General features: G+C 64.7%; 43 protein-coding genes (2 of these 43 running past the window's edge). 33 read left to right on the top strand and 10 right to left on the bottom strand.

The genetic code is table 11. The features are described 5' to 3' along the window. Positions 1–363: the 3' portion of a single-stranded DNA-binding protein gene (gene ssb / locus MJ205_RS18465; protein WP_230779615.1), read on the top strand. The gene continues 225 nt to the left of window position 1, outside the view; the window shows 363 of its 588 coding nt (coding positions 226–588); its start codon lies beyond the left edge, outside the window; it ends in the stop codon at positions 361–363. Positions 364–461: 98 nt separating this feature from the next. Here the strand turns inward: ssb and MJ205_RS18460 are convergent, their stop codons facing one another. Beyond that, complete coding sequence (locus tag MJ205_RS18460) at positions 462–944, bottom strand: DUF417 family protein (protein ID WP_239809795.1); 483 nt, start codon at positions 942–944, stop codon at positions 462–464. Then, positions 941–1,537 (bottom strand): TetR/AcrR family transcriptional regulator, encoded by a 597-nt coding sequence (locus MJ205_RS18455; RefSeq protein ID WP_239809794.1) that lies wholly within the window; start codon positions 1,535–1,537, stop codon positions 941–943. Before MJ205_RS18455 ends, MJ205_RS18460 begins: the two co-directional genes overlap by 4 nt. A 303-nt stretch (positions 1,538–1,840) precedes the next feature. Between MJ205_RS18455 and MJ205_RS18450 the strand changes: the two genes are divergently transcribed. From MJ205_RS18450 to MJ205_RS18435, 4 genes are all read left to right on the top strand, one after another. Then, positions 1,841–2,578, top strand: a complete 738-nt coding sequence (locus MJ205_RS18450) for a transporter substrate-binding domain-containing protein (protein ID WP_239809793.1) — start codon at positions 1,841–1,843, stop codon at positions 2,576–2,578. Next, the gene (locus tag MJ205_RS18445) at positions 2,575–3,051 is read left to right on the top strand and encodes a YbaK/prolyl-tRNA synthetase associated domain-containing protein (RefSeq protein ID WP_239809792.1); all 477 of its coding nucleotides are present in this window, start codon (positions 2,575–2,577) and stop codon (positions 3,049–3,051) included. The genes MJ205_RS18450 and MJ205_RS18445 overlap by 4 nt, the downstream gene beginning before the upstream one ends. A gap of 77 nt (positions 3,052–3,128) precedes the next feature. After that, a complete protein-coding gene (locus MJ205_RS18440; protein ID WP_239809791.1) occupies positions 3,129–4,643 on the top strand; it encodes a rhomboid family protein in 1,515 nt (504 codons plus the stop codon). 111 nt (positions 4,644–4,754) lie between these two features. Beyond that, the gene (locus MJ205_RS18435) at positions 4,755–6,095 is read left to right on the top strand and encodes a hypothetical protein (protein ID WP_239809790.1); all 1,341 of its coding nucleotides are present in this window, start codon (positions 4,755–4,757) and stop codon (positions 6,093–6,095) included. Positions 6,096–6,107: 12 nt separating this feature from the next. Here the strand turns inward: MJ205_RS18435 and mnmA are convergent, their stop codons facing one another. Continuing rightward, positions 6,108–7,235: a tRNA 2-thiouridine(34) synthase MnmA gene (gene mnmA, locus MJ205_RS18430; protein WP_239809789.1), complete on the bottom strand. Its 1,128-nt coding sequence runs from the start codon at positions 7,233–7,235 to the stop codon at positions 6,108–6,110. Between the two features lie 216 nt (positions 7,236–7,451). On the opposite strand from mnmA, the gene ycaC reads away from it, so the two are divergent. Together ycaC and MJ205_RS18420 are read left to right on the top strand one after the other, a co-directional pair. Next, entirely contained in the window at positions 7,452–8,081 is a 630-nt protein-coding gene (gene ycaC / locus MJ205_RS18425; RefSeq protein ID WP_239809788.1) for an isochorismate family cysteine hydrolase YcaC, read from the top strand. Between the two features lie 49 nt (positions 8,082–8,130). Beyond that, a complete protein-coding gene (locus MJ205_RS18420; protein WP_239809787.1) occupies positions 8,131–8,379 on the top strand; it encodes a hypothetical protein in 249 nt (82 codons plus the stop codon). 99 nt (positions 8,380–8,478) lie between these two features. On the opposite strand, the gene MJ205_RS18415 is transcribed toward MJ205_RS18420, so the two are convergent. After that, entirely contained in the window at positions 8,479–10,947 is a 2,469-nt protein-coding gene (locus MJ205_RS18415) for a penicillin acylase family protein (protein WP_239809786.1), read from the bottom strand. Between the two features lie 151 nt (positions 10,948–11,098). Here MJ205_RS18415 and MJ205_RS18410 point away from each other — a divergent pair, with 151 nt between their 5' ends. The 4 genes from MJ205_RS18410 (at position 11,099) to MJ205_RS18395 (ending at position 15,893) form a co-directional block, all read left to right on the top strand. Then, entirely contained in the window at positions 11,099–12,037 is a 939-nt protein-coding gene (locus tag MJ205_RS18410) for a LysR family transcriptional regulator (protein WP_239809785.1), read from the top strand. A gap of 204 nt (positions 12,038–12,241) precedes the next feature. After that, positions 12,242–13,681 (top strand): FAD-dependent tricarballylate dehydrogenase TcuA, encoded by a 1,440-nt coding sequence (tcuA, locus tag MJ205_RS18405; protein ID WP_239809784.1) that lies wholly within the window; start codon positions 12,242–12,244, stop codon positions 13,679–13,681. Next, positions 13,682–14,890 (top strand): tricarballylate utilization 4Fe-4S protein TcuB, encoded by a 1,209-nt coding sequence (gene tcuB, locus MJ205_RS18400; protein WP_239809783.1) that lies wholly within the window; start codon positions 13,682–13,684, stop codon positions 14,888–14,890. It begins immediately after the preceding gene. A 58-nt stretch (positions 14,891–14,948) separates the two neighbouring features. Further along, positions 14,949–15,893, top strand: a complete 945-nt coding sequence (locus tag MJ205_RS18395; RefSeq protein WP_239812790.1) for a Bug family tripartite tricarboxylate transporter substrate binding protein — start codon at positions 14,949–14,951, stop codon at positions 15,891–15,893. A 60-nt stretch (positions 15,894–15,953) separates the two neighbouring features. Here MJ205_RS18395 and MJ205_RS18390 read toward each other — a convergent pair whose 3' ends face one another. Continuing rightward, on the bottom strand, positions 15,954–16,457 hold the full coding sequence (locus MJ205_RS18390; protein WP_239809782.1) for an NUDIX hydrolase: 504 nt from the start codon (positions 16,455–16,457) through the stop codon (positions 15,954–15,956). A 106-nt stretch (positions 16,458–16,563) separates the two neighbouring features. Here MJ205_RS18390 and MJ205_RS18385 point away from each other — a divergent pair, with 106 nt between their 5' ends. The 6 genes from MJ205_RS18385 (at position 16,564) to MJ205_RS18360 (ending at position 25,303) form a co-directional block, all read left to right on the top strand. Then, the gene (locus tag MJ205_RS18385) at positions 16,564–18,006 is read left to right on the top strand and encodes an aminopeptidase P N-terminal domain-containing protein (protein ID WP_239809781.1); all 1,443 of its coding nucleotides are present in this window, start codon (positions 16,564–16,566) and stop codon (positions 18,004–18,006) included. A 211-nt stretch (positions 18,007–18,217) separates the two neighbouring features. Beyond that, complete coding sequence (gene pyk, locus MJ205_RS18380) at positions 18,218–19,663, top strand: pyruvate kinase (RefSeq protein WP_239809780.1); 1,446 nt, start codon at positions 18,218–18,220, stop codon at positions 19,661–19,663. Positions 19,664–20,121: 458 nt separating this feature from the next. Beyond that, on the top strand, positions 20,122–21,324 hold the full coding sequence (locus MJ205_RS18375) for an imelysin family protein (protein WP_239809779.1): 1,203 nt from the start codon (positions 20,122–20,124) through the stop codon (positions 21,322–21,324). A 29-nt stretch (positions 21,325–21,353) separates the two neighbouring features. Continuing rightward, entirely contained in the window at positions 21,354–22,904 is a 1,551-nt protein-coding gene (locus MJ205_RS18370; RefSeq protein ID WP_446715093.1) for a di-heme oxidoreductase family protein, read from the top strand. Beyond that, positions 22,901–24,070, top strand: coding sequence for an imelysin family protein (locus MJ205_RS18365; protein WP_239809777.1), 1,170 nt, complete (start codon positions 22,901–22,903; stop codon positions 24,068–24,070). Before MJ205_RS18370 ends, MJ205_RS18365 begins: the two co-directional genes overlap by 4 nt. 9 nt (positions 24,071–24,079) lie before the next feature. Further along, entirely contained in the window at positions 24,080–25,303 is a 1,224-nt protein-coding gene (locus MJ205_RS18360; protein ID WP_239809776.1) for a DUF1513 domain-containing protein, read from the top strand. A gap of 29 nt (positions 25,304–25,332) precedes the next feature. Here MJ205_RS18360 and MJ205_RS18355 read toward each other — a convergent pair whose 3' ends face one another. Continuing rightward, positions 25,333–26,040 (bottom strand): phosphatase PAP2 family protein, encoded by a 708-nt coding sequence (locus MJ205_RS18355; protein WP_239809775.1) that lies wholly within the window; start codon positions 26,038–26,040, stop codon positions 25,333–25,335. 99 nt (positions 26,041–26,139) lie between these two features. Between MJ205_RS18355 and MJ205_RS18350 the strand changes: the two genes are divergently transcribed. The 9 genes from MJ205_RS18350 to MJ205_RS18310 all read left to right on the top strand — a co-directional run bounded on the left by MJ205_RS18350 (position 26,140) and on the right by MJ205_RS18310 (position 37,295). Beyond that, positions 26,140–26,841: a response regulator transcription factor gene (locus MJ205_RS18350; protein ID WP_239809774.1), complete on the top strand. Its 702-nt coding sequence runs from the start codon at positions 26,140–26,142 to the stop codon at positions 26,839–26,841. A 2-nt stretch (positions 26,842–26,843) separates the two neighbouring features. Further along, the gene (locus tag MJ205_RS18345; RefSeq protein WP_446715092.1) at positions 26,844–28,193 is read left to right on the top strand and encodes a histidine kinase dimerization/phospho-acceptor domain-containing protein; all 1,350 of its coding nucleotides are present in this window, start codon (positions 26,844–26,846) and stop codon (positions 28,191–28,193) included. 121 nt (positions 28,194–28,314) lie between these two features. Next, positions 28,315–29,379: a class II fructose-bisphosphate aldolase gene (fba, locus tag MJ205_RS18340; protein ID WP_239809772.1), complete on the top strand. Its 1,065-nt coding sequence runs from the start codon at positions 28,315–28,317 to the stop codon at positions 29,377–29,379. 168 nt (positions 29,380–29,547) lie between these two features. Continuing rightward, on the top strand, positions 29,548–30,948 hold the full coding sequence (gene gorA / locus MJ205_RS18335; protein WP_239809771.1) for a glutathione-disulfide reductase: 1,401 nt from the start codon (positions 29,548–29,550) through the stop codon (positions 30,946–30,948). A 103-nt stretch (positions 30,949–31,051) separates the two neighbouring features. Next, positions 31,052–32,284, top strand: coding sequence for a M48 family metallopeptidase (locus MJ205_RS18330; protein WP_239809770.1), 1,233 nt, complete (start codon positions 31,052–31,054; stop codon positions 32,282–32,284). A 153-nt stretch (positions 32,285–32,437) separates the two neighbouring features. After that, a complete protein-coding gene (locus MJ205_RS18325) occupies positions 32,438–33,310 on the top strand; it encodes a hypothetical protein (RefSeq protein WP_239809769.1) in 873 nt (290 codons plus the stop codon). 187 nt (positions 33,311–33,497) lie between these two features. Further along, complete coding sequence (locus MJ205_RS18320) at positions 33,498–35,186, top strand: AMP-binding protein (protein ID WP_239809768.1); 1,689 nt, start codon at positions 33,498–33,500, stop codon at positions 35,184–35,186. Positions 35,187–35,257: 71 nt separating this feature from the next. After that, positions 35,258–36,016: a 5'-methylthioadenosine/adenosylhomocysteine nucleosidase gene (locus tag MJ205_RS18315; RefSeq protein ID WP_239809767.1), complete on the top strand. Its 759-nt coding sequence runs from the start codon at positions 35,258–35,260 to the stop codon at positions 36,014–36,016. A gap of 76 nt (positions 36,017–36,092) precedes the next feature. Then, complete coding sequence (locus tag MJ205_RS18310) at positions 36,093–37,295, top strand: MFS transporter (protein ID WP_239809766.1); 1,203 nt, start codon at positions 36,093–36,095, stop codon at positions 37,293–37,295. 13 nt (positions 37,296–37,308) lie between these two features. On the opposite strand, the gene corA is transcribed toward MJ205_RS18310, so the two are convergent. From corA to tsaB, 4 genes are all read right to left on the bottom strand, one after another. After that, on the bottom strand, positions 37,309–38,295 hold the full coding sequence (gene corA, locus MJ205_RS18305; RefSeq protein ID WP_239809765.1) for a magnesium/cobalt transporter CorA: 987 nt from the start codon (positions 38,293–38,295) through the stop codon (positions 37,309–37,311). 313 nt (positions 38,296–38,608) lie between these two features. After that, the gene (locus tag MJ205_RS18300) at positions 38,609–39,433 is read right to left on the bottom strand and encodes a hypothetical protein (protein ID WP_239809764.1); all 825 of its coding nucleotides are present in this window, start codon (positions 39,431–39,433) and stop codon (positions 38,609–38,611) included. Beyond that, positions 39,430–39,906 carry a ribosomal protein S18-alanine N-acetyltransferase gene (gene rimI / locus MJ205_RS18295; protein WP_239809763.1) on the bottom strand — a complete coding sequence of 159 codons (477 nt, stop codon included), beginning with the start codon at positions 39,904–39,906 and terminating at the stop codon, positions 39,430–39,432. The genes MJ205_RS18300 and rimI overlap by 4 nt, the downstream gene beginning before the upstream one ends. After that, positions 39,903–40,622: a tRNA (adenosine(37)-N6)-threonylcarbamoyltransferase complex dimerization subunit type 1 TsaB gene (tsaB, locus tag MJ205_RS18290; RefSeq protein WP_239809762.1), complete on the bottom strand. Its 720-nt coding sequence runs from the start codon at positions 40,620–40,622 to the stop codon at positions 39,903–39,905. Before tsaB ends, rimI begins: the two co-directional genes overlap by 4 nt. A 361-nt stretch (positions 40,623–40,983) precedes the next feature. Here tsaB and dacB point away from each other — a divergent pair, with 361 nt between their 5' ends. The 7 genes from dacB to MJ205_RS18255 all read left to right on the top strand — a co-directional run. Then, positions 40,984–42,369 (top strand): D-alanyl-D-alanine carboxypeptidase/D-alanyl-D-alanine endopeptidase, encoded by a 1,386-nt coding sequence (gene dacB, locus MJ205_RS18285; RefSeq protein ID WP_239812789.1) that lies wholly within the window; start codon positions 40,984–40,986, stop codon positions 42,367–42,369. Positions 42,370–42,502: 133 nt separating this feature from the next. Further along, the gene (locus tag MJ205_RS18280; protein WP_239809761.1) at positions 42,503–43,135 is read left to right on the top strand and encodes an ankyrin repeat domain-containing protein; all 633 of its coding nucleotides are present in this window, start codon (positions 42,503–42,505) and stop codon (positions 43,133–43,135) included. 364 nt (positions 43,136–43,499) lie between these two features. Continuing rightward, positions 43,500–48,665 carry a choice-of-anchor U domain-containing protein gene (locus MJ205_RS18275; RefSeq protein ID WP_239809760.1) on the top strand — a complete coding sequence of 1,722 codons (5,166 nt, stop codon included), beginning with the start codon at positions 43,500–43,502 and terminating at the stop codon, positions 48,663–48,665. Between the two features lie 220 nt (positions 48,666–48,885). Next, a complete protein-coding gene (locus MJ205_RS18270; protein WP_239809759.1) occupies positions 48,886–49,722 on the top strand; it encodes a rhodanese-like domain-containing protein in 837 nt (278 codons plus the stop codon). Further along, positions 49,709–52,837: a hypothetical protein gene (locus tag MJ205_RS18265; RefSeq protein ID WP_239809758.1), complete on the top strand. Its 3,129-nt coding sequence runs from the start codon at positions 49,709–49,711 to the stop codon at positions 52,835–52,837. The genes MJ205_RS18270 and MJ205_RS18265 overlap by 14 nt, the downstream gene beginning before the upstream one ends. 109 nt (positions 52,838–52,946) lie before the next feature. Continuing rightward, complete coding sequence (locus MJ205_RS18260) at positions 52,947–57,107, top strand: Ig-like domain-containing protein (protein WP_239809757.1); 4,161 nt, start codon at positions 52,947–52,949, stop codon at positions 57,105–57,107. A 106-nt stretch (positions 57,108–57,213) separates the two neighbouring features. Then, on the top strand, positions 57,214–57,671 hold the start of the coding sequence (locus MJ205_RS18255) for an RHS repeat-associated core domain-containing protein (RefSeq protein ID WP_342395186.1). It continues 3,919 nt past the right edge of the window; only the first 458 of its 4,377 coding nucleotides appear in the window; its start codon is at positions 57,214–57,216; its stop codon lies beyond the right edge, outside the window.

Below are 57,671 nucleotides of genomic sequence, written 5' to 3'. Positions count from 1 at the left end.
GTCTATGTGGAAGGCAGCCTGCGCACCCGCAAGTGGACCGACCAGGCCACCGGCCAGGAGCGCTATGCGACGGAAATCCGCGCTGACTCCATGCAAATGCTGGGCAGCCGCCAAGGCCAGGGCGGCGGTGGCGGCCAGGGCGGTGGTGATGACTACGGCTATGGCGACAGCGGCTACGGCGACCAAGGTGGCGGCGGTGCACCCGCTGGCAACTACCAGCGCCGCGCCCCGGCACCGGCCATGGCCCCAGCGGCCGCACCCCGCCAGGCGCCACCTCCCCGTCCTGCGCCAGCGCCCATGCCAGCGCCGGCCCCACGCGCTGCGTCGGGCTTTGACGACATGGACGACGATATTCCGTTCTAGGCAGCCGCTGCCTGTTTCGCAATGAATGACGAGCCCGCGCCTGACCAGCCGCGGGCTATTTTGATGGCGGAGCAAAAAGGGGGCTCGCCCGCAGTCTGCTAGGTCTGGCGGACGCCTTGCGCCGGGAGCGCTGATGCACCCTCGGGCGCGCTGGCCTGCTGGATACGCAGATGGCGGCGCAGGTCGAATTTGAGCAATACGGCCCCTGCGCCGATCAGCAACACGTCCTTGACGATGAAGCCGTCCAGCATGGTCAGTTGCGGCAGCAGGCTCAGCGTCGTGATGCCTGTCACGATGACGATGGCCGAGCCCACGATACCGAAGGCCGGTTTCTTGAAACCAACGACCAAAGCCACAAAGGCCAGGGTTTCGACAACGCCGAGAAAGTAGCTGCCTCCGTGCACGCCAAACAGGGTGTAGAGAAAGCTGAGCCAGGTGCTGGAGATCAGCGGCTCCAACTCGCTGACCTCGAAATCAAACCATTTGAAGGTGCCGAACAGCGCAAAGATAAAGATGACGGAAAGCCGCAGCAGGGTGAGGTCGGCATCGGAATGCACAAAGCGGTGGATGGCGTTTTTCATGGGGTCTCCTGTTTCAAGGCGGGGGTGGGCGGAGGGGTACCAGCGCTGAGCCAGTGGACGATGGCTTGGACGGCGCCGGCATAGGCATCGTGTGGGGGAATGCGGTTGAGCAAGAGCGCGCCTTTGAGCGCCGCGCTGACCATCATTGCCAGCTCGGCAGCGGGCAGCGCAGTCTGGAGCTGTGCAGATTGCTGACCGGCTGCGAGGATGTCCTGCAGCAGGTGCTGCTCCTTCTGTGCGAGCCGGAACACGGCAATCTGCAGCTCCGGAAGCAGGAGATGGCTGTCTGACAGCATCGCGTAGACGCCGCACATCTGCCCTTGCGCAGCGCAGTCCGAAAAGGCCTCCAGGTAGCCCTGCAACCGCTGCACTCCCGCAGGCAATTGGTTCAGCTCGGCTTGCAACTGGTCGAACTGCGCGGTCTTGTAGGCACAGTAAGCCAGGCCCAGATCTGTCTTGCTGGGGAAATGGTGGTGGATGCTGGCCTTTCGGATACCAATGCCAGATTCCAGATCCGCGTAGCTGAAGCCCTGGAAGCCACGCTGCTGGATATAGACATTGGCCAGCTCGATGATTTTTTCGTAGGTGGACATATTTATTTATAAAAACTATTAAAAATAGTATTTCATTTGATTTTTAGAATGTACCTACTGAAAGGTAGGCTGTCAAAAGCTGTTGTGATTCAAAGCGTAAACGTCTTGCTGCGCCACCGGTTGGCTGCCCGGTCCGTATGCGCTTTGGACGACGTGGCGGCAGGCATTCAGCACCGTGCAGAGGCCTATGCGCCACAGGCCATGCCGGCAGAGGGAGAATGTGGGGGCTGCGGCGTGCCTGCGCGCCGAGCGCCCGCCCAGCGCAGCGCGACGCCCTTTGTTCCACCTTGTCCGAAAGCGTCCATGACAGAGACCACCGATATCGCTTCCCTCATCGCCCCCAGGGGCCGCCTGCGCGCGGCCATCAATGTGGGCAATCCTGTGCTGGCGCACAAACGGGCCGATGGTTCGGCCGCAGGCGTTTCCGTCGATTTGGCGGCGCGCATGGCGGCCCAGCTGGGGCTACCGCTGGATCTGCAGCTGTTTGAGGCCGCTGCCCATTCGGTCGATGCGGTCACCCAGGGCCAGGCCGATGTCGGCTTTTTTGCGGTGGACCCGGTGCGCGGCGCGGGCATTGGTTTTTCTGCGCCCTATGTGCTGATCGAGGGCGCCTACATGGTGCGCAGCGATTCGGCGCTGACCGACAACGCGCAGGTGGATGTGGCGGCGCACGAAGTGGTGGTGGGCCAGGGCAGTGCCTATGACCTCTACCTGAGCCGGGCGCTGAAACACGCCCGCATCCTGCGGGCGCCCACCTCGCCGGCGGTGGTTGATGTCTATCTGCAACCCCGGGGCGATGTGGCTGCGGGCGTCAAGGTGCAGCTGGAAGCTGCGGTCGCCAGCCACCCGGGTCTGCGCATGCTGCCCGGGCATTTCATGCTGATCCAGCAGGCCATGGGCCTGCCCAGGGACCGGGGCGACGCCGCCCTCCAATGGCTGGCCGCGTTTGTCGAAGAGGCCAAGGCCAGCGGCTTTGTGGCCCGGGCACTGGCACAGCACCAGGTGCAAGGCGCGGTGGTGGCGCCGGGAGTGCAGCGATGAGCGTGTTTGAGCAGCTGCAGCAGTTGCTGGAAGGCGAGGGCGCCCGCTTTCGGGTGCTGAGCCACCCGGCCGAGGGCAAATCGGACGAGGTGGCGCGCATCCGGGGCACCACGCCGGGCCAGGGTGCCAAGGCCATGCTGTGCAAGACCCGCAATGCCGAGCATTGGGTACTGGCGGTGCTGCCGGGCGACCAGAAGCTGGACTTTCGCCTGCTGGCGGCCGCGTTGGGCCTGCCCAAGATGACGATGGCCAGTGCGGAAGAGGCCACCGAGCGGACCGGTTGCGTGATCGGCGCCATTCCACCGTTCAGCCCGGGCCCGCAGGTAGCCCTGGTGGTGGACCCGGGTCTGGTGGAACGCCATGCCGACATCGCGTTCAATGCCGGGCGGCTGGACCGCTCGATGGTGCTCAATGCCCAGGACTATGTGCGCGTGGCCAAGCCGGCGTTGCACCGCATCTGCGCTATGGGCTAACGCAAAAATCCAACACTGCGGCCGGCTGTGCCCGGCGCGGCAGCCTGCCGCCGCAGGGCCACTGCACAATAGGCGCCATGTTCATCGCCATCCCGCTGGAAAACAAGCCCTCCTGGCAGTCGCCGCCCTGGATGACGGTGCTGCTGATTGCGATCAACTGCCTGGTGTTCTGGGTCTGGCAAGGGGGGGAGGAGCGGGCAGCAGAGCGGGCCTCCAAAACCTATGCCCATACGGCGCTGCCGGCGATCGAGGTGCCGGCCTTTGTGAAGTATCTGGAGGCGCAAAGCCGCAACCCGGACAGCCGCATCCAGCCGCAGATGGTGCGCATGGTGCAGGGGCTGCAAAAAAAACAGGACTACGGCCAGATCTACCTGCTGATGCAGCAGGAAGGCCGTTTTCGCCGCCAGCTGCTGGCCGGCGAGGTGATCCAGGCAGGCGATCCGCTGCATGCCGAATGGCAGGCCGCCCGCGCCCGCTTTGCACCGCTGGAGCCCGCTCCCTTCACCGCCCGCTGGGCGATGAGCTATGAAGCCGGTGCCGGCCTGCAGCCTCTGCAGGCGCTGACCTCCACCTTTTTGCACGGCAGCACCGGGCACCTGCTGGGCAATATGGTGTTTTTGTTTCTGTTCGGTTTTACGTTGGAGATGGCACTGGGCGCCGGGCTCTACCTGTGCTTCTACCTGGCCGCCGGTGTCAGCGCGTCGCTGTTTGCCGGTCTGTTCTATGCCGGCTCGGGCAGCTATGGGCTGGGTGCGTCGGGCGCGATTGCCGGGCTGATGGCCATGTATGTGGTGCTCTACCGCATGCGCCGCATCCGCTTTTTCTACATGCTGGCCTTCTACTTCAACTACGCCACCTGGCCCGCGCTGGTGGTGCTGCCAGTGTGGATGGGCTTTGAGCTGGCCCAGCATTTTCTGGGGCAGCAGGGCGTGGCCTATATGGCGCACTTTGGCGGCCTGCTGGCCGGCGGTCTGCTGATGGCCTTGTACCTGCAGCTGCGGCGCAAGGAATCGGTGGTCGAGGTGGCCGCCCGTGACAAGCAGCAGGCCCAGGCCCAGAGCGCCGCACTGGCCGCCGCCGTGCAACGCGCGCAAAAGCACACCGATGCGCTGGCCTTCGAGCTGGCTGCCCCCGCCTGGCGCCAGGCGGCCAAGCTGGCGCCGGCCGATGCAGCCATCTTGCGCGCCTGGTTTGAAAGCGCCCGCCATGCGCCGGGCAGCGAGGATTTCCACCGCGCGGCCCGCGCCATCTTCAAGCTGCCAGCCAATACCGAGGCGCTGCGACGGCTCCAGCACCACAGCTGGCACAGCTATAGGGACCGCGCCCGGCCCGCCCCGCGCATCAGCGACAACAGCCTGCATGCGCTGGCGCGCAGCTTTGTCCGCCTGGGCGAATGGGACGATGCACAGAACATTTGCCAGCAGCTGGAGCACGCCGCCGACCACCCGCACTGGCCCGCGACCCTGGCCCTCGTCGCCAATGGCCTGGCCAAGGCCGGCCGGCTGGATGACGCCCGGCGCTGGCTGCCAGCGCTGCAGCGCGCCGCGCCGCAGGACCCGGTGACGCGCTGGCTCAGCCAGGCGGGCACCTGAACGCTGGCCGAGCGCCTGTAGGCGTCAGCGCCATGTAAAGTTTTCGTGAAGCCATGCCTTATGATCGCTCCCATGCTGCGCCAGCGGGGGCTGCAGACAGAAAGGCTGGCCATGGGCCCATTGCGTTCTCCACAGCAAGACGACGAGGTTGACAGCGCCCAATGGGTGATTGAGCCGTTCTGGCGCAAGCTCAACAGCTTTTTCCTGTTCCCATTGCAGCGCAAGCCCTTGCTGTATGCGCTGGTGCTGTCGCTCTGCGCCTATATGCTGATGTGGGGCCTGCTGATCGGTCTGGTCGTGGCGGTGGGCCTGCTGCTGGCGATCAGCCGGCATGCGTTCAAGATCGCGGCCTATGCCTCGCATGGCGTGCTCGACAGCAACGACTACGACGACTACCCCTGCGATGCCGACCTCAAGGTGCTGCCCTGGAAGTTTTTCGGCGTGTTGCTGGTGCATGGCTTTCTGATCGGCATGCTCGCACGGGTCAGCCCGGGGCTGGCGGCGCTGGGCGATCTGCTCTCGTCCTTTCTGATCCCCGCCACGTTGATGGTGCTGATCACCAGCGGCAGCCTGCGCGCTGCCATCAACCCCTTCATGCTGCTGAGCACGATGGGGGCCATCGGTCTGCCCTATGGCCTGCTGTGCCTGTTTCTGTTCCTGCTGATGCAGGGCGTGCCGATGGCCTTTGCGCTGTTGGTCACGGTGGTGCCCCAGGCGCTGCTGGCGCCTTTGCTGGCCTTTGTCGTGATCTATTTCAACGGCGTGATTGCCGCGATGATCGGCTATGTGATGTACCAGAACCATGCGGCGTTGGGCATCACGCCGGACAAGGCGCCGCAGGCCGAAGCCGGCGCGCCGGTGGTGGACCCGCAGACTGCGCGGGCCCAGCGCCGCGATGCCCAGGTGGCCCAGCTGGTGCAAAGCGGCGACATGAACGCCGCCCTGGCCGAAGCCCGTGAATGGCAGCGCAGCGAACCGGACAGCCTGGCCGACCAGCGCCGCTACCACCGCGTGCTCAAGCTCAGCGACAAGGGCGACGAGCTGGCGCGCCATGCGCAAAGCTATGTTGCGCTGCTGCTGCGCAAGCAGCGCAGTGCCGATGCGCTGGAGGTCTGGGGCAGTTGCTACAAGCGCGACAAAGCCTTTCGGCTGAACGAAGCCAGCCATGCCTTGGCACTGGCACAGATGGCCTGGAAGCGCATGCAACTGCCGCACACCTTGGCCTTGCTCCATGGTTTCGAGAAAAGCTATGCCGGCAGCGATCTGGTGCCCCAGGCGCTGGAGCTGACGGTGCGCGTGCTCAAGCAAGGCGCCAACAAGCCCGACCAGGCAGTGCGCGTGTTCATGCGCATGAAGATCCGCTACCCCGAACATGCCTGCACGCAGGAGGCCGCCTGGATCTTGCGCGATGAGCTGCCGGGCGCTGCGCAGGCGCCTGCCGCACCCGCCTGAGCTGCTGGATTTTTAAGCGGCCGTTGAAGGCGCCACGCTGGCAATGATGCCGCCGCCCAGGCAGACCTCGCCGTCATACAGCACGGCGGACTGGCCTGGCGTCACTGCCCATTGCGCCTCGGGGAAGTCGAGGTGGAACTGCGCGGGCGTCGTATCGGCGCCAATGATCGCGGGCGAATCGGGCTGGCGGTAGCGGGTTTTGGAGCCATAGGTGCCGGCAGCGGGCGGGTGGCCGGCGACCCAGCTGGTGTTGTCGGCGTCCAGTGCCTGCGACAGCAGCCAGGGGTGGTCATGGCCTTGCACCACGCGCAGGATGTTCTTGTCCAGCTCCTTGCGGGCCACAAACCAGGGCGCATGCTCGCCTGCGCCACGGGCAGCGCCTTTTTCCTTCACGCCCCCAATGCCCAGACCCGAGCGCTGGCCCAAGGTGTAGAACGACAGGCCGACATGCTTGCCCAGCTTGCGGTTGCGGTCGTCGAGGATCGGACCCGGTTCCTGGCTGATGTAGCGGTTGAGAAAATCGCGGAAAGGGCGCTCGCCGATGAAGCAGATACCGGTGGAGTCCTTCTTCTTGGCATTGGGCAGGCCGATTTCCTCGGCAATGCGGCGCACCTCGGTCTTCTTCAGCTCACCGACCGGGAACAGCGATCTGGACAGCTGGGCCTGGTTCAGGCGGTGCAGAAAATAGCTCTGGTCCTTGGCCGGGTCCAGGCCCTTGAGCAGTTCGAACAACTGGGTGTCGGGGTTCTGGCGCACACGGGCGTAGTGGCCGGTGGCAATCTTTTCGGCGCCCAGCCGCATGGCATGGTCCAAAAAGGCCTTGAACTTGATCTCGGCATTGCACAGCACATCGGGGTTGGGTGTGCGGCCGGCCTGGTATTCGCGCAGAAACTCGGCAAACACCCGGTCCTTGTAGTCGGCCGCAAAGTTGACGTGTTCCAGCTCGATGCCCACCACGTCGGCCACGGCTGCGGCATCGACAAAGTCGATGTTGGACGAGCAGTACTCGCTGTCGTCGTCATCTTCCCAGTTCTTCATGAAGATGCCGACGACCTCGTGCCCCTGCTTTTTGAGCAAATACGCGGTGACGGCCGAATCCACGCCGCCACTCAGCCCCACTACGATGCGCTGTTTAACCATGGGCGCAATTATCCGCTGGGCAGCGGGCGGCCGCTGTGCAAGGGCTATGCGCCAAGCCATGCTAATCGTTCATTTTTTTGAACGATGAATGCGAATTTCAGTGATTTATCGTTGATCGTTCCATCGCTAATATTCGTTCCAGGCGTTAAGCACGAATCCTCGTTGCAGACGCTTGCGGTGGGCCCGTCCCGCCAGCGCTTCAGAAAAGGAACGACCATGACCTCCAAGCCCTATGTTCGCCTCGACAAAGACAATGCTGCCGTGCTGCTGGTGGACCACCAGACCGGTCTGCTCTCGCTGGTGCGCGACATCGACCCCGACAAGTTCAAGAACAATGTGCTGGCGCTGAGTGATCTGGCCAATTATTTCCAGCTACCCACGATTCTGACCACCAGCTTTGAAGATGGGCCCAATGGCCCGCTGGTACCTGAGCTGGTCCAGGCCCATCCCCGTGCACCGTTCATCGCCCGCCCCGGCCAGATCAATGCCTGGGACAACGAGGACTTCGTCAAGGCCGTCAAGGCCACCGGCAAAAAGCAGCTGATCATTGCCGGTGTGGTGACCGAGGTCTGCGTGGCTTTCCCGGCTCTGGCGGCGATTGCAGAGGGCTTTGACGTGTTCGTGGTGACCGATGCCTCGGGTACCTTCAACGAAGTCACCCGCGATTCGGCCTGGCGCCGCATGGAGGCGGCAGGCGCGCAGCTGATGACTTGGTTCGGCGTGGCCTGTGAGCTGCACCGCGACTGGCGCAATGATGTCGAAGGCCTGGGCACCCTGTTCAGCAACCATATCCCGGATTACCGCAATCTGATGAACAGCTATGCGCGCGCCAAGGGCGGCCAGTAAGGCGCCGTTGCCCTAGCCCACCCGGTTGCCACTGCGAAGGAGTCCCGCCATGGAGCAAGCACAGATCTTGGTCTACCAGCCGCAGACCGGCCTCATCGGCCTGCAGCTGGCCGATGGCAGCTACGCGCTGGCCGAACAATGGGGCAACCAGCCCTTGCGTGAAGGCCAGCGGCTGCAAGGCAACCTGCACAGCGTGGGGATGGAGACCCTCGAGGACACCCGTACGCATGCGCGCTATGAGGTGTTCATGCAGGCCTATGGGCTCTCGGCAGAAGGTCTGCGGTTGGCCCTGCTGTAAGCACCTGCCCCACACCCCCGCAGACCTGTGGGGGCAGAGGGCGATGCAGGCGATCCGACGATGGCCTGCATCGCCTTGCGGCTGCCGCGCCGCTGTGGCTTACTGCGGTGTCAACGCAATGCGCTCGCGGGTGGCTTTTTCCACCGCACTGCGCGAGTAGGCCAGCGGAAAGTACTGGCCTGCGGCCCAGGTGTTGGCCAGGTCGCGGTAATGCGGGCTGGCGGGGTTGCCCGATTGGCCTGGCGTGTTGACCACGCGCGAGGCGTCCCAGTTGCCCACGTCCACCACCATGCGGAAGGATGCGCCAGAGGTCAGCTGGTAGGTGTCCACGTTGTAGCTGGTAGCCATCGGCGTAGCCCAGGAGCCGCCGATGCCGCCCACGCCGACATTGAGCCTTTGCTGGGTGGCACTGTCCACCACGCCGGCGAGCGGGTGCACAAAGATCGCCTGGTGCAGGCTGCCCCAGGTCCAGCTCCTGGCATCTGCCCCCAGCTTGGTCTGCAGCCACTGCATCGCCGGTGCGATGGACGAGAGCAGCACCTGGTCACGCTCGGCCTCGCTCATCCAGCCCTGCGGGCTTTCCAGCACCGCGATCATGCGGGTGGCGCTGGTCTCTTTGGCAAAGCTGCGCTCGTTGGCGGCCAGCACCTTGTCGGTCAGCGCTTTCTTCAGGGTGGCATTGCTCCAGACTTCGTAGAGCGCGGCGGCTGCGCTGTCCTTGGCCATCGTGCCGTCCCAGGCTTGCAGCAGTGCCAGGCCCTGGGCAGTCTGTGTATCGCTGCTTTGCAGTGGTGCCAGCAGTTTGAGCAGGCGCTGGGCCGGTACGGCGACGATGTCGGTCTGCCAGGCTTCGGAGTCTGCGACGCTGAGCTTCTTGCCGTCCTTGGCGGCCTTTTCAAACAGGCCATGCAGGCGCTGTGCGCGGGCTGCGTCCGACCATTCGTAGCCAATGCCCTTTTGGTAGAGCGGGTGGGTGGGCGGCACATTGTTTTCGTTGGCCGTCACCACATAGCCGCGCTGCGGGTTGAACTCCCAGGGCAGCTCGTCGCCGTTGCGGTAGCCCGACCATTCATAGCGGCCGTCACCGGGCACCGGTGTCAGCCCATCCCAGTTGGGGCGGATGGGGGTGAGCCCGCCCGGAATCCAGCCAATGTTGCCACTGCTGTCGGCATAGACCTGGTTCTCGCCCGGTGCGCCCCAGCGGTTCATCGCGGCGCGGAACTGGTCGAAATCCTGCGCACGCATATAGTCCATCGAGCCGAAGTAGGGCGCCATGCCCAGGTCCAGCCAGGCGGCGCGCAGCGCATAGGCCTTGTTGCCTTCGGCAGCCAGCACCGGGCCGTGGCGGGTGTACCAGTTCTCGACGATGACGGGCTGGGCGGCGCCCTTGACGGCAATACTCTCCGTCACCCGGGTCATCGGCTCCCAGCGGCCCTGGTACCTGTATTCCTTGCTGTTCTGCGGGTTGGTTTCGTAGACATACAGGTCTTCCTGGTCCATGTAGAAGCGCGTCAGGCCAAAGGCGATGCGGCCGTTGTGGCCGATGGAGATGCCAGGCAAAAACGGCTCGCCAGCACCGATCACATCCATGCCAGGCGCGGAGATGTGCGAGATATAGCGCAGGCTGGGCGCGCCATGGGCGCGGTGCGGGTCATTGGCCAGAATCGGGCGGCCGGTGGTGGTCATGCCCGGCGCGATCGTCCAGTTGTTGCTGCCGTAGCTGGCCAAGGTATTCGCATCGGGCTGGTTCAAGGTGGATTCGGACAGCGCCAGCAACTGCTCGGGTGTCATGTCCTGGGCCGAGACCTTGACGTTGTCCTTGGTGAAGCGCGGGCTGGCAGTGGCCAGCGCATAGGCGCGCTTGAGCTCTTTGCCGGGCAGGCCGCAGACCTCCAGCCCCTCGGGAATCTGCGGCTTCACATCGGGCACCAGCTCGCGGCGCAGCCAGTCCACCCGGGCGCCGTTGTGCTGGCCCTCGCAAAAGGCCTGGGCGCGGTCCACTTCGCCGGTGAAGTTCAGGGTCAGGCCATGGTGGCGGATGCGGACCGTGTCTTCCGCAGCCCATCGGGCCGGCTGGTAGCCCAGCAGCCTGAACTCTTCGGGCAGCAGGCTGGGGTCGGCCTTCGTCTGGGCGACAAAGGCATTCACCCCGGCCACAAAGGCTTCGGCGACGCGTTTGGAGTCCGAGCCATAGGCCAGCCATTCGCGGTACATGTCGCCACGGAACAGCACCGCGCGCGCCGCCTTGTCGCTCTCGACCCAGGCAGGGCCAAAGTCCTGGGCCATCTGGCCCAGTCCGCGCTTGCGCCACAAGTCCATCTGCCAGAGCCGGTCGCGCGCCGCCATATAGCCTTGCACGACAAAAGCGTCATAGGTGGTGCCGGCGTAGATGTGCGGCACGCCCCACTGGTCGACCAGTACCTCGGCCGGCTTTTCCAGCCCGGCAATCCTGGCGCTGTGCTGGCTGGTGGGCGGTGTGCCCAGGGAGCTGCAACCGGCGGCAAGCAGCGCAGCGGCCAGTGGCAGCGCCAGGCGGGTGGCAAAACGACGGGGGTCGTGGTGGGGCATGGTATGTCTCCTCGTTATGGTCCAGGGACAATGCCATGCTTGCCCGCGCTGCGCAATCGCGTTGGCGCCAGGCGCCGGCGGGGCTCCAATCTGTGCGAGGATGCGCGCATCTGCACGCGCTCGCGGCTGCGACTTCGGAAGGAACCCCACCATGGAACTGCGCCAGCTGCGCTACTTTGTACGCATCGTTGAACTGGGCTCGATGAGCCGCGCCGCGCTGGATCTGGACATGGTGCAGTCGGCCCTGAGCCAGCAGGTCAGCCGCCTGGAGTCCGAGCTTTCTACCCGTTTGCTCCAGCGCACCTCACGCGGTGTCATCCCGACCGAGGCCGGCCTGGCGTTTTTCCATGAGGCCCAGCTCAGCCTGCGCCATGCCGACCAGGCCATCCATGCGGCCCAGCAGGCGCGGCTGTCGGGCGCTGTCAGCATGGGCCTGTCTCCGACGATCGCCAACGTGCTGGGCCTGCCGCTGCTGCGGGCCATGCGCGAGCGCTACCCCGATGTGCGGCTGCACATGGTCTCGGCGCTGTCCGGCCACCTGACCAGTCTGCTCAACGCCCGGCAGATGGACGTTGCCATTCTGTTCGACACGCAGAGCGCACGCCGCTGGCGGGTGACGCCGCTGCTCGAAGAGCAGCTCTTTCTGATCCAGTCCCGCCAGAGCCCTGTTGCGCCCAAGATCCGCCATGGCGCGCCGGTCACTCTGGCGCAGCTGCAACAGGTGCCGCTGATCCTGCCCTCGGGCAGCCATGGGCTGCGCAGCTCGGTGATGGCCTCGTTCACCAGTGCGGGTTTCCAATCGCAGATGGCGATGGAAATCGATTCGCTGCCACTGTTGATGGAGGCGGTGGACGCGGGCATGGGTGCGACCGTCCAGCCCTGGTCGGCCGTCGGCATGTACCGCGATGCGGAGGCGCGTTTCCAGTGGTCGCAGATTGCAGACGATTCGGTGCGCCGCAAGGCGGCGCTGTGCAGCCTGTCGGACGATGAGCTGTCGCCCGCGGCGCTCGCCGCGCGTGTGGTGCTGGTCGATTGCGCCAGACGGCTGGTGGAGTCTGGCCAATGGCTGGGCGCCTCGCTCGCGGCCTGAACGCGGGCGGCGCCCGGCCACATCACAAACCGTGATACCCCCATGCGCTGGCACGGCTGCACCGGCGCGGACCGGTTGTCTAAAGTGGGGGCAACTCTCGCCGGTCGGGGTGCCGGGACCGCGTCCCTTGTGATGCAGCGCCACGACCAGGACGGGCCCTTCCCACGTTGAACCGCCACCAGGCACGCCTTGTGGCAACCCCTCATGAATACTGAAGCCTTTGACACCGATGTGCTCGTCATCGGTGGCGGCAATGCCGCGCTGTGCGCCGCCCTCATGGCCCGTGAAGCGGGCAGCCGCGTGCTGCTGCTGGAAGCGGCACCACGCGCATGGCGCGGCGGCAACTCCGGCCACACCCGCAATCTCCGCTGCATGCACAACGCCCCGCAGGATGTGCTGGTCGATGCCTATCCGGAGGAGGAGTACTGGCAAGACCTGCTCAAGGTCACTGCCGGCATCACCGATGAGCACCTGGCCCGCCTGGTGATCCGCGCCTCTTCGACCTGCCGCAGCTGGATGCGCCGGCATGGCGTGCATTTTCAGCCTCCGTTGTCGGGTGCGCTGCATGTGGCGCGCACTAATGCGTTTTTCATGGGTGGCGGCAAGGCCCTGGTCAATGCCTACTACCGCAGTGCGCAGGCGATGGGCGTGGACGTGCGCTACGAGTCACCGGTGGACCGGCTGGAGATCGCCAACGGCCGCTTCCAGGCCGCCTGGTGCAAGGGCGAGCGCATCACTGCCAAAAGCTGCGTGCTGGCGGCCGGCGGCTTTGAGTCGAACCGGGAGTGGCTGCGCGAGGCCTGGGGCCAGAACGCCCGTGGCGAATGGCCTGCCGACAACTTCCTCATCCGTGGCACGGCCTTCAACCAGGGTGTGTTGCTCAAGCACATGCTCCAGGACCAGCTTGCCGATGCCGTGGGCGACCCCACCCAGGCGCACATGGTGGCCATCGATGCCCGTGCACCGCTGTATGACGGCGGCATCTGCACGCGCATTGACTGCGTGTCGCTGGGCGTGGTGGTCAACCGCGATGCCCAGCGCTTCTACGATGAAGGCGAGGATTTCTGGCCCAAGCGCTATGCCATCTGGGGCCGGCTGGTTGCACAGCAGCCTGGGCAGATGGCGTATTCCATCATCGACAGCAAAGCCATTGGCCGCTTCATGCCGCCGGTGTTTCCGGGCGTGCGCGCTGATTCGCTGCCGCAGCTGGCCCAGAAGCTGGGACTGCCGGTGGAGACCTTCATGCAGACCCTCCAGGCCTACAACGCCAGCTGCAAGGCGGGCCATTTCGACCATACGGCGCTCGACGACTGCCACACCGAAGGTATCAGCCCCGCCAAGACGCACTGGGCCCGGCCGCTGGATACCGGCCCGTTCTATGGCTATGCACTGCGCCCGGGCGTGACCTTCACCTACCTGGGTTTGAAGGTCGATGACAGCGCGGCAGTGCGCTTTGGCGGGCAGGCCAGCCAGAACCTGTTCGTGGCGGGCGAAATGATGGCGGGCAATGTTCTGGGTAAGGGCTACACGGCGGGGGTGGGCATGTCCATTGGTACCGCTTTCGGGCGGATTGCTGGCCGCAATGCCGCACTGGCCGCTGCCGGCCAGCCCGCGCTGCATGGCGCTGTGAACGACGAGGTCTGAATGAGCATCCAATCACTGCAAGAACTGGGCCAGCAGGCCCAGACCCTGGCCACCGGCAAGGTCATCCCCATCATCGCTGCGCCCACGCAGACGCCCGCAGAGCAAGAGGTGGCGCGCGTGATGCAGATCTGCAATGCCTGCCGCTACTGCGAAGGCTTTTGCGCCGTGTTCCCGGCGATGACGCGCCGTCTGGAGTTTGGCAAGGCCGATGCGCATTACCTGGCCAATCTGTGCCACAACTGCGGCGCCTGCCTGCATGCCTGCCAGTACGCGCCGCCGCACGAGTTTGCCATCAACATCCCCCAGGCCATGGCCGAGGTACGGGGCCAGACCTATGCCGACTACGCCTGGCCTCCTGCGCTGGGGCGGCTGTACCAGCGAAACGGCCTGACCCTGTCACTGGCGATGGTGCTGGGGCTGTTCCTGTTTCTGGCATTGGCTGTCGCGTTGCGGGGCGGCGTGGGCCAGCTGTGGAATGCGCAGCTGGGCAACAACTTCTACAACCTGTTCCCGCATGGCCTGATGGTGGGCATTTTTGCGCCGGTGTTTTTGCTGGTGGTGTTGGCGCTCTTCATGGGCGTGCGCCGCTTTTGGAAGGAGGTCAAGCCCGCCACCAGTGGGGTGGATGTCGGTATGCCGGCTGCAGCAGAGGCGACGCAGGATGTGCTGCGCCTCAAGTACCTCGATGGCGGCCATGGCGAGGGCTGCCACAACGACGACGACGCCTACACGCTGGCGCGCCGCCGGTTTCACCATTTCACCTTCTACGGCTTTGCGCTGTGCTTTGCGGCAACGGCGCTGGCCACGGTGTACCACTATGCCTTCGACCTGCCTGCGCCTTACGAGCTGCCCAGCCTGCCCAAGGTGCTGGGTGCGCTGGGCGGGCTGGGCATGATGGTGGGCACGGTGGGCCTGTGGCGCCTGCACCGAAGCCGTCACCCGCTGCACGGTGATTCCCGGCAAAAGCCCATGGACCTTGGCTTCATTGCGCTGCTGTTTGTGGTGGCCTCCAGTGGCATGGCGCTGTGGCTGGGGCGCGGCACGCCCGCCTTGGCACTGTTGCTGTGCCTGCACCTGGGCGCGGTGATCGCATTGTTCGCCACGCTGCCCTACGGCAAGTTTGCCCATGGCGTGTTCCGCACGGCCGCGCTGTTGCGCCACAACACTGAAAAGCGGCAGCCCAGCCCTGTTGGCCTGGGTGCCGACTGACAAAAATCCCATATCCAGGAGACTCACGATGAACAAACGACAAGCGCTGTTGCGCACGATGGTGCTCGCACTGGTGGCAGTGCAGGGCGCCGGCCACGCCCAGGATTTTCCGCCGCGCAAGCCGGTCACCCTGGTGGTGGGCTTTGCAGCTGGCGGTGCGGCAGATTCAGCAGCCCGCCTGATTGCCAAGAAGCTCGGGGAGAACATCGGCCAGACGGTGGTCGTGGACAACCGGGGCGGCGCCGGTGGCAACATCGCGCACCAGTTTGTGGCCAAGGCCCCCGCCGATGGCTCGGTGCTGCTGTTCGGATCGGTGGGCCCGCTGACGATCGCGCCACACATCATGAAAGTCGGTTACGACCCGTTCAAGGACCTGGCGCCGATCTCGGGCGGCGTGAACTTTCCCAATGTGCTGGTGGTGCACCAGGGCGCAGGGGTGAAGGATCTGGCCGGTTTTGTGGCCAAGGCCCGGAAGACGGCCGGTGGCGTGGACTATGCGTCCACCGGCGCCGGGTCAGCCTCGCACCTGGCGGGCGAGCTGTTCAACCAGCGCGCCGGTGTCGACATGGTGCATGTTCCCTACAAAGGAGGCGCTCCCGCGCTGCAAGACTTGATCGGGGAGCGCGTGACCTCGTACTTTGCGGCTCCGCCGACAGCGCTTCCCCATATCGAGACCGGCAAGCTGATTCCGCTGGCGACCACCGGCTTGACGCGGCCCGCGTACATGCCCAACATCCCCACCGTTGCCGAGGCGGGCTACCCCGGCTTCGAAGCTCTCAATTGGTATGCGTTTGTGGCACCGGGCAAGACGCCCGAGCCGGTGCTCGAACGCTGGAATGCGGAGATTGTCAAGGTGCTGAACGACCCCGCTGTGGGCGAGGCGCTGAACGTGCACGGCCTGACGCCGCAACCGACCACACGCGCAGCATTTGCCGCCTTCATGAAAAAGGAGTACGAGCAGTGGGGCAAGGTGGTCAAGGAGCGCAAGATCAGCATGCAATGAACGCAGCGGCCAGGGGCCGCCTCCGAGGCTGCCGGTGCGATGCCTGAGGCCTTCCGGGGTCTATTCCAGCGGGTTCACGCCATCGGGCTGCACCAGCACCGATGCATCGGTGTAGATCAGGTTCAGCGCAAAACGCTGGCCGGCCAGGTAGTCGTCCAGCGACTGCAGCACCAGCGGGCTGCGCATCTGGTGGGCCTCGGCGCGCATTTCATCGGCGGTCATCCAGACGGTGCGGCGTATGCCTTCGTCGAGCGGCTGGTTTTCATAGAAGGCGCCCACAGTGCCGGTGAACGCAAAGCGCATATAGGTGGTGTCCGCGCCGCTCTTGGTCCGTACAAAGCGGTTCATGTAGATGCCCAGCAGGGCCGAGGGCTTGAAGTCGAAGGCCGTCTCTTCGAGCACCTCGCGTACACAGGCCTGGATGGGGGATTCGCCCGGGTCCAGATGGCCCGCCGGGTTGTTCAGGCGGATGCCGTCCGAGGTGTCTTCCTCGACCAGCAAAAATCGGCCATCGCGCTCAATGACGGCGGCCACGGTGACGTTGGGTTTCCAGCGGTGGGGCATGCGGCATTATGTGCCAAGTCGCTGAAATTATAAAAAGCGGCGAAAGGGCTTGCCGCGCCCATGCAAGCTCGGGCGCTGCAGCCATGCTCTGCAGTACGATAGCGCCATGCACGCACCTGCCCCCACCCCAGCCATACCCGCACAGTCCGTCTATGCCGAGCGCCGCGCCCAGGTCGCGCGCCAGCTGGGCGAAGGCGGGATCGCCATCATCCCCACGGCGCCCGAGCATCCGCGCAACCGCGACAGCGACTTCCTGTACCGCCACGACAGCTATTTCTACTACCTGACCGGTTTCACCGAGCCCCATGCCAGCCTTGTGATCACCGCCGATGGCAAGACCACCCTGTTTTGCGCGCCCAAGGACCTGGCGCGCGAGATCTGGGACGGCTACCGCCTGGGCCCGGAGGCAGCGGTGGCGGCCCTGGGCGTAACGCAGGCCTATTCGGTCGCCGAGCAGGCCGCCCGCATGCCCAAGATGCTGGAGAACCGCAGCGTGGTCTGGTACCCGTTTGCGATCCACCAGGGGCTGGAGAGCACAGTGGCGCAGTGGCTCAATGGCGTGCGTGCCCGCACCCGCTATGGCGCACTGGTGCCCGAGCAGCAGCGCGACCTGTGCACCGTGCTCGACGAAATGCGGCTCTTCAAGGATGCGCATGAAGTGCCGATTCTGCGCCGCGCCGGGGCCATCAGCGCCCGCGCCCATATTCTGGCGATGCAGCGCTCGGCCCGCATGCTCCGCGCCGGCCAGGATGTGCGCGAGTACCACCTGGATGCCGAGCTGCTGCAAGCCTTCCGCGAATACGGCTCGCAGTACCCCGCTTATGGCTCCATCGTGGCCGCTGGCGCCAATGCCTGCGTGCTGCACTACCGCGCCGATGCGGCGCCCATCCGCGATGGTGAGCTGGTGCTGATCGACGCAGGCTGCGAGCTCGATGGCTATGCCAGCGACATCACCCGCACCTTCCCCACCAATGGCAGATTCAGCGGCCCGCAGCGCGATCTGTACGATCTGGTGCTGGCCAGCCAGGATGCGGCCATTGCGCTGGCCCGGCCTGGCAAGCGCTTCAACGACATGCATGACGCCACCGTCGCCGTGCTTGCGCAGGGCATGCTCGATCTGGGCCTGCTCGACAAGAACAAGGTCGGCAGCGTGCAGGATGTCATCGACAACCGCAGCTACTTCCAGTTCTACATGCACCGCACCGGCCACTGGATGGGCATGGATGTGCATGACTGCGGCAGCTACATCGAGCCCAGCGAAGTCGGCCACACCAGCGAGCGGCGTGATCCGCTCTCGGGCGAGCTGATCCTCAACCGCCCCAGCCGCATCCTGCGCCCCGGCATGCTGACCACCATCGAGCCCGGTATCTATGTGCGTCCGGCCGATGGCGTGCCTGAAGCGTTCCACAACATCGGCATCCGCATCGAAGACGATGCGCTGATCACCGACGATGGTTGCGAGCTGCTCACGCGCGGCGTGCCGGTCAAGGCCGACGAGATCGAAGCGCTGATGCGCGATGGCGCGCCCCGGCCTGCCGATCTGGCCTGATCCGACCTGCGTTTACACAACACCTGCCGGGCCTGGCGCCTTGCAGGTGTTTTTTTATGGGCCGCTCCATTGTGCAAACGCACATCGAATGAAACCGCGCTGTAACTCGCAGTGGCTGTTTCTCGTGTCAGAATGGAACTGAATTACATCGGGCCGGTATCTGGTGACAGGGCCGGCCCCACTTTTGAGACAAAGACACAGGGACCTGTCCATGATTTCGCCCAAGATCCGCCGCGCCACCAAGATTGTTGCCACGCTGGGCCCCGCCTCCAGCGAGCCGGCCCTGCTCGAAGAGATGATCCGTGCGGGGGTCAATGTGGTGCGTCTGAACTTCAGCCACGGCAAGGCGCAGGACCATGTGGACCGCGCCCGCATGGTGCGCGAGGCGGCGCAGCGTGCCGGCCGTGAAGTGGCCATCATGGCCGACCTGCAAGGCCCCAAGATCCGTGTCGGCAAGTTTGCCGAAGGCAAGGTGATGCTGGAGCCGGGCGCGAAGTTTGTACTCGATGCCTCCCGCCAGGAGCCCGGTGACCTGCAGGGCGTGGGTCTGGACTACAAGGAGCTGCCCCGCGATGTGCGCGCGGGCGATGTGCTGCTGCTCAACGACGGCCTGATCGTGCTGACCGTCGATGGTGTGCTGGGCGACGCGGTGCACACCACCGTCAAGCTCGGTGGCGAGCTGTCCAACAACAAGGGCATCAACAAAAAGGGCGGCGGCCTGACCGCGCCGGCGCTGACGGCCAAGGACATGGAGGACATCAAGACCGCGATGAGCTTCCAGGCCGACTACGTAGCCGTCAGCTTTCCCAAGACCGCCACCGACATGGAAATGGCACGCCAGCTGTGCATGGTGGCCGCAGCCGAGTACCGCCACCGCCCCGGCCTGATTGCCAAGATCGAGCGTGCCGAGGCGATTCCGCACCTGGAAGACATCCTGCGCGTGTCCGACGGCATCATGGTCGCGCGCGGTGACCTGGCAGTGGAAGTGGGCCATGCGGCGGTGCCGGCCTTGCAAAAGAAGATGATCCGCATGGCGCGCGAGATGGACAAGGTGGTCATCACCGCCACGCAGATGATGGAGAGCATGATCACCAACCCCGTGCCCACCCGCGCCGAGGTGAGCGACGTGGCCAATGCCGTGCTGGACGGCACCGACGCCGTGATGCTGAGCGCCGAGACAGCTGCCGGCAAGTTCCCGCTGGAGACGGTGCTGGAGATGGTTGACATCTGCGCCCAGGCTGAGGCCTCGGCCGACTGGGATGTGGACACCGACTTTGTGGGCAAGACCTTCCAGCGCATCGACCAGAGCATCGCGTTGGGCGCGCTGTTCACTGCCACCCATCTGGGTGCCAAGGCCCTGGTCGCGATGACCGACAGCGGCTCGACCGCGCTGTGGATGAGCCGCCACCGCACCCAGATCCCCATCTACGCGCTGACGCCGAAGGTGGCCACCCAGCGCAAGATGGCGCTGTACCGCAATGTGCGCCCGTTGCTGATGGACACCAGCGCCGACCGCGACACCGCGCTGGCCCAGGCCGAGGTGCACCTGAAGGCCCGCGATATCGTGCAAAGCGGCGATATCTATGCGATCACCTGTGGCGAGCCGATGGGCTCGCCCGGCGGCACCAACATGATGAAGATCAGCCGCGTGCTTTAAAGCCGCCTGGCCTTTGACCGGTACCGGGGCGCTTGCAGGCGCCCTTTTTTTGTCGCATGGGTACCCGTTGCAAAACCCCGGCTACGGCTCGACGGCAAAAGGCGCGATGCGCCGCATCCCGATCCGCGTCCATCCCGTTGGGCGAGGGCCCTGCAGAGGATCGCTAGATCCGTCCCAGGTTGTGCGGATTTGTGACTGCGGCGATACTATGCCGCTCAGCGAGCCTGCCCATACGCCCGTGTGGACCAAGGGACTGCGCTGAAGCCATTCGAAACCAGGCTTTCTTGCCCCCGGAGACAGGGGCAGACCGGTGCTTCACCCGCCTGGCTTTCGACCACCTAGCCAAGCTGCTGCGATAAGAATTCACAACACGCACGCCTATAGCAGCCCAGCCAAACCCTTGTTGTTGAGCAGCACAGCGCCGCTGTGCCTGCATGTTTTTTTGGAAGAGGGAATCTATGTCGCAACGACTAGTACGCCGTTCGGTGTTGGGGCTGGCCTTGGGCCTGGGTTTGGGCGCAGTTGCCGGCGTGTCTGCACCGGCGTTTGCACAGACGGCGGCCGCCAAGGCCGGCAAGCTGGACGCCCGTGCGGTGGCAGTGGGCTACAGCGAATTGGTCTACGCCAACTACAGCGATAGCTTGGCATCGGCACGCGACATGCAAAAGGCCATTGCCGCCTTGCTCGCAGCCCCCTCCAAAGAGACGCTGGAAGCCGCACGCAAGAGCTGGCTCGACGCGCGTGAGTTCTATGGTCAGACGGAGGCCTTCCGCTTCTACGGCGGCCCGATCGATGACGAGAACGGCCCCGAAGGCCAGATCAATGCCTGGCCGATGGACGAGTCCTATGTGGACTATGTCGAGGGCAAGCCCAACGCCGGCTTCATCAACGATCCCAAGTTCAAGATCACCAAGGCCAACCTGGCCAAGCAAAACGAGCGCGGCGGCGAGGAAAACATTGCCACTGGCTGGCATGCGATCGAGTTTCTGCTCTGGGGCCAGGACCTGTCCGAAACCGGCCCGGGCGACCGCTCGTTTGAAGACTATGTCGATGGCAAGCGCGCCAACGCCGACCGCCGCCGTCTCTACCTGAAGGTGGTGACCGAGCTGCTGATCGACGACCTGGCCAGCGTCACCAAGGCCTGGGCGCCGGGCCAGAAGAACTACCGCGCGCAGTTCGACAAGGGCGGCGTGGAGTCGGTGCGCAAGATCATCGTCGGCCTGGGCTCGCTCTCGCGCGGAGAACTGGCGGGCGAGCGCATGGAAGTGCCGCTGAACTCGCAGGACCAGGAAGACGAGCATTCCTGCTTCTCCGACAACACCCACCGCGACATGGTCGCCAATGCCACCGGCATCCAGAACGTCTGGCTGGGCCAGTACAAGCGCCGCGATGGCTCGACCCTGAAGGTGGCCTCGCTGGCCGACCTGGTGGCGGCCAAGAATGCCGAACTGTCGGGCAAGACCAGCGCGCAGATCGCCAGCACGGTCAAGGCGACCGAAGGCATCCAGGCCCCGTTCGACCGAGAAATCATTGGCGGCGCCGACGCACCGGGCCGCAAGCGCATCCAGGCGGCGGTGGACAGCGCCACCGAGCAGTCCAAGCTGCTGGTGCAGGCGGCCAATGCCATCGGCATCACCAAGCTGACCCTGGTCCAGCCCTGACGAAGGACCGTTGCTGCACTATGTCTGTGATGATGAATGACAACAAGCCCGGTGGCCGCGCGCAGCGGCTGGCATGGGCAGCAGCGGGTCTGTGCGCGGCCACCGCCCTGGTGGTGGCCCTGCGCCCGGAGGCCAGCGTGGCGCAGACCAGCGCCCCCGCCGAGGCCGCCGCAGCGGCGCCCGTGCAAGACCCCAGCGAGATGACCGGCGGCGACACCACGGTGTTTGCCACCGGCAAGAACGCGTTCTCGTTTCCTTTTGCTTCGCTGGCTGATGCAGAGCGCACGCGCTTTGTCATCGGCAACTCCTTTTTCAAGCGCAACTGGGTGGAGGCACCGGCCTCGACCCGGCTGCGTGATGGCCTGGGCCCGCATTTCGTTGCCCGCAGCTGCGCGGGCTGCCACGTCATGGATGGGCGCGGTGAGCCGCCAGAGTTCCACCGCACGCTGGGGCCCGATCCCGAGCCCACGGTGGCGCTGCTGATCCGCCTGTCGGTGCCCGGCAAGGCCGACCCGCATGCGGGCGTGGTGCCCGAGCCGACCTATGGCGACCAGTTCAACAACGCGGCCGTGCAGGGCGTCAAGCCAGAGGGCATCGTGCGCATCCACGGCACGCCGATCAAGGGCCGCTTTGCCGATGGCACGGCCTACGAACTCATCCAGCCACGCTACGAGCTGACCGACCTGGGCTACGGCCCGATGGCCAAGGATGTGATGCTGAGCCCGCGCATCGCACCCCAGGTGGTGGGCGTGGGCCTGATCGAGGCCATTGCCGAGGCCGACATCCTCGCCAATGTGCAGGAGCAGGCGGCGCTGGCCGGCCCCATCAAGGGCCAGGTCAACCGCGTCTGGGATGCCTATGGCCAGCGTGAGGCGATTGGCCGCTTCGGCTGGAAGGCCAACTCGCCCAGCGTCGCGCACCAGACGGCCAACGCCTTCTCGGGCGACATGGGCATCACCTCGCGCATCTTCCCGAACGAGAACTGCACCCCGGCGCAAAAGGACTGCCTGGCCGCACCGCATGGCGGCGGACTGGACAAATCCACCGCCGGCCGCACGGCGGCGCAGGCGCGCGCCGATGCCCCCGAGATCGACGACAAGACGCTCGACGATGTGATCTTCTACCAGGCCACCTTGGCGCCTGCGGCCCGCCGCAACATCAATGACTCGGCCGTCAAGCTGGGCCAGCGCCTGTTTGCCCAGGCGCAGTGCGCCGTCTGCCACAAGCCCAGCTATGTGACCGGCCCCGGCCCCTTCCCCAGGCTGACGGCCAAGAACATTGCTGGCCAGAAGATCTGGCCCTACACCGATCTGCTATTGCATGAAATGGGCCCGGCGCTGGCCGATGGCAGGCCGGACTTTCTGGCCAACGGCCAGCAGTGGCGCACGCCGCCGCTGTGGGGCATTGGCCTGATTCAGGACGTGAACGGCCACCAGCGACTGCTGCACGATGGCCGTGCGCGCGGCGTGCTGGAGGCCATTCTCTGGCATGGCGGCGAGGCCGAGCAGGCCAAGCAGCAGGTGCTGAACATGGGGGCTTCCGAGCGCGAGGCCCTGGTCAAGTTTGTGGAGTCGCTATGACGCAAGTCGGTACCAAGCCTAAGCCTGTGACGGCCGCGCAATCGCTGGGCAGGGCCTGCGCCCTGGCGGCCCTGGCCGCCACGGGCAGCCTTGCCCCGTTGGCGCAGGCCGCGGACACCCCCATGCCCTACTACACGGCCGCCCAGGCGCTGCAAAGCCTGTATGGCCAGCACCTGCCAGCGCGCGCGGCGGCGTTTACCCAGGCCGCCAACGCGCAGGACCAGGCACTGACGAGCTACTGCGCCGGGCCGGCGGGTGCCGCCAAAACGGCGGCAGCAGAGCTGCGCGGCCAGTGGCAGCGCAGCCATACCGCCTGGCTGCAGTTGTCCACGCCCAGCGTCGGGCCCTTGGTGGAGCGCCGCTCGCTGCGGCAGATCGATTTCACGCCGATCCGCACGGCGCTGATCACCCGCGCCGTCAAGAAAGGCCCGCAGACCACCGCCGACATGGAGCTGGTGGGCACACCTGCCAAGGGCTTTGGCGCGCTGGACTGGCTGCTGAGCCAGGGCCTGCAGCCGGCCAGCCCGGAGTGCGCGTTTGCGGTGCAGGTGGCCCGGGCAATCAGCGCCGAGGCCCAAAGCCTGCAGGCGGCGCTGGAGCCCCTGCGCAGCAAGACCTGGAGCGTCGAAGGCTCGGAGAGCGAGGCTGAAGATGCCGCCAGCCCCGGCGCCAAGGAGACGGGCGCGGCGATCGAGGAATGGATCAACCAGTGGCTGGGCGGGCTGGAGCGGCTGCGCTGGGCGCAGATGGAAAAGCCGGTCAAGGTGGCCGAGGGCAGCAACAAGGCCCCCGCCTTTGCCCGCATCGCAATGGCCGACAACTGGCGCGAGTGGCAGACCCAGTGGCAGGCCCTGCATGCCCAGGCCTTGCTGACCCCGGCGCAGCGCCAGCTGCCCCCGGTGCCCGGCAAGGACCTGATCTCGATCGAAGCACTGCTGCTCAGCAAGGGCCATATCGGGCTGGCCCAGCGCTGGCGCGAGGCCATGGGCGCGGCCGATGCCGCGATGCCGGCGCCAGGCACGCTGCCCACCAAGGAGGGCGCGCAGGCCAACAGCGAGATTCTGGCACTTGCCACCAAGCTCAAGGGCATCACCGCGCTGTACCAGGCCGAGGTGGCGCCGGCGCTCGATATTCCGCTGGGCTTTAGCGACAGCGATGGCGACTGAGGGCAAACGGTGACGGTGTTATCCACATCCCGGCCCCGGCGCGCGCTGCTGCGCGGGCTGGGCGCGTCGGCGATGGGCGCGCTGGGCCTTGCCGAGCTGTCCTTTGCCAACGATGCGGGCAGCACGGCGGGCAGTACGGCGGGTATAAGCCGGCTCGCAGCCGTCTGGCGCGATGGACCCAGTGCGATGGCGCAGGACTGGGCCGGTGTGCTTGAAGTACTGCCCCAGGCCGGCGGCGGCCATGCCTGGCGCATGGCAGCGCGCACCCCGCTGCCCACACGCGGCCATGGCGTGCAAACCCTGCCGGGCGGCCAGCTGGTCTTTGCCGCGCGCCGGCCCGGCGATTGGCTGCTGCGCTGGCAGCCCAAGACGGACGCGCTGCAATGGGCCTGGATGCAAGAGGACCGCTGCTTCAACGGCCATGTGGCGCTGGCGGCGCCCGCCACCGCGCAGGCCTGGCAGGCCCAAGCGGGTGCAGGCCGCAGCGGCATTCTCTTCACCACCGAAACCGATCTGGAAGACAGCCAGGGCTGCATCGGGCTGCGCGATGCCGCCAACCTGCAGAAGCTGGCCGAATGGCGCAGCCATGGCATGGATCCGCACGAATTGCTGGTGCTGCCGGCCGCGCTGGGCAGTCTGCCGGCCGGCACCCTGGTCGTCGCCAATGGCGGCATTCCCACCCAAAGCGAGACCGGGCGCAGCAAGAAATGGCTGGACAGCATGGACCCGTCCCTGGTCGCACTGCACCCGGCCGATGGGCGCCTGCTGGGCCAGTGGAAGCTGCCCGACCCGCGCCTGTCGATCCGCCACCTGGCCTGGGATGCCGCGCGCCAGCGCCTGGGCATTGCGCTGCAGGCCGAGCATGGCGATGCGCGGCGCCACAGCGCGCCCATCTTCGCCGTCTGGGACGGCCAGCGCCTGCAGCTGGCGCAGGACCAGCCACCGCTGGCCGGCTACGGCGGCAGCGTGGAATGCGCGCCCCTCGCGCAAGGGGGGTTTGTCGTCAGCTGCCCCAAGTCCGACTGCATGGCCTGGTTTGACGCCCAGGCGCGCTACCTGGGCAGCAGCCCGCAAAGCGAAGTCTGCCCGGTGGCCCGCGATGGCGGGCGGCTATGGGCCGGCGGCGGCCATGGGGTGGCCGAGCGGACTAGCCGCAGCAGCGACCGGGCGGTGCCTGCGCTGGACACGGTGACCGGCCTGATGTTCGACAACCACTGGCGCTTGATGGGCTGAGGGGCAGCGCCCCGGCACGGTTCAGGCGCTCAGGCGCTGAGACGGCGGCGTGCCATGCCCATGTCGATGACCAGGCCTGCGGTCCAGCACAGCCAGGCGGTCCACAAGGTGTGGCTCATATAGTGGGCGCCGCGCATCTGCTGGCCCAGGCCCAGCAGCAGGCCCATCACGAGCGCCACGGCCAGCCACCAGCGGGCGGCGCGCGGTGTATCGCGGGCCAGCGCAAAATAGCCGCCGACAAAGGAAAAGCCCGCCGCCGCATGGCCGGCTGGAAAGCAGCGGCCAGCGCCACCGTCATGCACGCCCCAGCGCCAGTGCGACACATACTCGGCCACGCCGCCGAAGACCGACAGATCCCAGGGGCAGCTGGTGGCGCTGCTGCGCTTGAGGATGGCCACCACCGCCAGAGACGCCAGAATGCTGACCAGCAGCTGCACCCGGCGGGCCGTCGGCAGCTTGCGCAGCAGGCCAAAGGGCATCCAGACGCCCAGGCTCAAGGTCAGCACGATCACCCAGCCCAGGTTGCGCATGCCCTGGTGCATGTAGGTGACCAGAAAGCGGTCGTCGCGCAGCGCAAAGCCCTCGGCGGTGCCCCAGACCTGGGCCAGCGCCAGGTCCTGGCCCGAGACATCCCAGAGCGCAATCAGCAAAAAGCTGAGCACGGTGGCCAGCAGCCAGCGGGGGTTGTAGAGAGCGGGGCGGGGTTCGGTCAGGGGGACGGGAGGGCAGGAAGGCATCATTGCATGCTGCGCCGACCGGCTTAAGGGCTTCTTAATGTCCCAGGTGCAGGGCGCCGGGCATAGGCGCGGTGGCGCAACTCATGCACAATGCCAGCCATGCGCATACTCATGGTGGAAGACGATGCCGGCATTGCCGAGGGCCTGAAGGCCAATCTGCAGCAGCGCGGCCATGCGGTGGACTGGTGCCCGACACTGGCCGAGGCCTGGCGTGCGCTGACGGCCGAGGGCTTTGACGTCGTGCTGCTCGACCTGGGCCTGCCCGATGGCGACGGCTCGCGCCTCTTGCAGCAGCTGCGCAATGCGCCGCCGCCCACGGGCCTGCGCAAAAGCCTGCCCGATCCGGCGACGCCGGTCATCGTGCTGACGGCCCGCGACGGCGTGCATGACCGCATTGAAAACCTGGACCTGGGCGCGGACGACTACCTCTCCAAGCCCTTCGATGCCGAAGAGCTGCAGGCCCGGTTGCGCGCGCTGGTCCGCCGCGCGGCGGGCCGCGCCAATCCGCTGATCCACTACCGCGACCTGGTGCTGGACCCGGCCTTGCACCAGGTGCGGCTGCGGGACGAAGGCGTCGAGCTCTCGCCCCGGGCCTACACGATCTTGCTGATCCTGCTGCAGGCCCATGGCAGGGTGCTGTCGCGCCAGCAGCTTGAAGAAAAGCTCTACAGCTTTGATGCCTCGGTCGAGAGCAATGCGGTGGAGGTGCATATCCACCACCTGCGCAAAAAGCTCGGCGCCGACTACATCCTGACGATGCGTGGCGTGGGCTACTTCATGCCCCAGGACCAGGCATCGTGAACCTGGCGGCCAAGCCCCTGCGCCTGCCGCAGCTGCGCACCCGGCTGCTGGTCTGGATTCTGGGGGCGCTGGTGGTTGTCTGGGCCAGCTTTGTCTACTGGGCCTACCAAACCGGTATCGAAGAGGCCGATGAGCTGACCGACGGGCACCTGGCCGGCGTCGCCGCGCTGGTGCTCAACATTCCCTACAGCGCGCAAATCCCGGCGGGCCTGCCGACCGAGCGGGTGCCGCTGCCGGGGCTGCATGCGCATGACTACCAGCAGTCGATGAGTCTGCAGGTCTGGACCGCCGACGGTGACCTGGTACTCAACGTCGGCAGTGCGCCGCGCCTGCATTTTGCCGATGGACGCAGCGGTTTCTTTGATGCGCAGCTGGGCGCGAGGCACGAGGTCTGGCGTACCTTTACCCAGTGGAACACCGAACACACGCGCAAGGTGGCGGTACTGGTCAACCTGCAGGAGCGCGATGACCTGGCCGATGACATTGCCGGGCAGATGATTCTGCCGGGTTTGTGGCTGCTGCCGGTCGTCACCCTGGTGCTGGGGCTGACGATCCGCGCCGGCCTCAAGCCGCTGACCCAGCTCTCGCGCGATGTGGAGCAGCTTGAACCCGAGCAGGGCCAGCGCCTGTCCACCGGCCATAACTGGCAGGAGTTCCGGGCGGTGACCCTGGCCTTCAACAGCTTGCTGGACCGCAATGACGAGGCGATGGAGCGCGAGCGGACCTTGGCCAACCAGGTCGCCCATGAGCTGCGCACGCCGCTGGCCTCCATTAGCCTGCATGCGCAATCCCTGCAAGGCGGGCTGGACCCGGCCCAGCAGGCCCAGGCGGTGCAGCGCCTGCATGCCGATGCGCTGCGCGCAGGCCATGTGCTCAACCAGATTCTGGCGCTGGCCCGCAGCAACCGGGTGGCGCTGACCCAGCAGGCCGCGCCGGTGGACCTGGCGCAGCTGGCCCGCAGCATGGTGGCTGAGTACGCGCAGGCGGCCTGGCGCCGGGGCAGCAGCGTGGCCGTAGAGATGCCTGAAAAACTGTGGGTGAAAGGCCATGCCGTGCTGCTGGAGGTGGCCTTGCGCAACCTGGTCGAGAATGCGCTGCGCCACACCCCCGAGGGCACGCAGATCGAGGTGCAGGGCGGCATGGACGGGGGGCAGTGCTGGCTGCAGGTCTGCGACGATGGCGGGCGCGTGCAGCAGCAGCCCGTGCACGAACCGGTGGACAGCCTGCAACTGGGCCACCAGATCGTGCAGCGCATCATGGCGCTGCACGGGGGCAGTTTTGCGCAGCCGCAGGCGCTGGCGCCCTATACCACTTGCTACCGCCTCAGTATGCCGCTCGCCCAGATGGCCTGAGCTTGCTAAAATAGGCAGTTACCAAGCGGTTACCATGCCGCAGACATGAATCCAGGGTGTTGACGCGGCTGCTGTGGCCGCTGCAGCACTCTTTCTTTGCATTAGAACGGACACGACCACCATGCCTTTGATCTCGATGCGCGAAATGCTCGACCATGCCGCCGAAAATGGCTACGGCATCCCTGCCTTCAACGTCAACAACCTGGAGCAGGTCCAGGCCGTGATGTCGGCGGCAGACGAAGTGGGTGCGCCCGTGATCCTGCAGGCCAGCGCCGGCGCCCGCAAGTATGCCGGTGAGCCCTTCATCAAGCACCTGATCCAGGCTGCTGCCGAGATGTACCCCCACATCCCGCTGGTGATGCACCAGGACCACGGCACGACGCCCGAAGTCTGCCAGGGCGCGCTGAACCTGGGCTTTGGCTCGGTGATGATGGACGGCTCGCTGATGAGCGACGGCAAGACCCCGTCGTCATTCGACTACAACGTCGATGTGACCCAGAAGGTCGTCGCGATGGCCCACCAGATCGGTGCCACCGTCGAAGGCGAGCTGGGCTGCCTGGGCAACCTGGAAACCGGTGAAGCCGGCGAAGAAGACGGCATTGGCGCCGAAGGCAAGCTGGACCACAGCCAGATGCTGACCGACCCCGAGGAAGCGGCCGTGTTCGTCAAGGCCACGCAGCTGGACGCGCTGGCCATTGCCATCGGCACCAGCCACGGCGCCTACAAGTTCAGCCGCAAGCCCACCGGCGACATCCTGGCGATCTCGCGCGTCAAGGAAATCCATGCCCGCATCCCCAACACCCATCTGGTGATGCATGGCTCCTCGTCGGTGCCCCAGGAGCTGCTGGCCATCATCAACCAGTACGGCGGCAAGATGAAGGAAACCTACGGCGTGCCCGTCGAAGAGATCCAGGAAGCCATCAAGTACGGCGTGCGCAAGATCAACATCGACACCGACATCCGCCTGGCGATGACCGGCGCGGTGCGCAAGTTCCTGGCCGAGAACCCCGACAAGTTTGATGCCCGCGAATGGCTCAAGCCCGCCCGTGAAGCCGCCAAGCAAGTCTGCAAGGCCCGCTACATCGAGTTCGGCTGCGAAGGCCAGGGCGGCAAGATCAAGGGCTACAGCCTGGAGCAGATGGCCAAGAAGTACAGCGCCGGCGACCTGGCCCAGCTGGTGAAGTAAATCTGCCTGCGTTGCCAGTGCCTGGGGCACTGGGCGCCAAAGCCTGCAATCGCACCCGCATTGCAGGCTTTGCTTTTGGGCCTACGCGATGCGGCGATAACCGCACACGCGCACTGCGGCCGGTGTTTTTGCACAATGCCATGCATCGCAAACAAAGGAGCGCACAGCATGCAGACAAGCCATTCCTGGGACCTGGACCTGGTGGTGATTGGTGGCGGATCGGGGGGCGTGCGGGCCGCACGCATGGCGGCAGCGCGGGGCGCCAGGGTGGCGGTGGTGGAGTCCAAGGCCATGGGCGGCACCTGCGTCAACGTCGGTTGCATTCCCAAAAAACTCTACAGCTATGCGGCCGGTTACGCCGAGGCCTTTGACGAGGCGCGTGGCTATGGCTGGCAAATGCCCGAGACCATTGCGCTGGATTGGCAGGCGCTGAAGACAGCACGCGCGCGGGAAATCACCCGCCTCAATGGCATCTATGAAGGCCTGATGCGCAATGCCCAGGTGGAGCGCATTGCCGGCCAGGGCCGTCTGACCGATGCCCACACGGTGGTGGTTTCTGCCGATGGCGCCGATGTGCGCACGCTGCACGCTGCCCATATCCTGATCGCCACCGGCGGCACGCCGGTGCGCCCGGACCTGCCCGGCAGCGAGCATGTGATCGTCTCCGACGACATGTTTGACCTGGCTACGTTGCCGCGCCGCCTGGTGGTCGTGGGCGCCGGCTACATCGGCTGCGAGATGGCGAGTATCTTCCACGGGCTGGGCGTCCAGGTGAGCCTGCTGCACCGGGGCGACCAGATTCTGCGCGGCTTTGACGACGAGGTGCGCAGCTTTGTCGCCGAGGAAATGCGCAAGAGCGGGGTGGAGCTGCGCATGAAAACGGAGGTGAGGTCCATTGCCTGCGACACTGCCAGCGGCGAGCGCACCCTGACCCTGGCCGATGGCAGCACCCTGAAAGCCGACCAGGTGCTGTACGCCACCGGCCGCAAGGCCAACGTCAGCGGCCTGGGGCTGGAGGCGCTGGGCATTGCGCTGGACAAGAGCGGCGCCATCGTCGTCGATGCGCAGATGGCCACCGCCCAGCCGAGCGTGCATGCGCTGGGCGATGTCGTGGGACGCATGGAGCTGACCCCGGTGGCGCTGGCCGAAGCGATGGCCTGGGTGGACCATATCTGGAGCCCCGATGCCGGCAAGGATGCACGGGTCATGGACTACGACAACATCCCGACGGCGGTGTTCACCCATCCGCAGATCGGCACTGTCGGCCTGACCGAGGCCCAGGCCCGCGAGCGCCATGGGGCCGTGCGCATCTACCGCAGCGATTTCAAGCCGCTGCGCCATACCTTGTCGGGACGCAGCGAGCGCTGCCTGGTCAAGCTGGTCGTCGATGACGCCAGCGACAAGGTGCTGGGCCTGCATGTCGTCGGCGCCGATGCCGCCGAAATCACCCAGGGCTTTGCGGTGGCCCTGAAGGCCGGCGCCACCAAGGCGCTGTTTGACCAGACGATCGGCATCCATCCGACGATGGCCGAAGAGCTGGTCACCTTGCGCGAAGTAAGCCGCAAGTAAGCTTCAAATCGCGGCAGTTGCTGCTTTGCAACATCTTATAAATTCTCTCTATAAAGGCCGCGTGTCTCGGGCATGATACGCGCTCTTTACAGAGGAGATACATATGAAGGAGTGGGTGTATCCGCGCGAGCGGACACTGGGCGCCATCACCCTGGTTCTGGGTCTGTTGGCATGGTTGCTGATCTTGTTGCTGACCCTGGGCACGGTGCTGATCTACCTGCTTGTCGGTTTCATTTTTTATCTTTTTGCACAGTCGGCATTGATTGCGTGGCTGCGCGGGACTGCCGTGCGCCTGTCGGACGAGCAGTTCCCCGAGCTGTATCTGCAGTACCTGCAATGCTGCAAGAAGCTGGAGCTGGTCGACCCGCCCGAGGCCTATCTGCTGCAAGGCGATGGCTTGATGAATGCCTTTGCGACCCGCTTTCTGGGCCGCAACTTCGTCATCGTGCTGAGCGACACGGTCGACGCCATGCGTGCCTTGCCCGATGGCATCAACTTCTACTTCGGTCATGAGCTGGGCCATATCAAGCAGGGCCACCTGGCCGGGCACTTCTGGCGCATGCCAGTGCTGTGGCTGCCGCTGGTCGGGGCCGCCTACGCGCGTGCCAAGGAGTACACCTGCGACCTGCACGGCCGCGCCTGCTGCGAAGGCTCGGAGTCCGCAGGCCGTGCGCTGTCGGTGCTCGCCGCTGGCGCGCAGAAGTGGAAAACCATCAATCTGGTGCAGTATGCGCGCCAGACCATGAGCAACCGGGGCTTCTTCCCCGATCTGCACGAGCTGCTGAGTGGCTACCCCTGGCTGACCAAGCGCGTGGCGCGCATGATCAGCCCCGGCATCAAGATGCCGGGACGCAATCCCTTCTCCTATCTGTTTGCGCTGTTCGTGCCCTATGGCGGCCGGGCTGGCGGCGGGGCGGTGGGCCTGCTGATGGTGATCGCGATCATCGGTATCGCTGCTGCGGTCGCGATACCGGCACTCAAGGGCGGCGCCGGTGGGGGTGCCTTCAGCCAGATGCTGATGCAAGGCATGCAGTCGCAAAAGGGCAAGGAGGCCTTCGAGAAGGAATGGACCCAAGCCGAGCCGGTGCGCCAGGCGCTGTCGCGCTACTACCAGACCTATGAAGAAGTGCCTGACTCCCTGTCCGATGCCGGTGTGTCGCCCGAGCAGGAAGGCAGGCTGATGTATGACAGCGAGGACATGTCGCTGACCGCGCTGACCATCCATGGCCAGTTGCAGATGCAGCCGATGCAGGGCGAGGGCGGCAAGGTGGTCTGGCATTGCAGCGCTGATGGCGCGGCGCAACAGTACCTGCCGGCCAGTTGCCAGAGCAAGTGAAGCATTTGGATACATTCGCTGCCAAAGTCTCCTGATTCAGCCCGGCGGCCTCAGACAGAATCCGCAACGGCCTTGCTATGATGCAGGGCTTGGCGGTGTGGCACAGGCCACGCGCTGTCTGTGGGCCGCCGCCACTGTTTTCAGGATCCGTCTATGTCTTTTTCCGCTGCCCGTTCTCTGTCCTGGCTGGGGTGCGCCGCCGCAGCCGTGGTGCTGAGCGCCTGCGCGCCGCTGCCTTCGAATGTGGAGCCGGTGGGCCGCACCCTCGTGTCCATGGACCAGAACACGGACCTGCGCTGGACCTACTGGGGCACCGACAGCGAGGTGCTCGATGTGCTGCCCGAAGACCTGGCCAAGGACAAGCCGCTGCAGGCCAAGCTCTGGCAGATGCGCACCAGGCTGGGCGAACTGGTGGGCGTGATGTCGCTGCGCTCCAACGTCGATGACCTGAACAACAAGAACACCGTCTGGACCCAGGACTGCCCCAAGCAAAAGGGCGTGCTGGTCGAGCGCACCCAGGGCCTGAACATTGGCCGCGTGGACTGTCTGCGCATCAAGCGCACCGCCAACAGCAGCGATTGGCTGGCGCAGAACGATGCGGCGATGGCATCCCGCCTGGAGGCCGCTGGTGTCTACTTTGCGCGCCCGGTGGCCTATGTGTCCTACCAGTTCACCACCAGCAATGGCGGCTATGTCGAAGCGCAGGTGCTGGTGGACCAGCGCCTGGTGCGTCCGCCGATCCGCAGCAGCGTGGACTTTCTGGCCGCTGGCCGCTCGCTGGACCGCTGGGCGCAAGCACTGGCGCGCTCCATGCGTGAGAGCACCGGCTACTTCAATGGCGTGCTGACCGTGCCACCTTTCCCTTACGAGATCGACCAGCAGCCGTATTACGAGACCAAGCAGGACGACTCCGATGTACTGTTTGGCAAGGAAAAGCCCAATCCGCAGGCCGCTGAGGAGAAAGCAGCGTCGGTGGTTGCCCCTGCTGGGACAGCCCCTGCCGCGGCCGCACCCGCCAAGCGCTGATCGCTTCCCCTGCTCTGCAGCAGCCATGGCCTCGGTCATGGCTTTTTTTTGTCTTTTTACGGGTATATCCAGACTTGGAATGGGCCCAGAATTTGCACAATAGGGTCACATCGAACAACATGGCTCAACAGCAAGCCGGGCGCACTGGGCGCCGGCACGCGCTGTATGACCGACAGGAGACTTGTGCATGACCGAACGCCCATGGCTGGCCACTTACCCCCCAGAGATTCCCGAGGACATTGATCCTGAGCGCATTCCCACCTTGGTGCAGTTGCTCAACCAGGCCTTCATCCAGTACGCCGACCGCACGGCGCTGCATTTCATGGGCGCGCGCTTCAGCTACCGCCAGCTCGACGACTACAGCGTGGCGCTGGCCGCCTACCTGCAGACCTTGCCGCTGGCCAAGGGCGACCGCGTAGCGCTGATGATGCCCAATGTGCCGCAGTATGCGGCGGCTGTCGCTGCCGTGTTGCGCGCGGGCCTCGTGGTGGTCAATGTGAACCCGCTCTATACCGCCTCGGAGCTGGACCACCAGCTCAAGGACAGCGGCGCCAAGGTGATGATCGTGCTGGAGAACTTTGGCGCCACCGTGCAGAACTGCCCGGCCCACCGCCAGCTCGAGAAGATCATTGTCTGCAGCATGGGCGATTGCCTGGGTCTGATCAAGGGCAGCATCGTCAACTACGTGGTGCGCCACAGCAAGAAGCTGGTCGCGCCTTTCACCCTGGAGCGCAGCATCCGCTACCCCGATGCGATCCGGGAGGGCGAGCGCCACAGCTTCTCGCCGGTCGAGATCGGGCTGGACGATGTCGCGGCGCTGCAGTACACCGGCGGCACCACCGGCGTAGCCAAGGGCGCGGTGCTGCTGCACCGCAACCTGGGCGCCAATGTGCTGCAGGTGCAGGCCTGGTACGGGCCGGCGCTCAAGACCATTCCGCAAGGGGAGCAGCCGCTGTGTGTCTGTGCTCTGCCGCTCTACCATATCTTCGCGTTCACGGTCTGTTTTCTGCTGTCGATGCGCCTTGGGCACCAGGTGCTGCTGATCCCCAACCCGCGCGACATGAAGGCGGTGCTGGGCGAGCTGGGCAAGTACGAGTTCCATACCTTGCCAGCCGTCAACACCTTGTTCAACGGCCTGATGAGCCACCCCGATTTTGACAAGGTGAACTGGAAGAACCTGCGCGTGGTCGTGGGCGGCGGCGCGGCGGTGCAGTCGTCCGTGGCCGAGCGCTGGCTGCAGCGCGTTGGCCAGCCCATCGTCGAAGGCTATGGCCTGTCCGAAACCAGCCCGGTGGCCAGCTGCAACTTCGTCGGCACCGGCCAGAAGGCCTCGGGCTCGATCGGCTACCCGATGCCGGGCACCGACATGGCCATCCTCGACGATGCCGGCGAGCCGGTGCCACAAGGCGAGCGCGGCGAGGTGTGCATACGCGGCCCGCAGGTGATGGCCGGCTACTGGCAGCGCCCGGACGAGACGGCCAAGTCCATGACCGAGGACGGGTTCTTCCGCTCGGGCGATATCGGCATCATGGAGCCCGATGGCATGTTCCGCATCGTCGACCGCAAGAAGGACATGGTGCTGGTCAGCGGCTTCAACGTCTACCCCAATGAGGTGGAGGACGTGGCCGCCTCCTTCCCCGGCGTGGCCGAATGCGCGGTGGTCGGTGTGCCCGACGAGAAGACCGGCGAGGCGATCAAGCTGGTGGTGGTACGCAAGTCCGCCGATGTGACCGAGGCACAGCTGCGCGCCCATTGCGCCGAGCACCTGACTGGCTACAAACGGCCCAAGTACATCGAGTTCCGCGACAACCTGCCCAAGACCCCGGTCGGCAAGATCCTGCGGCGCGAGCTGCGCGACCAAAGCACCAACGCCTGAGCGCCGCAGACCAGTAAGACAAAGCGGAGATTGCAGCGACAATCTCCGCTTTGCCTTTTCTGGATTCCGACGTGACCCTTGCCATTCTCAGCGCCCTTCCCGAGGAGCAGGCCGGCATTGCTGCGCTGCTGACCGATGCCCGCATCCACGACCATGCCGGCCGCCGCTATAGCTGCGGTCAGCTGCACGGCCAGGCGGTGGTGCTGGCGCTGTCGGGCATTGGCAAGGTGGCGGCGGCCAGCACGGCGGCGACCCTGATCGAGCGCTTTGGCGCACGCGGCATCGTGTTTACCGGTGTGGCCGGAGGCCTGGGCGACGGTGTGCAGGTGGGCGATGTGGTCGTGGCCACCCGCTATGCGCAGCACGACCTGGACGCCTCGCCGATCTTCCCGCGCTACGAGGTGCCGGGCTATGGCCGGACCCTTTTCGACTGCGATGCTGCGCTGAGCGCGCAGCTGGCCGTGGCCGTGCAGCAATGCCTGGCCGGTGGCGCAGCCGCCTGGACGGCCGAACTGGGCCTGCCCGCACCGCAGATGCACCAGGGTCTCGTCGTCAGCGGCGACCGCTTTGTCAGCAGCGCCGCCGAAGTGCAGGCCCTGCGCAGCGGCTTGCGGGCAGCGGGCATGGATGCGCTGGCCGTCGAGATGGAGGGCGCCGCCGTCGCTCAGGTCTGCGCCGACCACGGCTTGCCGTTTGCTGCGATGCGCAGCATCTCCGACCGGGCCGATGACAGCGCGCACCTGGACTTTCCCCGCTTCATCCAAACGATCTCCAGCCGCTATGCGCAGCACATCATCGGCAGCCTGGTGCGGAGCTTGCCGGCCCGCTGAATGGCCGGCCCGGTAGCGCGGGTGACTGAGCAGCGCGGCAAGCCTGGTCACAATGGCGCGCTGCCTTGATCTGACCATGCCCCTTTTTTCCGCTCCATCCTTTGCGCCCGGCCAGGTGCTGACCACCTGCAAACTGGGCCTGGGGCAGATGCTGTCCTGGGGCTCGGCGTTCTACCTGCCCGCCATCCTGGCCGGCGCGATGGGCGAGAGCCTGGGCATACCGCCATCGCGCATCTTTGCCGCGTTCTCGGTGGCGTTGCTGATGATGGCGCTCACCGGGCCAGTGGCCGGGCGGCTGATCGACCGCTGGGGCGGGCGCCCGCTGCTGATGGCCACCAACCTGCTGTTTGCGCTGGGGCTGGTGCTGCTGTCGCAGGTGCAGACCCAGGTCCAGCTGTTTGCGGTCTGGTTGCTGCTCGGCCTGGCGATGGGAGCGGGGCTGTACGAGGCGGCCTTTGCCACCTCGGTGCGCCTCTACGGCAAGGCAGCGCGGGGCAGCATTGTCGGCATCACCTTGTTTGGGGGCTTTGCCAGCACCTTGAGCTGGCCGCTGACCACCTGGCTGCTGCATGGCTGGGGCTGGCGCGAAGCCTGCCAGGTCTGGGCGGGGGTGCAGTTGCTGGTATTGCTGCCGTTGCATGCGAGCCTGCCCCGTGCGCCCGCGCGTGCCGGCGCCGATGCGGTGGTACCACCAACGGGCTTGCCGGCGGCCGCGCCTGCCGCTGCTTTGCGGGGCCAGTGGCTCAGCCTGGTCTTGCTGGCGCTGACCTTTGCAGCGATCTGGTTCATCGGCACCTCGATGATGTCGCACCTGCCGCGCCTGCTGATGGTCAGCGGCGCCAGCGCGACAGCGGCCGTGGCTGCGGCAGCGCTAGTGGGCCCTGCCCAGGTGGCCAGCCGCATTGCAGATTATGCTTTTCTGCGCCGCGCCCATCCGCTATGGTCAGCGCGCATTGCCGTGACGGCCTATCCGTTGGCGGCCTTGCTGCTGGCGGTTTTTGGTGCACCGGGTGCCTGGGCCTATGCGTTAGCCTTTGGGCTGGGCAACGGCATCATGACGGTCGTCATCGGTACGCTGCCGCTGGCGATGTTTGGCGCGCAAGGCTATGGCCAGCGCCAAGGCCTGCTGATGGTGCCGGCCCGCATGACCCAGGCCAGCGCCCCTTTTCTGTTTGGCCTGGCGCTGGAGCAGTGGCAGCTGGGCGCCCTCTGGGTGCTGATGCTCGCCGCCTCGATGGCCGCAACGGCGCTGTGGTGCCTGCGGCCCAAGCAGGTGTAGCGCGCGCGGGGAGTTACTTGAGCCAGCCGCGCTTGCGGAAGTACAGCATCGGGATCAGCGCGCTGCCCACCATCAGCGCAATACCGTAGGCATAGCCATATTGCCAGTCGATCTCGGGCATGTACTTGAAGTTCATGCCGTAGACGCTGGCGATCAAGGTGGGTGGCAGCAGCGCGACGCTGGCCACCGAGAAGATCTTGATGATCTTGTTCTGGTTGATGTTGATGAAACCGACGGTCGCATCCATCAGGAAGTTGATCTTGTCGAACAGGAAGGCGGTGTGGTTGTCCAGCGATTCGATGTCGCGCAGGATCTGGCGCGCATCCTCGAACTGGTCGGAGTTGAGCATCTTGCTGCGCATGACAAAGCTCACGGCGCGGCGGGTGTCCATCACATTGCGGCGAATGCGGCCGTTCAAGTCTTCCTGGCGCGCGATGGCCGAGAGCACTTCGCTCGCATGGGTGTCGGTCACATTGCCGGCCAGCACCTGGGTGCTGACTTTTTCCAGGTCGTCGTAGATGCCTTCCAGGGTGTCGGCCGAGTACTCGGCGTCGGCATCGAACAGCTTGAGCAGGACGTCCTTGCTGTCCTCGATCAGGCCGGGCGCGCGGCGGGCACGCAGGCGCAGCAGGCGGAACACCGGCACATCCTCATCGTGGATGGAAAACAGCACGCCATAGCTCTTGAGTGACGCATTGTGCAGGTTCATGATGAAGGCCACGCGCACGCTGCGCGGGTCGTCTTCGTCATCGATCAGGAAGTCGCTGCGGATGTGCAGATCGCCATTGTCTTCTTCGTAGAAACGGGCCGATTCCTCGATGTCCTGATCCATCGCGTCTTCGGGAATAGACAGGCCGTAGTGCTGCTTGATCCAGCGCTTTTCTTCAAGGGTGGGGGACTCGAGGTCGACCCAGATCGGCTGAAAACGGGCCAGGTCCTGCAGGGATTCGATCTCTTCCTGCACCAGACGGCCATTGGCAAGCGTAAAGATGTTGAGCATAGGCTCACTTCCTTGTTGTTATTGGTCTGCAAAAGGGGGCGGGGGGCGCTTCCGACCCATGTGCAGCCATGTGCTTGCCAGGGTGGAAGCTACCAACTTGGGTAGGGATCCAAGGAGAGACTCCGGTTTGTGAATGGGCGCCATTATGGCATTCCCGCATCCGCTGCGCATGACGATGCGCTTTGTGGGGGTGCAGCGTTGTCAACACCCCACGCCAGCCGCTGTCAGTGGGTGCCTACATTCGCCTGATGGCGTCCCGTTGGAGGCCCATCGGAGACAGATTGGAGGCAAATTGGCAGGTTTGTGAGGAAATTTAACGGCCGGCCTGGGCCAGCGCGAAGCACAGATCGGCCCAGGTTGCCGCCTTGGCCTGGGGTGTGCGCAGCAGGTGGCTCGGGTCGTAGCTGACCACGGCCGGCAGCTGGCTGCCGCCCAACTGGTGGAGCTGCTGGCGCAGGCGGGAGAAGGGCTGGTCGCCCGGCATCAGGTGGCGCACCGCCGGCAGGCCCAGCAGCAGGGCCATCGCAGGCTGGCATTCCTGCACCAGCGCATCGATGCTGTAGCTGGGCAAGCCATCATCGCCTTCCTGGTTGGCGGGGATGCGGGCCAGCGGCACCCAGTAGACGGGGGCATCGGTCAGGCGCATGGCCCGCAGCATCTGCAGCAGCAGCTGGCAGGCTTCACCCTGCTGGGGCGCGCCTTCGGGCAGCTCGGCCACTACCAGCCAGGCAGGCTGGGTGGCAGCGACAGGCGGCGGCTGCTTGCCTTGCAGATCGAGCAGCACCGGCGCGCGCAGCGCAAAGCGCACACGCGGAAAATCAGCCGGCAGCGCCTGCGGGGAGGTGGTCCGGGCCGCTGCAGGCGCAGGCGCGGGGGCTGGCGTTGGCGCAGGTGCTGGCGCTGCCGTCTCTGGGATGGCAGCCGCTGGCATCGTAGGTGCTGCAGGTGCAGCCGGTGCAGTGGTCCCTACCGTTGCAGGCACAGGCTCGGCGCGAAGCCGCGCTGCGGCCAGCGGGGCTGGGGCCGGGGTCACCTCGGGCGCGGTCTGGGCGGCAGGCGCGGGCGATTCGGGCCACCACAGCGGGTGGCCCATCTCTTGCAGCATGGCGCGTTGGCGGGCGTCCAGGTTCAGGCTCATGGGGTGGTAGGCAGCAGATAACGCATGACCATGGCGTCCTCGCGTTCGACATGGGATACCGGATAGTAGCGCTTTCGCAGCCCTACCGATTCAAATCCAAACTGCAGGTAGATCTGCTGGGCGCGCAGATTGCTGATGCGCACTTCCAGCCAGATCGCCTGGGCGCGTGCGCTGACGGCCCAGCTGCGCAGCTGCTCCAGCAGCACCTTGGCCCAGCCCTGGCGCTGGTGCTGCGGGTTGACGGTGATGTTGAGCAGGTGCAGCTCATCGACGCCCTGCATGGCGACAAAGTAGCCGATCAACGCCTCGTCGGCCCAGAGCAGCTGCATCGCATAGCCCATGGCCATCGAATCGATGAAATTGCCCCGCGTCCAGGGGTGGCTGTAGCACTGGTTCTCAACGGCCAGCAGCGCGTCCAGGTCATCGGCGCGCAGCGCGGACCAGCGCAGCTGGGGCGTGGCGGGCAGGCTCATGGCGCACTGCCTGGGCTGCCGGCCGCCTGGGCTTGCTTTTCTGCCTCGCGCTCGGCCGTGGTCTTGGCGACCTTGTCGCGGATATAGAGGGGCAGCGCATCCTGCGCCGCCACCGCCTGGCCTTGGGCCAGCAGGTAGGGCGCCAGGCTCAGCAAGGCCTGGGCGGTGGGCATGGCCTGCAGATGGGTGGCACCGGGCGCCAGGCGATCACCATAAATGGGCTGGGCATTGCCGGCCACCACAAAGCCTGGGGGCACCTGCACATCCTGCGGCGAGCAGACCTGCAGATTGCCCAAGGTCTGCCAGTGGCCATCGGCATACTGGTAGACGGCGTTGTAGACCTCGTCCATGCGCGCGTCCAGGCAGGCCAGCACCTGGGTGCAACCATATTGCAGGCGGGCCTCTTCGGCCACCGCCATCAGGGTATCGACCGGCAGCACCGGCACACCCTGGCCGCCGTTGGCCACAAAGGCCAGGCCCTGGGCAATGGCGCAGGCGGTGCGCAGGCCGGTGAACGAGCCAGGGCCCCGGCCAAACACAATCGCATCCAGCGCGTCGAAGCCCAGGCCCGCATCGGCCATCAGGCCCCGCACCGCCGGCAGCAACTGGCTGGAGGTGTGCTGGCCACCGGCACCGCTGTGCAGCCAGCGCCGGTCATCCCGTGCGGTGGCAATGAAGAGGGTGTCGGTACTGGATTCGAGGGCAAGCAGGTTCATGGGGTAGGGCGCGCGCGGGCACTGTGCAAGCGCCCGGTTTCAGCCCCTGTGCAGGGGCGGCAACCTGCCATTATCGGGGCAAAGCCAAGGCTGCATGCCGGGCTTGGGCATAGCCGCTAGACTGCTGCCCATGCAACAGATTTCTCCGATGGCGCCCCTTTCTCCGTCCCTGGCAGGGCTGAATCCCGGCCGGTCCGGCGGCAGCGGCCGCTGGCTGCTCCCGCTCGCGATTGCGCTCAGCCAGGTCGCCTGCGCCCAGACCCCGGCCACCCCGGCTGCCGACCCGGCGCCCAAGCCTATCCGGCTGGCCCAGCCCGTGGCTGTAGCGCCCCAGGCAGCCACGGTACCGGCCAGCGCAGCCATGCAGGCCCCTGCCGCAGCCGCCAGCGCCTGGCCTGCCGACCGCCTGCCGGCCGAGGTCGAAGCCGCGTTGCAGCGCGGCAAGGTAGCGCCTGATGCGGTCTCCGTGGTGGTGATGGATGTCAGCGGCGCGCAGCGCCCGCTGCTCGATGTGCACAGCGATGTGGGCCGCAACCCTGCTTCGGTGATGAAGCTGGTGACCACCTATGCGGCGCTCGAGATCCTGGGCCCCGCCTACACCTGGGACACCCGCATTGCGACCGACGGCCAGGTTGCCCAGGGCGCCCTCAATGGCAATCTCTATGTACAGGGCTCGGGCGACCCCAAGCTGGTGATGGAACGCCTCTGGCTGCTGCAGCGCCGCCTGCTGGGCCAGGGCATCCAGGTCATCGTCGGCGATGTGGTGCTGGACCGCTCGGCCTTCTCGCTGCCGCCCATCGACCCTGCACGTTTTGACAACGAGCCCTACCGGCCCTACAACGCTGTGCCCGATGCGCTGCTGCTGAACTACAAGTCGCTGACGATGCGCTTCATCCCCGATGCAACCGCCGGCGTGGCTCGCATCGCCTACGAGCCCGCCGTTGCGCATCTGCGCCTGCCCAGCACCGTGCCCCTGCTCAAGACCAAGGGCAATGCCTGTGGTGACTGGCGCGGCGCGCTGAAAGCGCAGCTGTCCGATGCCACGCAGATCCAGTTCCTGGGCGGTTACCCGGCTGCCTGCGGAGAAAACAGCTGGGCCGTGGCGCCTGCCGCGCCCGACCGCTTTGCGCCCCGTGTGTTTGAAGGCATGTGGCGTGAGCTGGGCGGCAAGGTCACCGGCCAGGTGCGCATGGGCACGACGCCCGACGGCGTGCAGCCGCTGATGAGCTTCAGCTCGCCCACATTGGGTGAGGTGGTGCGCGACATCAACAAGTACAGCAACAATGTGATGACCCAGCAGGTGTTCCTGACCCTGGGCAAGGAGCGCGCCGGGGTCGGCACCTTTGAAGGCGGCCGCCAAGCGGTGGCGCAGTGGTGGAGCGAGCGCGTGCCCGGCATGGCCGCGCCTACCATCGACAACGGCGCCGGTCTCTCACGCGATGCGCGCATCACCGCCGGCTCGCTGGCCAAAATGCTCTCGGTCGCCTGGAACTCCAACGTCATGCCCGAACTGATGGCCTCCATGCCCATCGTTGGTGTGGACGGCACGATGAAAAACAGCAAGAGCGCCCACACCGGTGGCGCCCATCTGAAGACCGGCACCCTGCGCGATGCCTCGGCCATTGCCGGCTATGTCAATGGCCGTGACGGGCGCCGCTGGGTCGTCGTGGCGATGGCCAACAGCGACAACGCGCCCCAGGCGCGTCCTGCCTGGGATGCGCTGATCGACTGGGTGGCGGCACAGTAAACCTGGCCAGGTCAACGCTCTCAGCGGTGGTCCGCAGGTCGGGAAAAACCTGCCTGCGGCCAAGGTGGGTCTCTGGCGGTATCGGTGTACATTGCGCGTTGGAGCGTGGTCCCCCCGTCTCAAGGAGCCCTGCATGAGCCTGCCCTCGAAGTCCACATGGTTTGCTGCCGCCAAGCGCTGGGATGCACGCTTGCTGGCCGCCTGGCTGGCGCAGGCGCCGCAGTGGGCCCAGGCGGTGGACGGCAAGGGCCGCACCGCCTTGCAGGTGGCCTGCGGCGTATCGCCGCAAAACGCCCATTCGGCGGATACCTACGGCCTGGAAACAGTGGCCACCTTGCTGGCCGCTGGCGCGCCGCTGGAGGCCCAGGCGCCGATGGGCGAGTGCAATGGCGACTTCCGCGCTACCGCGCTGTGGTTTGCCGTCTCCCGGGGCGAGAACCTGCCACTGGTCAAGCTGCTGCTCTCGCACGGTGCCAATGCCAGCTACTCCCTATGGGCCGCCGTGTGGCGCGATGACGAAGCCATGTGCCGCGCGCTGCTGCAAGCCCGGCCCTTGCTCAACCTGCGTGAGCATGGCGAAACCCCTGTCTTCTATGCCGCCCGCCTGGGCCGGCTCAAAACCCTGGAGCTGCTGCTCGACGCTGGCGCCGATGTCTCAGTGGCCGACTTCAAGGGCCGCGACGCGGTCGATATCGCCGTGGCGCGGCGCCTGCCGCAGGCGCTGATCTACCGCATGCAGCAGTTGCGGCAGCCTCGGCTGGCCTGAGGGGGCTGCTGCGCAGCGCTTTGCCCTGGTCTTGGCGCGGACTGGGCATGGATGGCGCTGTCTTGGTTGATATTGGCTGCAAACGCCTCACGACCGCATTGAGACCCTCATCCACTCCACTCTCCAAAGCAGCTGCGTGCCCTACGGTGAAACTGTAAGCGTTCCTCAGGCAGCCTTTTGAGACCGTTGTGTCTGCCTAACTCTTCGTCAGTTTCATGTAAGTGTTGTCAATTCAAATGCGCTACCAAATGCAATAAAGCTATCAATAATTAAATATAAGTAGTTATTGATTATTTAGATGCGTTTTGATGGGCGCGGCATTCCGTTGCGAGTGGGCCCAGCTCCGCCAGATGGGACACTGAGAATGTATAAAAAATTGAGGGGCCGCCCGCTGTTTACCAGCTGGGCGACGGTGGTGGGCATGTTGGTGCTGGGGCTGCTGTACTCCATCAGCAGTGCCTTTGCGCAGGCAGCGGATGCCGTGTGTGCAGAAGTCAAAATTGTCATCGAGCAAAAGCTTTCGCTGGAGCGCCAGGCCTTTGACGCCAAGATGGTCATCACCAATGGCCTGGCAGACCAGAAGCTGGAGAACGTCTCCATCGAGCTGAAGTTTCTCGATGCCAACAACAACCTGGTGGTTGCCACCTCAGACCCGAATGCCCAGGGGGCGACCTTCTTCTACCGCACCGACCAGGTGACGGGCATCACCGGCCTGCAAAACGGTGTCATCGCGCCCAAGGCGGTGGCCAACATCAACTGGCTCATCATCCCCGCGGCAGGCAGTGGCGGCAGCAACCCGCAAGGCGCTGTGTACTACGTGGGCGCCAAGGTCAGCTATACGCTCGATGGCAAGGCCGATTCGGTTGACGTGGCGCCGGAATCCATCGTGGTGCGCCCCCAGCCTGAGCTGGTGCTGGATTACTTCTTGCCGCGCGATGTGTATGCCGATGACGCATTCACACCAGAGACCGAAGCGGCAGAGCCCTTCACCCTGGGCGTCAGAATCAAGAACCAGGGTGGTGGCACCTCTCACAAGACCAAGATCGACACGGCCCAGCCCCGCATTGTGGAGAACCGGCAGGGCCTGGCGATCAGCTTTCAGATCCTCGGCGGCTATGTCGGCGACCAACCAGCAGGCAAGAGCCTGCTTTTGGACTTTGGGGATATTGAGTCTGGTACTTCCAAAATGGGCCGCTGGTCCATGGTTACGAGCCTCGCAGGCAAGTTTGTCGAGTTCAATGCCAGCTTTACCCATGCAGATTCTTTGGGCGGCGCCGTCACCTCGCTGATCAAGGACGTGCGCACGCATACCCTGATCCAGGACGTGCGCGTCGATCTGCCGGGGCGCGACAAGGTGCGCGACTTCCTCGCCAAGGATGGCGACGTCTACCGGGTCTACGAATCCGATGGCGCAGACACCGAGGTGCAGAATCAGACGGCATCGGCACAGATGACCGTGCAGGGCAACAACGCCAGCCTGCGCTTTAGCCCGGTGACCCAGGGCTTTGCCTATGCCCGGGTGCCCGATCCTGCGCGTGGCGCCAAGCTGCCGGTGCAGGTCACCCGTGCGGATGGTTATATCGTTCCTGCAGAAAACGTCTGGCTGTCCAAGGAGCGCAATGAAGACCTGAGCTGGAGCTACTTTCTCAATATCTTCGATGCCAATACCAGTGGCCAGTACAGCATTGGCTTTGTGGCCGGCGCGGCCGAGGCCAGCATTGCCGGCGTGGTGTACCGGGACAGCAATGCCAATGGCCTGCGCGACAGTGGCGAGCCCGGCATCCCCGTGACCGAGATCAAACTGAGCGGCACCCAGGCCAGCACGGGCGCCGCCGAACTGCAAACGGCGTATACCGATGCGCAAGGCGCGTTCACCTTCACCAACCTCAAGCCGGGCGTTTACACCCTGGTAGCCGGTGTCAGCGATGGCCTGGTGGATGGCACAGCGCTGGCAGGCTCTGCGGGTGGGCAGAGTGAGGCAGGCAAGTTCAGCAGCATTGAGCTGACCGCAGGCGCTGCCGCATCCGGCTATCTGTTTGCCAAGCGCGCTGCCACGCCAGAGAACCCCGACCCAGAGCCCAAGGCCGACCTGAAGGTGGCCGCCGGTGCCACCCCCGCGATCATCAAACGCGGCGACAAGTCCACCGTCACGATCACCGCAGAAAACCTGGGCCCGGCGAGCGCTGTGGCGACCTCGGTGAATGTCGAAATTCCAGCTGGCCTTGCTGTGCTTAGCCACTCGGCTGCCGTGGGCAGCTATGCCAATGGCGTCTGGACCCTGGGTGATATGGCCACGCGTTCCACCGCGATATTGACCCTGGAGTTGCAAGCGGCCAAGGACAGCAGTGCCAAGGAGTTTGCGGTGGCCGCGCGTATTGGTTCGTCCACCAAGGACGACATCACCAGCAACAACAGCGCCTCTACCTTGATCCGCATCCAGGCCAGCGAGGCAGTGACTGCCACGCAAACGGCAGACCAGGGTATGCGCGTGCTGGCCTATATCGGCTGCGCTGCAGACGAGGCCTGCGCCGCGCAAAAACGCCAGACCGCGCAAACGGTGCTGGCCGCTTTCGACAGCGAGGCCGAGATCGTCGCCACCGCAGCTGATTTCCAAAAGGCGCTGCGTGCAGGCGACTTCAGCCTGCTGTGGCTGAGCGGACCGCTGAGCGATTTGAGCGCCAACCTGCAGGAGGAAGTGCGTGCCGCTGTGCTGCGTGGTGCTTCGCTGGTGGTGGACGGCGCTGCCGATACCCCTCTGCGCGCTATTGCCGATATGTGGGGCAGCTATGCCGATCAGCCGTTGCCTAACGCTGCTCTGCAGTTGGGCACTAACGCGCTGCCGCTCACCAACCCAAGCTGGGCTTTGGTGGCCGATGCGCCGGCGACCACTGAGCTGCGCTACGCCAGCGGAGAAACCGCCGCCGTGCGCAGCAGCTATGGCAAGGGCCAGGTACTGGCGATGGGCTTTGACAGCCTGGGTGAGCCGCTGAGCGGCACGGAATGGACCGCATGGCTCCAGGCCCAGATGGCGCTGAGCAAGCCCAAACTGGTGGACCCGATGCTGGCCCAGTCCAGCGTGTTGGTGAGCACCGTCATCAACAATGGCGACGACAAGGCCCGCCAGCTGACCTTGAGCACCGCCTTGGCCAACGGCGCTCAGCTGCTGTCGTCCAAGCCTGCGGCTGCCGTCAATGGCGATCAACTCAGCTGGCCGCTGGATCTGGCAGCGGGTGCAACACAGACGGTAGAGCTGTGGCTGCAACTGCCCGCGCACGCGCAAGCCTTTAGCCTTGAATCGCAACTGCGCAATACCGCCGATGCGGTGGTGGTGGACAGCTGGTCGCACAACCTGCGCACCATTGCACAGCAGCAGGCTGAGGCCAATGCACGCGCCGCAGTGCCCGCTATCGCAGGCTTGCCAGATGCAGACAAAGCCCAGCTGCTTGCTCTGTTCGACCAAGCAGCCGAAGCTGTCCAGCAGCAAAAGCTGGGCGATGCGATTGCGGCACTGGTACAAGCGCAACAAAAACTGCGTGCGCTGCCGCAAGGTGCTGGGCGTGATGCGGCATTGCAGCCCGTGGCGCAGTGGATTGGCCTGGTATCGGCCGCCTGGAAGGACGACGGCTCTGCCACCAGGAACTGGACCTTGGCCATCAGCAGCGGTAACCAGCAGGTTGCCCAAGTGGGCACTGCGTTTGCGGCGCCGCTCCAGGTGCGTTTGGCAGATGAGAATGGTGCCCCAGTAGCCGGTCAGTCCCTGCGGTTTACCGCACCTGCCAGCGGCGCCACTGCGGTGTTCAGCAACGGCACTGCCGCCTTGCAGGTCAGCACCGACGCCCAAGGCCTGGCGAGCACCGATGCCATCACCGCGAATGCCGTCGTGGGCGCCTACCAGGTGCTTGCCAGTGTGGAAGGCGTCAACACCCCTGCCAGCTTTGACTTGCGCAACAGCGACGCAGCAACCCCCATCCTGACCTTGCAGCAGGTGGCTGGCGATAACCAGACCGCGCAAGTGGGGCAGGCCTTTGCCCAGCGCTTGCAAGCCAAGGTGGTGGATGCGCAAGGCGCAGCCGTGGCGGGCCAGCTGGTCGTGTTTGCGCTGCCAACGGCATCTGCCGGCGCGGCAACTGCCAGCTTTGCTGATGGCTCCCAAACCGCCAGCATCTCCACCGATGCCCAAGGCCTGGCGATCTCGCCAGTACTGACGGCCAACGGTGCGGAGGGCAGCTACCAAGCGCGTGCGACGGCGGTGGGTGTCTCCGGTGAGCTGGCCTATTCGCTCACCAACACGGCGCAGCCAGTGCAAGTGCTTCAGCTGCTCGGCGTCTCTGGCAGCGGCCAGTCGGCCCCTGTGGGCGCTGCCTTTGCGCAAGCGCTCAAGATCAAGCTGGTGGATGGCCAAGGCGTAGGCGTGGCCAACCACAGCATCCGCTTCGAGCTGCCGTCCAGCGGAGCCAGTGCCACGTTTGCAGGCGGCGCTTTGCAAGTAGAGGTACAGACCGATGCGGATGGCTTTGCCAGCTCGCCGCTGCTTACCGCCAACAATATTGAAGGCCGCTTTGATGCACTGGCCAGTGCCGCTGGCGTGGCAGACAGCGTGCAGTTTGCCTTGACCAACACAGCGGCAACCGCGCCGGTGCTGAACCTGCAGGTGGTGGCCGGTGGCGGCCAGTCGGCGGTGGTCAATACCGACTTTTCCGAAGTGATCCGGGTCCAACTGGTCAACGGCCAGGGTGAGCCAGTGGCAGGGCGTGTGCTGAGCTTCAGCATGCCCGCCAGCGGTGCCGGTGCCGTCTTTGCCGGTGGCGCGCTGACCGTGCAGGCGACCACCGATGCACAAGGCATGGCTGCATCGCTGATGTTCAGCGCCAACCCCACCGTGGGTGACTACGAAGTCGTGGTGACGACAGCCGGCGCGCCTGATGTGAAGCTCGGCCTCAAGAACACCCCGGCACCTGCAGGCGACAAGCAAGTCACCATCCCCACGCCAACGGGTACCGGCTCGCTCAAGGCCTGGGTGACGGGTGGAGGCGATAGCTGCCACTTCAATCCTGACAAGACCGCCGTCAAGCGGGCGCAAGGCTGGCTGCCGCTGTTTGATGTGCTGCTGTTCCCGCATGGCGTGTTCGAGTACGAGCTGGTCGGCTGCGACGTGGGCAGCACTGTGACCATCACCACCGAGTGGCCCAACCTGTTTGGGGTGAGCAACTACATGAAGTACGGCCCCACACCCACCTCGCGTGGCCGCAGCCTCTGGTATGTGCCCAAGAACCTGAAGCTGGAAGGCAACCGGGTGAGCTTCACGATCACCGATGGCCAGCTGGGCGATGACGACCTGGTGGCGAACGGCGTGATCAAGGACCCGGGTGGCCCGGTGATCCAAAGTGGGCCACTGCCTGCGGATGAGCAAGCCGTACCAGTGCCGGGCTTGGGTTGGCTGGCGGTGCTGATGCTGTCGCTGCTGACCGGTGTGGCGGCGTTGGCCGGGCTGCGACGCAAGGGCGTGCTTGGAGATGGCCATGGCCGCTAAGCACATGGCGTGCGGCCCCAGGTGGGGCACGCACGCTGCACTGGCCATCTTGGCCAGTGTGGGCCTGGGTGGCACAGCCAGAGATGCGACTGCAGTCTCCCCGCCGCCGGCCCCCTGGGGGGGACCGGCGCCAGTGTCCTCAGCACAGTCCCAGGACTTGGGCTGCTCGGCAGCGCAATATGCGGACCCAACTGCAAACGCAGCTGCGCTCGTATGGCCGGTGCAAGCTGCACCTGTTGCGCTGGACCAGGCCTGCTGGATCAGCGCTGCCGATGCGGCTGCCACCCACCCCAATGCCCAACCACCCACCTTGGTAGATGTGCGCCCGCGCAGCCTGCAACGTACAGCACCCATTGCGCTCGCTTTGCAGATGCAGCTGTCCGACATCGCCAGCAAGCGCTTTTTGCAGCAAACACCCGTGGTGCTAGTTGGCACCGGGCTCGACAACGCCGATGTGGACCAGGCCTGCCGTCAGCTGCGCCAACAAGGCTTTGCCCAGTTGCAGGCAGTGCAGGGCGGTGCCCGGTCATGGCAAGCCGCGCAGGCGGGGGCAGCAGCGGGCGGGCCCTTGCTGCAGCCCCTGGATGCGCAGACGTGGATAGCCTCATTGGGCCAGGGCATGCAATGGACGGTGATCTCCGCCAGCGAAGCCATGCAAGGTGCGCCCCAGGCCCAATGGCCTGTGCCGCCCGAGCAGCTGGTAGCTGTCCGGGTCGACGGCAAAGAGCGCGACGCCAAGCTGGTAGCCGCCATTGCGCGCGCCTACCAAGACAGGCTTCAGCGTGCAAGTCATGCGGGCTACGCCCAGGCGCTGGTGGTCATCACCGATGGGGTGGTCAGCGATGCCTTGCGCGCCCAGGTCGAAGCGGCCTTGGTGCCCACCGCCGATGCATCCAAAGCGGGCCGTTCCGCCAGTGCGACCAGTACCGCAATGGCCAGCTTACCCGCCCATTGGCTCAACGGCGGCTGGCCAGCCTATGCACAGCAAGTGGCCCAGACCGCAGCCATCCAACAGACCGCCAACCACCGGCTGCAAGCGCCGTGTGGACGCCTATGAGCGCCAACAAAAAATGAGAAATACCGGGGGAAGCATGTACCAACAACAATCACCATCTTCACTGCTCCAAGCTGCGGCCTGGGCACGCAAGGCCTGGCAGGGCTTGCAGATGCTGGGTCTATGGCTAGCGCTGCTCTGTGCGCTCCAGCCAGCCCTGGCACAAACACCAGTGACGGGTGTGATCACCAGCAACACAACACTGCGTGCAGCGCAGTCGCCCTATCTGTTCCAGGGCGATGTGATGGTGGACAACAACGCCACCCTGAGTATTGAACCCGGTGTGACCATCCAGATGGCCGCGGCGGCCAGCTTTACTTTGAAGCGGGGTGCACTCCAGGCGGTGGGCACCTCCAGCTTGCCCATCAAGATCACCTCGGCATCTGCGACACCCGCTGCCGGTGACTGGCGGCAATGGCGCTTCACCGCAGGCACCAACCAGGCGCTGACGCAACTGGGCCATGTCGTTATCGAATACGGCAGCGGTGTGGCGATTGAATCGGCTTCCCCCGTCATCAACAACACCGCCATCAACTACCACAGTGGGCCCGCCATCAGCATGGACCTGGCCTCGTCTCCGGTCGGTACCGGCAACACCGCCAATGGCAACTCGCTCAATGCAATCTCTGTGCCTGCGGGCACCATTCGCACGCAGGTGGTCTGGGGCATCGTCGGTATCCCTTACCTGGTGCAGCAAGGTCTGGTGCATATCGGCCAAGCGCCTTTGGCGCTGGAGCCGGCCAAACTCAAGCTCAGCCCCGGTGTGGTGGCCATGCTGCGCGTCTCGCTCAACGCACCAGCCCCCGCAGGCGGCACGCTGATCAATGTCAGCAGCAGCGTTCCTTCGGTTGCGTCTGCCGTTACCCGGGTCACCGTGCCTGAGGGGCAAACCAGCGCCGATTTCGAGGTGCGAGCAAGCAGCCTGGGCACCACCAAGATCACCGCCAGCCATGCCACCTTGGGCATGGCGGAAACATTCATTGAGGTCGCGAATTTACCGCCTTTGGGACTGGTGCCTATAAACGCAACAGTCGGCGTTAACCAAAATTTCACCATGACTTTGTCATTGCCAACGCCCGCTACATCCAATGTTGAGGTGCAGTTGGATAACGCAGATGTTTCCGTGATTTCCGCACCTAGAGATCTGTTAATACCAAGTGGGCACAGCAGTAAGACCTTTGAAGTAATGGGCCTAGCCGACGGTATAGGTCGCTTAAGGGCACACGCAGACGGATATCGCAGTGCATGGTCCACCATCAACGTGCGTACAAGATCTTTGGTACTTCCATCGAGCTTGCTGGTCGCGCCTGGGGCGACTACGACCGTGATTTTAGAGACAACTGAGCCCGCACCTGAGGGAGGCCTCAATGTCAGTTTGGGTTTGGCCCAAACTGATATAGCGCAGATTCCCGCAACCGTGTTCATACCGTCTGGTGAGAGGCAAGGGAGCTTTTCGCTTCAAGGTCTCAGCACTGGCCTCACAACATTGACAGCGACCGCCTCCGGCTACCTCACCACACAGACTGCTCTACAAGTGGATGCAATTCGCCTAGAGACCACTCCTTTGGGTGATTTTGTGATGGACGTGAATATGAGTCGAACGGTTCGAGTGCATATAGACAATTTTGCACCGAAGGGCGGAATCGTCGTGAAGGTAGCAAGCCGCGATGAGGCTGTTGCGGTGGTCAATCCACAGGAGCTTTTCATCCCGGAAGGGCAGATGTTAGCAACAGTTCCAATTACTGTCAGTGCTGCGGCGGCCCAAGGAAAAACAGCTATTGATATTACGTCGCCTGGACTAGCTACTAAATCTTTGAATGTGCATATTCAGGGGGCTGCTGCTTTGCGGGTCGGTCGCCTAGGAGGCAGTAAGGCTATTGTGGGCAAAGGGCTGTACAGCTATGCCTGGGATGAAATCTATGTTGAGAGACTGATCAATGGCGTAGCTAATAACAGTACAGAACCGTTGACAGTGAATATGCGCTGTTCTGATCAAAGTTTGTGCGAGACACCGCAGACGGTCACTATCCCAGCAGGACAAAGCACTGTTTACTTCAGTGTCACAGGTATAGAGCTAGGTTCAACGTATTTAGAAGCTACCGCTGACGGCACGAGTGCTGCTAAGCCTTTTCCGGTGGATGTGATCACCCCATCTTTGGATATAGTGAATTTGGACAACGAACGAACAACATCGAGCGACAAGGATGAATTTTTTGTGCGGATAACCGTGCCAGGTGCTCGGAATATGTTTTATCAGTTTCCAAAAATTCCGTTGGTAGTGAATTTGAAAATTACGGACCAAGTTCCTAGTGAAATAATCAGTGGAATTTATGATGCGGCAGGTAATCCAGTTCAGAAGATAATCATTCCGACTGGATGGTTTATCTCGGAACCCGCTTATGTCGCTCAACCGATAGCAGTAGGTACATACCAAGTCAGCGCCGAAATAACAGGGTTGGTAAGTACAAAATCATGGGTGCAAAGAATTACAGGTGGTCCAAATCGACTGGAACTGATTACAGTGGATGACAGTAAGCCTGTGGTTGGCAAAAACTTGACTACCCACCCGGCTGATTTGTCCGTGCTGCGATTTGCGGGAGGTGAACTTGATAACGGTTCAGATGACCTCATAGTAAACCTGCGCTGTGCGGATGAGCGCATTTGTTCGGTTCCGTCGACGGTCACTATTCCCGCCGGAGATCATGCTGCGTCATTCAGTTTGACGGGAGTGGACCTGGGCTCAACCCAGATCATAGCTACAGCGGCGGGGCTTGATACGTCCCTCCTTAGCGTGGAGACGGTGAGTGCCGTACTAAGACTGCACAATGCCCCTGCTAGTGTTGACGTGGGGCGCGTACATGAATCTATGTATGTATCAGCGCAGGTACCAGGAGGGACTAGAGGTTTTCTCCAAACTCCATCCGACCGTATTCCTGTTGACTTCTCTAGCTCCGAAACGTCTGTAGGTACCACGACTGAGACGGTGACTTGGTTTAGGGGTAGTTGGTCCTCTCTCCGCCCCACCTTCACCGCCATATCCCCCGGCACCACCCAAATAACCGCCAGCAGCCCCGGCTTTGTACCGGCTACCAGCGGCGTGATCACCGTCAACCCATAAGAAGGAGAAGACCATGCAACTCTCCCACATCACTTCGTTATTCTCCCGCCGAGCGTGGGCATCACTATGCCGCAGGGCGGCCACCGTGGGCAAAAAGCATAGCCAAACCATGGCAGCGGTAGTACTGGCAGGTACCGCGTTGGCAGGCGGTGCAGTCGCACTGGCGGCGGGCAATGCCAAGCTCAGTATTGCCGATGGTGTTGTCGTTAAATTTGGCGAAGGCGCTGGTATCAATGTGCGCGACCAGTTGCAAACGGGTGCCCATGTGCTGTTCACCAGCCAGTTCGACGACAGTGCCATTGCGGCCACCAACCCGCAGCCCGGCACGGCAGAAGCAGGTGATTGGTTGGGCGTGCTGGTGGAGGCGGGTGTGCCTACTGCCAGCCTCCAACTCGATGGCCTGCAGATTCGCTATGCCGGTGGTACAGCGGGCTTGCCCAGCTATATGAACGGCGGCGCCGGCCTGGTTGTGCATGGTGGTAGCTATAGCTTCAACCGCTTGCAGCTCAGCCACAATGCCGTGGGTATTCGGGTGATAGGCAGTGGCAGCCCCAGCATCAGTGCATCGCGCATCACCCACAACGAGGTGGGCCTGTTGGCTGAGCAAGGTGCAACGCCTTCTATCGCTGAATCCGATATTTCCGCCAATACCCAGTTTGGTGTGCGCAACACCCAGCCCGCTGCCGTCGTGCAAGCGCGCGGCAACTGGTGGGGGCATGCCAGCGGCCCCAAAGATGCGGTGGGCAACCCTGCAGGCCAGGGCAATGCCGTTAGCACCGGGGTGGACTATGGCAGTTATCTGGGTGCAGAGCCGGTGCTGAACTGCACGATGGCGCCCACCCAGGGCTATGTGACCCGGGTTCGCAATGTCGAGCTGGTCCTGGAGTGCCCGCAGGCAGCGCAGTACCGCATCCAGGAATCGGACCAGTTTGGCGATTCACTGCCTTGGCAGGCAATGGCAAGCCATCCCAACAAGGTGGTCTACACCTTGTCCAGCGGCGGTGGCGACAAGATGCTGTATGTGCAGTTCCGCACGGTGCAGAACAAGACCAACCAGTTCTCGCTCAGCCAGCCTATTGCCTATGCGCCTGAAGGCCCCGTGGTGCAATTCAGCCAACCTGCAGCGAACGCGGTGCTGGAGCAAGACACCACCATTGCGGTAACGGCCAGCGATGCTGAGGGCCTGCGGGATGTGGAGATCTTGGTGAACGACAAACGCCTGGCGCTGCTGAGCGCCGCGCCCTACCAAGTGCAATGGTCCCTGGTGGGTGTGCCCAACGGCAATTACACCCTTAAAGCCAAGGCTACCAATACCGCCGGCTTGAGCAACACCGCCACCCGCACCGTCCAAGTACAAAAGCAAGGCGGCAACGGCCCGGCCATCACCGCCAGCTTTGCTGGCCAAGCACTGCAAGCCAATGCCACGATCACCCAGCCAGGCACGTTGGCGGTTACTGCAGAAAGTGCCGTGGGTGTCACCAGCCTCCAGGCTGCCGTCAACGGCGTGCAGATTTTTGAGCGCAGCTATGGCCGGGCCAGCCCCGTCACCCATAGCCAGATGGTGGACTTTGCCCAGCTACCCAATGGCAACCACAGCTTCAGCATCACCGCGACCGATGCCGATGGCATTGCGGCAGTGCTGGATATTCCTTTCACCCTCAATCTGAGTGCCCCTGCAGCACCAGTGATCACCCAGCCAGCGGCAGGTACGACCGTGGCCGTGCCACAGTTGAATGTGACGGGCACAGCGATGCCGGGCTCGCAGCTGCAGCTGTTCTTGAATGGGCAGGCATCGGGTGCGCCTGTGGCAGTGGGCGCCAATGGCAGCTTTGCGGCCAGCATCAGCTTATCCGCTGAAGGCGCACACCAGATTGAGGCGACCGCCAGCAACACGCGCGGCACCAGCCCCAAGAGCGCGGCGGTCACGGTCACCTATGCCAGCGCACCACCCAGCATCAGCTTTGTGGCGCCCGCGCCCAATGCGGTGTTGTCCAGCGCGGCCACGATCACCGCCGTGGCTTCTGCCCAGGCAGGCATTGCCAAGGTAGATATCTACGCGAACGATGTCTTGCTGGCATCGCCCACCCAAGCGCCATACAGCGCGCAATGGGCGGCTAATGCGGCAGCCGATGGCAGCTATACCTTGAAGGCGGTGGCTACCTCAGCCGCAGGCAAGACCGCGCATGCCACCCGTGTGGTGACGGTGCAAAACGCCCCCGTCGTGCCGGAGGTGCCCAAGACGCCTTACATCGGCACGGTGGCCAATATCAGCCCTGCACTGTCTTATGGAGCGCAAAGCATTGTTATCACGGGCGCTGCCGTCACCCGCGATACCGCACAGCCAATCCCCAATGCTGCGCTGCGCATCGTACTGGATATCGCAGGCTTCAAGCGCCGCATCAATATCGCAACCGATGCGAGCGGCAATTACCGCTATGAGTTTGTACCCGCTGCCAATGACAACGGCACCTATGTCGTCTCGGTGGTTCACCCCGATGAAACCGCAACCGCTGAGCAAGGGCGCTTCACGATCAACCGCCTGAGCTTCAACCTCTCCAGCTACAACCTGACGGCGGCGCGCGATTTTGCGAGCAACATCACCATCCAGGCGCGTGCCAGTGCCGGCACGGGCGTGGAGGGGGTGCGCTGGGCCGTTGTGCCGGCCAACCAGCCCAGCGGCAGCCTGCCGCCCGGTATCAGCGTGGATGCAGGCCCGCCTGTCAATATTGCCGCCGGCGCCTCCGTGCCTATGGTCATCAAGTTCACCGGCAGCGCTACAGCTGGTGAGTCGGGCACGGTCGTCCTCACCGCCTTTGCAGCCGATTCAGGCGATACGCCGCGCGGCACATTCAGCATCAATTACAAGCTGGTGCAGGCCCGGCCAGATCTGTTTGCCAAGCCCACGTTCATCGAAACCGGCGTGCAGCAAGAAAGCTCTGTCACCGAGAGCGTAGTCATCGGCAACCGGGGCCTGGTGGCTGCGCAGAATGTGCAGGTCAAGCTGGTAGACAACAGCGGCAACCCGCCGCCTGCCTGGGTGTTCCTGGCCAGCGGCAACCAGATCGGTGCCATTGATGTGGGCGGCGAAGTGCCCATCCAGGTGACGGCCAGCCCAGACAAGAGCGTGGCCGATGGTATCTACAACTACAGGCTGATCGTCACCGCAGGCAACAGCGGGGATGGCGTCATTCCGGTATCGGTGGCGGTGACCCAAAGCGGGCAGGGTGGGGTGAGCTTCCAAATCACCGATCTGTTTACTGGAACCCTGGGCGCAGACAACCAGCCTATCAAGGGTGTGGCCGGCGCACGCATCCGCCTGCAAAACGATGCCGTGCTCACCTATCTGCGCACACTCACCACCGATGCGGAAGGCAAGGCTGTCGTGACCGACCTGCCACCAGGCACCTACACCTACCGTGCCAGTGGCCCGCGCCACTCTGACAAGACCGGCCGCATCTTTGTGCGCCCGGGCATCACCACCACAGAGCGGGTGCACCTGCAGTACCAGACCATCAGCATTGATTTCAGCGTCACGGAAACCACCATTCCTGATGTTTACGACATCAACCTGGAGGCCACCTTCCAGACCCAGGTGCCCGCACCTGTGGTGCTGCTGGAGCCGCTGTCCATCAACCTGCCCGAGCTGCAAATTGGCGAGGAGCACACCGGCGAGCTGACCTTGACCAACTACGGCCTGATCCAGGCCGAGGACGTCGTCTTCAAGCCGCCCCAGTCCGATGAGTACTACCGCTACGAGTTCTTGGCCGACATCCCCAAAGTGCTGGCAGCCAAGCAGCGCGTAGTCATCCCCTACCGGGTGACTGCCGTCAAGCTCCACCCCAAGGGCATTGGCTTTACCAGTGCCAAGGCAGGCGACTTCACCGCTGTGCAACGCGCCCTTGCCAACACCTTCAGCAGCAAGGCATCGAGCTGCTCGTCCTACAGCGTGTGGGCCACGGCCGAATGCTCGTTTGAATGCGTCAACGGCGAGCGAGAGAACCGGGTGGTGTTCTCCCAATACAGCCGCTTGGTCGGCACCGGTACGTCGTGTAGCGGCGGAGGTGGAGGTGGCGGAGGCTGGGGCGGCGGAGGAGGCGGCTGGGGCGGTGGCTCTGGTGGAGGAAGCGGCACCCAACTGCCTCTGGCGCCACAGTGCACACCCCATTGCCGGGGTGAGTGCTGCGCTGGTGCCGGTTCCGGCCCTGGCGGTGGTGGCGGGGGCGGAGGAGGCGGTGGTGGATCTGGCCCCGCTGGCCCTGGCAGTAGCTAAGCCTTCAGCGCCTGAACAACCCAATCAAAAAACACTGGCCATCAAGCCTTGCTGCCGCACAAAGCCGCAGCAAGGCCAGGCATCAGCCCACGCCAGGCCAAGCAATATGAGGGAACGAGATATGACAATGACAAAGAAAAAAACAGCGGGTTTAACGACTGCTGCGGCAAAGACTGCAGTACTCACCAATGCAAATGGGGGCACCCCCGCTAAGCACCTACTGCGCACCAGCCTGTTGGTCGCCGCTTTGGGCTTAGCCAGCGTGGCCTCCGCCCAAGGCATCTCCGGCATCGGCGCCTTCGTTCCCAACACCGAGCTGGGCTTCACCCCAGTTGCCAAAGCCGGCGAGCCGCGCATCAACTGGATCAATGGCGAGTACCAGGAGAGCAACACCGACCTGAGCGTCAAAGTGCTGGGCGGCAGCTTGGACATTGCCCGCTCTTGGAGCCAGGGGCGCTGGTGGCTCAACCCCGCCTGGGCACCGCTCAGCTTTGAGCTCGATCCGCTGGGCAGCGACGCCAAGGTTATCGAGCGGGTAGGGGTTCTCTACGAGCGCAGCGGCCA

It is taken from the genome of Comamonas sp. B21-038 (assembly GCF_022387135.1).
GTDB classification, from domain to species: Bacteria; Pseudomonadota; Gammaproteobacteria; order Burkholderiales; family Burkholderiaceae_C; genus Comamonas; species Comamonas sediminis.
The sequence above is the reverse complement of the archived record's forward strand: the minus strand, read 5'-3'. Positions and strand labels throughout refer to the sequence as shown.

Coding starts and splice junctions, on each gene's coding strand:
- MJ205_RS18280 (WP_239809761.1), top strand. CDS start 42,503: ATGAGCCTGCCCTCGAAGTCCACATGGTTTGCTGCCGCCAAGCGCTGG.
- MJ205_RS18300 (WP_239809764.1), bottom strand. CDS start 39,433: ATGAGCCTGAACCTGGACGCCCGCCAACGCGCCATGCTGCAAGAGATG.
- gorA (WP_239809771.1), top strand. CDS start 29,548: ATGCAGACAAGCCATTCCTGGGACCTGGACCTGGTGGTGATTGGTGGC.
- MJ205_RS18420 (WP_239809787.1), top strand. CDS start 8,131: ATGGAGCAAGCACAGATCTTGGTCTACCAGCCGCAGACCGGCCTCATC.
- pyk (WP_239809780.1), top strand. CDS start 18,218: ATGATTTCGCCCAAGATCCGCCGCGCCACCAAGATTGTTGCCACGCTG.
- tcuA (WP_239809784.1), top strand. CDS start 12,242: ATGAATACTGAAGCCTTTGACACCGATGTGCTCGTCATCGGTGGCGGC.
- MJ205_RS18385 (WP_239809781.1), top strand. CDS start 16,564: ATGCACGCACCTGCCCCCACCCCAGCCATACCCGCACAGTCCGTCTAT.
- dacB (WP_239812789.1), top strand. CDS start 40,984: ATGCAGGCCCCTGCCGCAGCCGCCAGCGCCTGGCCTGCCGACCGCCTG.
- MJ205_RS18450 (WP_239809793.1), top strand. CDS start 1,841: ATGACAGAGACCACCGATATCGCTTCCCTCATCGCCCCCAGGGGCCGC.
- ycaC (WP_239809788.1), top strand. CDS start 7,452: ATGACCTCCAAGCCCTATGTTCGCCTCGACAAAGACAATGCTGCCGTG.
- MJ205_RS18440 (WP_239809791.1), top strand. CDS start 3,129: ATGTTCATCGCCATCCCGCTGGAAAACAAGCCCTCCTGGCAGTCGCCG.
- MJ205_RS18460 (WP_239809795.1), bottom strand. CDS start 944: ATGAAAAACGCCATCCACCGCTTTGTGCATTCCGATGCCGACCTCACC.
- MJ205_RS18435 (WP_239809790.1), top strand. CDS start 4,755: ATGGGCCCATTGCGTTCTCCACAGCAAGACGACGAGGTTGACAGCGCC.
- MJ205_RS18410 (WP_239809785.1), top strand. CDS start 11,099: ATGGAACTGCGCCAGCTGCGCTACTTTGTACGCATCGTTGAACTGGGC.
- MJ205_RS18445 (WP_239809792.1), top strand. CDS start 2,575: ATGAGCGTGTTTGAGCAGCTGCAGCAGTTGCTGGAAGGCGAGGGCGCC.
- MJ205_RS18350 (WP_239809774.1), top strand. CDS start 26,140: ATGCGCATACTCATGGTGGAAGACGATGCCGGCATTGCCGAGGGCCTG.
- MJ205_RS18330 (WP_239809770.1), top strand. CDS start 31,052: ATGAAGGAGTGGGTGTATCCGCGCGAGCGGACACTGGGCGCCATCACC.
- MJ205_RS18370 (WP_446715093.1), top strand. CDS start 21,354: ATGATGAATGACAACAAGCCCGGTGGCCGCGCGCAGCGGCTGGCATGG.
- rimI (WP_239809763.1), bottom strand. CDS start 39,906: ATGAGCCTGCCCGCCACGCCCCAGCTGCGCTGGTCCGCGCTGCGCGCC.
- corA (WP_239809765.1), bottom strand. CDS start 38,295: ATGCTCAACATCTTTACGCTTGCCAATGGCCGTCTGGTGCAGGAAGAG.
- MJ205_RS18365 (WP_239809777.1), top strand. CDS start 22,901: ATGACGCAAGTCGGTACCAAGCCTAAGCCTGTGACGGCCGCGCAATCG.
- mnmA (WP_239809789.1), bottom strand. CDS start 7,235: ATGGTTAAACAGCGCATCGTAGTGGGGCTGAGTGGCGGCGTGGATTCG.
- MJ205_RS18320 (WP_239809768.1), top strand. CDS start 33,498: ATGACCGAACGCCCATGGCTGGCCACTTACCCCCCAGAGATTCCCGAG.
- MJ205_RS18395 (WP_239812790.1), top strand. CDS start 14,949: ATGGTGCTCGCACTGGTGGCAGTGCAGGGCGCCGGCCACGCCCAGGAT.
- MJ205_RS18325 (WP_239809769.1), top strand. CDS start 32,438: ATGTCTTTTTCCGCTGCCCGTTCTCTGTCCTGGCTGGGGTGCGCCGCC.
- MJ205_RS18355 (WP_239809775.1), bottom strand. CDS start 26,040: ATGCCTTCCTGCCCTCCCGTCCCCCTGACCGAACCCCGCCCCGCTCTC.
- MJ205_RS18260 (WP_239809757.1), top strand. CDS start 52,947: ATGGCAGCGGTAGTACTGGCAGGTACCGCGTTGGCAGGCGGTGCAGTC.
- MJ205_RS18390 (WP_239809782.1), bottom strand. CDS start 16,457: ATGCCCCACCGCTGGAAACCCAACGTCACCGTGGCCGCCGTCATTGAG.
- tsaB (WP_239809762.1), bottom strand. CDS start 40,622: ATGAACCTGCTTGCCCTCGAATCCAGTACCGACACCCTCTTCATTGCC.
- MJ205_RS18375 (WP_239809779.1), top strand. CDS start 20,122: ATGTCGCAACGACTAGTACGCCGTTCGGTGTTGGGGCTGGCCTTGGGC.
- MJ205_RS18275 (WP_239809760.1), top strand. CDS start 43,500: ATGTATAAAAAATTGAGGGGCCGCCCGCTGTTTACCAGCTGGGCGACG.
- MJ205_RS18415 (WP_239809786.1), bottom strand. CDS start 10,947: ATGCCCCACCACGACCCCCGTCGTTTTGCCACCCGCCTGGCGCTGCCA.
- MJ205_RS18310 (WP_239809766.1), top strand. CDS start 36,093: ATGCCCCTTTTTTCCGCTCCATCCTTTGCGCCCGGCCAGGTGCTGACC.
- fba (WP_239809772.1), top strand. CDS start 28,315: ATGCCTTTGATCTCGATGCGCGAAATGCTCGACCATGCCGCCGAAAAT.
- MJ205_RS18455 (WP_239809794.1), bottom strand. CDS start 1,537: ATGTCCACCTACGAAAAAATCATCGAGCTGGCCAATGTCTATATCCAG.
- tcuB (WP_239809783.1), top strand. CDS start 13,682: ATGAGCATCCAATCACTGCAAGAACTGGGCCAGCAGGCCCAGACCCTG.